At 44.7% G+C, this 57671-nt stretch carries 63 protein-coding genes (1 of these 63 running past the window's edge); 20 read left to right on the top strand and 43 right to left on the bottom strand.

Annotated features, from left to right (window positions below; translation table 11 throughout):
• Positions 1-1170, top strand: the 3' portion of a protein-coding gene (locus tag L4D12_RS20750; RefSeq protein ID WP_428449744.1) for a hypothetical protein. 27 nt of this gene lie to the left of the window's left edge; 1170 of the gene's 1197 nt are visible here — the last part of the coding sequence; the start codon falls outside the window, past its left edge; the stop codon is at positions 1168-1170.
• Between the two features lie 425 nt (positions 1171-1595).
• Positions 1596-2201: a Rha family transcriptional regulator gene (locus L4D12_RS20745; protein ID WP_428449743.1), complete on the top strand. Its 606-nt coding sequence runs from the start codon at positions 1596-1598 to the stop codon at positions 2199-2201.
• Positions 2202-2411: 210 nt separating this feature from the next.
• Here L4D12_RS20745 and L4D12_RS20740 read toward each other — a convergent pair whose 3' ends face one another.
• The 21 genes from L4D12_RS20740 to L4D12_RS20640 all read right to left on the bottom strand — a co-directional run bounded on the left by L4D12_RS20740 (position 2412) and on the right by L4D12_RS20640 (position 31808).
• Complete coding sequence (locus tag L4D12_RS20740) at positions 2412-3308, bottom strand: helix-turn-helix domain-containing protein (RefSeq protein WP_428449742.1); 897 nt, start codon at positions 3306-3308, stop codon at positions 2412-2414.
• Between the two features lie 827 nt (positions 3309-4135).
• Positions 4136-4876 (bottom strand): HNH endonuclease, encoded by a 741-nt coding sequence (locus L4D12_RS20735; RefSeq protein WP_428449741.1) that lies wholly within the window; start codon positions 4874-4876, stop codon positions 4136-4138.
• Positions 4877-5361: 485 nt separating this feature from the next.
• Positions 5362-14133: an LPD5 domain-containing protein gene (locus tag L4D12_RS20730; RefSeq protein WP_428449740.1), complete on the bottom strand. Its 8772-nt coding sequence runs from the start codon at positions 14131-14133 to the stop codon at positions 5362-5364.
• 113 nt (positions 14134-14246) lie between these two features.
• Positions 14247-14993, bottom strand: coding sequence for a hypothetical protein (locus L4D12_RS20725; RefSeq protein ID WP_428449739.1), 747 nt, complete (start codon positions 14991-14993; stop codon positions 14247-14249).
• Positions 14993-15688 carry a hypothetical protein gene (locus tag L4D12_RS20720; protein WP_428449738.1) on the bottom strand — a complete coding sequence of 232 codons (696 nt, stop codon included), beginning with the start codon at positions 15686-15688 and terminating at the stop codon, positions 14993-14995. The genes L4D12_RS20725 and L4D12_RS20720 overlap by 1 nt, the downstream gene beginning before the upstream one ends.
• A gap of 8 nt (positions 15689-15696) precedes the next feature.
• Positions 15697-15957, bottom strand: a complete 261-nt coding sequence (locus L4D12_RS20715; RefSeq protein ID WP_428449737.1) for a bacteriocin — start codon at positions 15955-15957, stop codon at positions 15697-15699.
• Positions 15957-16328: a hypothetical protein gene (locus L4D12_RS20710; RefSeq protein ID WP_428449736.1), complete on the bottom strand. Its 372-nt coding sequence runs from the start codon at positions 16326-16328 to the stop codon at positions 15957-15959. Before L4D12_RS20710 ends, L4D12_RS20715 begins: the two co-directional genes overlap by 1 nt.
• 12 nt (positions 16329-16340) lie before the next feature.
• On the bottom strand, positions 16341-17006 hold the full coding sequence (locus tag L4D12_RS20705) for a hypothetical protein (protein ID WP_428449735.1): 666 nt from the start codon (positions 17004-17006) through the stop codon (positions 16341-16343).
• Positions 17007-17014: 8 nt separating this feature from the next.
• Positions 17015-17416, bottom strand: coding sequence for a hypothetical protein (locus L4D12_RS20700; protein ID WP_428449734.1), 402 nt, complete (start codon positions 17414-17416; stop codon positions 17015-17017).
• Positions 17413-17781, bottom strand: coding sequence for a hypothetical protein (locus tag L4D12_RS20695; RefSeq protein WP_428449733.1), 369 nt, complete (start codon positions 17779-17781; stop codon positions 17413-17415). The genes L4D12_RS20700 and L4D12_RS20695 overlap by 4 nt, the downstream gene beginning before the upstream one ends.
• Positions 17778-20330 carry a phage tail tip fiber protein gene (locus L4D12_RS20690; protein ID WP_428449732.1) on the bottom strand — a complete coding sequence of 851 codons (2553 nt, stop codon included), beginning with the start codon at positions 20328-20330 and terminating at the stop codon, positions 17778-17780. The genes L4D12_RS20695 and L4D12_RS20690 overlap by 4 nt, the downstream gene beginning before the upstream one ends.
• Positions 20330-21931: a hypothetical protein gene (locus tag L4D12_RS20685; protein ID WP_428449731.1), complete on the bottom strand. Its 1602-nt coding sequence runs from the start codon at positions 21929-21931 to the stop codon at positions 20330-20332. The genes L4D12_RS20690 and L4D12_RS20685 overlap by 1 nt, the downstream gene beginning before the upstream one ends.
• A 61-nt stretch (positions 21932-21992) precedes the next feature.
• A complete protein-coding gene (locus L4D12_RS20680) occupies positions 21993-22367 on the bottom strand; it encodes a hypothetical protein (protein WP_428449730.1) in 375 nt (124 codons plus the stop codon).
• A gap of 14 nt (positions 22368-22381) precedes the next feature.
• On the bottom strand, positions 22382-25879 hold the full coding sequence (locus tag L4D12_RS20675) for a hypothetical protein (protein WP_428449729.1): 3498 nt from the start codon (positions 25877-25879) through the stop codon (positions 22382-22384).
• Positions 25880-25888: 9 nt separating this feature from the next.
• A complete protein-coding gene (locus L4D12_RS20670; RefSeq protein WP_428449728.1) occupies positions 25889-27388 on the bottom strand; it encodes a prophage tail fiber N-terminal domain-containing protein in 1500 nt (499 codons plus the stop codon).
• A 3-nt stretch (positions 27389-27391) separates the two neighbouring features.
• Positions 27392-28018: a phage adaptor protein gene (locus L4D12_RS20665; RefSeq protein WP_428449727.1), complete on the bottom strand. Its 627-nt coding sequence runs from the start codon at positions 28016-28018 to the stop codon at positions 27392-27394.
• Complete coding sequence (locus tag L4D12_RS20660; RefSeq protein WP_428449726.1) at positions 28019-28606, bottom strand: hypothetical protein; 588 nt, start codon at positions 28604-28606, stop codon at positions 28019-28021.
• 5 nt (positions 28607-28611) lie between these two features.
• Positions 28612-29037, bottom strand: a complete 426-nt coding sequence (locus L4D12_RS20655) for a hypothetical protein (RefSeq protein WP_428449725.1) — start codon at positions 29035-29037, stop codon at positions 28612-28614.
• Positions 29038-29093: 56 nt separating this feature from the next.
• The gene (locus L4D12_RS20650) at positions 29094-29474 is read right to left on the bottom strand and encodes a hypothetical protein (RefSeq protein WP_428449724.1); all 381 of its coding nucleotides are present in this window, start codon (positions 29472-29474) and stop codon (positions 29094-29096) included.
• Between the two features lie 56 nt (positions 29475-29530).
• Entirely contained in the window at positions 29531-30742 is a 1212-nt protein-coding gene (locus L4D12_RS20645; RefSeq protein ID WP_428449723.1) for a N4-gp56 family major capsid protein, read from the bottom strand.
• A 70-nt stretch (positions 30743-30812) separates the two neighbouring features.
• Positions 30813-31808, bottom strand: coding sequence for a hypothetical protein (locus tag L4D12_RS20640; protein WP_428449722.1), 996 nt, complete (start codon positions 31806-31808; stop codon positions 30813-30815).
• Between the two features lie 278 nt (positions 31809-32086).
• Between L4D12_RS20640 and L4D12_RS20635 the strand changes: the two genes are divergently transcribed.
• Positions 32087-32719, top strand: coding sequence for a hypothetical protein (locus L4D12_RS20635; protein ID WP_428449721.1), 633 nt, complete (start codon positions 32087-32089; stop codon positions 32717-32719).
• 37 nt (positions 32720-32756) lie between these two features.
• On the opposite strand, the gene L4D12_RS20630 is transcribed toward L4D12_RS20635, so the two are convergent.
• The 12 genes from L4D12_RS20630 to L4D12_RS20575 form a co-directional block, all read right to left on the bottom strand.
• Positions 32757-34838, bottom strand: a complete 2082-nt coding sequence (locus L4D12_RS20630; RefSeq protein ID WP_428449720.1) for a portal protein — start codon at positions 34836-34838, stop codon at positions 32757-32759.
• Complete coding sequence (locus L4D12_RS20625; RefSeq protein WP_428449719.1) at positions 34838-36502, bottom strand: terminase large subunit; 1665 nt, start codon at positions 36500-36502, stop codon at positions 34838-34840. The genes L4D12_RS20630 and L4D12_RS20625 overlap by 1 nt, the downstream gene beginning before the upstream one ends.
• Complete coding sequence (locus L4D12_RS20620) at positions 36495-37325, bottom strand: hypothetical protein (RefSeq protein ID WP_428449718.1); 831 nt, start codon at positions 37323-37325, stop codon at positions 36495-36497. The genes L4D12_RS20625 and L4D12_RS20620 overlap by 8 nt, the downstream gene beginning before the upstream one ends.
• Positions 37326-37332: 7 nt before the next feature.
• Complete coding sequence (locus tag L4D12_RS20615; RefSeq protein ID WP_428449717.1) at positions 37333-37506, bottom strand: hypothetical protein; 174 nt, start codon at positions 37504-37506, stop codon at positions 37333-37335.
• A 91-nt stretch (positions 37507-37597) separates the two neighbouring features.
• Entirely contained in the window at positions 37598-37795 is a 198-nt protein-coding gene (lysC, locus tag L4D12_RS20610) for an Rz1-like lysis system protein LysC (RefSeq protein WP_428449716.1), read from the bottom strand.
• Between the two features lies 1 nt (position 37796).
• On the bottom strand, positions 37797-38162 hold the full coding sequence (locus L4D12_RS20605; protein ID WP_428449715.1) for a hypothetical protein: 366 nt from the start codon (positions 38160-38162) through the stop codon (positions 37797-37799).
• The gene (locus tag L4D12_RS20600) at positions 38149-38712 is read right to left on the bottom strand and encodes a lysozyme (protein ID WP_428449714.1); all 564 of its coding nucleotides are present in this window, start codon (positions 38710-38712) and stop codon (positions 38149-38151) included. Before L4D12_RS20600 ends, L4D12_RS20605 begins: the two co-directional genes overlap by 14 nt.
• Positions 38696-38941 carry a hypothetical protein gene (locus L4D12_RS20595; RefSeq protein WP_428449713.1) on the bottom strand — a complete coding sequence of 82 codons (246 nt, stop codon included), beginning with the start codon at positions 38939-38941 and terminating at the stop codon, positions 38696-38698. Before L4D12_RS20595 ends, L4D12_RS20600 begins: the two co-directional genes overlap by 17 nt.
• A gap of 123 nt (positions 38942-39064) precedes the next feature.
• Positions 39065-39352, bottom strand: a complete 288-nt coding sequence (locus L4D12_RS20590) for a hypothetical protein (RefSeq protein WP_428449712.1) — start codon at positions 39350-39352, stop codon at positions 39065-39067.
• Between the two features lie 97 nt (positions 39353-39449).
• Positions 39450-40244: a TIGR02642 family protein gene (locus L4D12_RS20585; protein WP_428449711.1), complete on the bottom strand. Its 795-nt coding sequence runs from the start codon at positions 40242-40244 to the stop codon at positions 39450-39452.
• An 85-nt stretch (positions 40245-40329) separates the two neighbouring features.
• Entirely contained in the window at positions 40330-40944 is a 615-nt protein-coding gene (locus L4D12_RS20580; RefSeq protein ID WP_428449710.1) for a hypothetical protein, read from the bottom strand.
• A gap of 43 nt (positions 40945-40987) precedes the next feature.
• Positions 40988-41422 (bottom strand): hypothetical protein, encoded by a 435-nt coding sequence (locus L4D12_RS20575; protein ID WP_428449709.1) that lies wholly within the window; start codon positions 41420-41422, stop codon positions 40988-40990.
• Positions 41423-41919: 497 nt separating this feature from the next.
• Here L4D12_RS20575 and L4D12_RS20570 point away from each other — a divergent pair, with 497 nt between their 5' ends.
• Entirely contained in the window at positions 41920-42246 is a 327-nt protein-coding gene (locus L4D12_RS20570) for a hypothetical protein (protein ID WP_428449708.1), read from the top strand.
• Between the two features lie 97 nt (positions 42247-42343).
• Here the strand turns inward: L4D12_RS20570 and L4D12_RS20565 are convergent, their stop codons facing one another.
• From L4D12_RS20565 to L4D12_RS20520, 10 genes are all read right to left on the bottom strand, one after another.
• Positions 42344-43171: a DUF6602 domain-containing protein gene (locus tag L4D12_RS20565; RefSeq protein ID WP_428449707.1), complete on the bottom strand. Its 828-nt coding sequence runs from the start codon at positions 43169-43171 to the stop codon at positions 42344-42346.
• Between the two features lie 101 nt (positions 43172-43272).
• Complete coding sequence (locus L4D12_RS20560) at positions 43273-43593, bottom strand: DUF1364 domain-containing protein (RefSeq protein WP_428449706.1); 321 nt, start codon at positions 43591-43593, stop codon at positions 43273-43275.
• Between the two features lie 67 nt (positions 43594-43660).
• Entirely contained in the window at positions 43661-43999 is a 339-nt protein-coding gene (locus L4D12_RS20555) for a S24/S26 family peptidase (RefSeq protein ID WP_428449705.1), read from the bottom strand.
• Positions 44000-44034: 35 nt separating this feature from the next.
• On the bottom strand, positions 44035-44622 hold the full coding sequence (locus L4D12_RS20550) for a DUF1367 family protein (protein WP_428449704.1): 588 nt from the start codon (positions 44620-44622) through the stop codon (positions 44035-44037).
• Complete coding sequence (locus L4D12_RS20545; RefSeq protein WP_428449703.1) at positions 44622-44978, bottom strand: hypothetical protein; 357 nt, start codon at positions 44976-44978, stop codon at positions 44622-44624. Before L4D12_RS20545 ends, L4D12_RS20550 begins: the two co-directional genes overlap by 1 nt.
• Positions 44971-45618: a replication protein P gene (locus L4D12_RS20540; RefSeq protein ID WP_428449702.1), complete on the bottom strand. Its 648-nt coding sequence runs from the start codon at positions 45616-45618 to the stop codon at positions 44971-44973. Before L4D12_RS20540 ends, L4D12_RS20545 begins: the two co-directional genes overlap by 8 nt.
• 17 nt (positions 45619-45635) lie before the next feature.
• Positions 45636-46418, bottom strand: a complete 783-nt coding sequence (locus tag L4D12_RS20535) for a conserved phage C-terminal domain-containing protein (protein ID WP_428449701.1) — start codon at positions 46416-46418, stop codon at positions 45636-45638.
• Entirely contained in the window at positions 46418-46621 is a 204-nt protein-coding gene (locus L4D12_RS20530) for a hypothetical protein (protein ID WP_428449700.1), read from the bottom strand. The genes L4D12_RS20535 and L4D12_RS20530 overlap by 1 nt, the downstream gene beginning before the upstream one ends.
• Positions 46611-46937 carry a hypothetical protein gene (locus L4D12_RS20525; protein WP_428449699.1) on the bottom strand — a complete coding sequence of 109 codons (327 nt, stop codon included), beginning with the start codon at positions 46935-46937 and terminating at the stop codon, positions 46611-46613. The genes L4D12_RS20530 and L4D12_RS20525 overlap by 11 nt, the downstream gene beginning before the upstream one ends.
• Positions 46900-47172 carry a hypothetical protein gene (locus L4D12_RS20520; protein ID WP_428449698.1) on the bottom strand — a complete coding sequence of 91 codons (273 nt, stop codon included), beginning with the start codon at positions 47170-47172 and terminating at the stop codon, positions 46900-46902. Before L4D12_RS20520 ends, L4D12_RS20525 begins: the two co-directional genes overlap by 38 nt.
• 109 nt (positions 47173-47281) lie before the next feature.
• Between L4D12_RS20520 and L4D12_RS20515 the strand changes: the two genes are divergently transcribed.
• The 16 genes from L4D12_RS20515 to L4D12_RS20440 form a co-directional block, all read left to right on the top strand.
• Positions 47282-47944, top strand: a complete 663-nt coding sequence (locus L4D12_RS20515; RefSeq protein WP_428449697.1) for a LexA family protein — start codon at positions 47282-47284, stop codon at positions 47942-47944.
• Positions 47945-47963: 19 nt separating this feature from the next.
• Positions 47964-48140, top strand: coding sequence for a hypothetical protein (locus tag L4D12_RS20510; protein ID WP_428449696.1), 177 nt, complete (start codon positions 47964-47966; stop codon positions 48138-48140).
• Positions 48140-48502 (top strand): hypothetical protein, encoded by a 363-nt coding sequence (locus tag L4D12_RS20505; protein WP_428449695.1) that lies wholly within the window; start codon positions 48140-48142, stop codon positions 48500-48502. Before L4D12_RS20510 ends, L4D12_RS20505 begins: the two co-directional genes overlap by 1 nt.
• A 616-nt stretch (positions 48503-49118) precedes the next feature.
• Positions 49119-49478 (top strand): hypothetical protein, encoded by a 360-nt coding sequence (locus L4D12_RS20500; RefSeq protein WP_428449694.1) that lies wholly within the window; start codon positions 49119-49121, stop codon positions 49476-49478.
• A gap of 57 nt (positions 49479-49535) precedes the next feature.
• Positions 49536-50369 (top strand): phage recombination protein Bet, encoded by an 834-nt coding sequence (bet, locus tag L4D12_RS20495; RefSeq protein WP_428449693.1) that lies wholly within the window; start codon positions 49536-49538, stop codon positions 50367-50369.
• The gene (locus L4D12_RS20490; protein WP_428449692.1) at positions 50369-52015 is read left to right on the top strand and encodes a lambda-exonuclease family protein; all 1647 of its coding nucleotides are present in this window, start codon (positions 50369-50371) and stop codon (positions 52013-52015) included. Before bet ends, L4D12_RS20490 begins: the two co-directional genes overlap by 1 nt.
• A 64-nt stretch (positions 52016-52079) precedes the next feature.
• Positions 52080-52859: a hypothetical protein gene (locus L4D12_RS20485; protein WP_428449691.1), complete on the top strand. Its 780-nt coding sequence runs from the start codon at positions 52080-52082 to the stop codon at positions 52857-52859.
• A 55-nt stretch (positions 52860-52914) separates the two neighbouring features.
• Positions 52915-53175 (top strand): hypothetical protein, encoded by a 261-nt coding sequence (locus L4D12_RS20480; protein WP_428449690.1) that lies wholly within the window; start codon positions 52915-52917, stop codon positions 53173-53175.
• The gene (locus L4D12_RS20475) at positions 53162-53395 is read left to right on the top strand and encodes a hypothetical protein (protein WP_428449689.1); all 234 of its coding nucleotides are present in this window, start codon (positions 53162-53164) and stop codon (positions 53393-53395) included. The genes L4D12_RS20480 and L4D12_RS20475 overlap by 14 nt, the downstream gene beginning before the upstream one ends.
• Positions 53388-53900, top strand: coding sequence for a phage N-6-adenine-methyltransferase (locus L4D12_RS20470; protein WP_428449688.1), 513 nt, complete (start codon positions 53388-53390; stop codon positions 53898-53900). The genes L4D12_RS20475 and L4D12_RS20470 overlap by 8 nt, the downstream gene beginning before the upstream one ends.
• Positions 53901-53902: 2 nt before the next feature.
• Positions 53903-54343, top strand: coding sequence for a hypothetical protein (locus L4D12_RS20465; protein WP_428449687.1), 441 nt, complete (start codon positions 53903-53905; stop codon positions 54341-54343).
• 486 nt (positions 54344-54829) lie between these two features.
• Positions 54830-55192 carry a hypothetical protein gene (locus L4D12_RS20460; protein ID WP_428449686.1) on the top strand — a complete coding sequence of 121 codons (363 nt, stop codon included), beginning with the start codon at positions 54830-54832 and terminating at the stop codon, positions 55190-55192.
• A 164-nt stretch (positions 55193-55356) separates the two neighbouring features.
• Entirely contained in the window at positions 55357-56217 is an 861-nt protein-coding gene (locus L4D12_RS20455) for a hypothetical protein (RefSeq protein WP_428449685.1), read from the top strand.
• 55 nt (positions 56218-56272) lie between these two features.
• Positions 56273-56599, top strand: a complete 327-nt coding sequence (locus L4D12_RS20450; protein ID WP_428449684.1) for a tetratricopeptide repeat protein — start codon at positions 56273-56275, stop codon at positions 56597-56599.
• 349 nt (positions 56600-56948) lie between these two features.
• A complete protein-coding gene (locus L4D12_RS20445) occupies positions 56949-57368 on the top strand; it encodes a hypothetical protein (protein ID WP_428449683.1) in 420 nt (139 codons plus the stop codon).
• A gap of 108 nt (positions 57369-57476) precedes the next feature.
• Positions 57477-57671: hypothetical protein (locus L4D12_RS20440; RefSeq protein ID WP_428449682.1), on the top strand; the 195-nt coding region annotated here is incomplete at its 3' end.

Raw genomic sequence — 57671 nt, 5'->3', positions numbered from 1 at the left:
TTGTTGTCATCAACAACATACGGGACAACAGAAGAGGCAATGCGTTCACCTCAGCGGTGGTTAAGACCAGAAAAATCTTTATATGTATACGATTTAGGCCTTTATAATGATTGCTTAGAAAAGCTATTTAGTTTGAACAAAAAGCTCTCAGCACGTTTTAGTAGGAAAACAGTTTTTGATTGTATTCAAAAGCAGATACCAGATCTAAAGTCTAAAGATAAATTAGAGGTTACTGAAGACAGTCTATTTGACGAACTTCTAGCTGTTAAAGCAAGAAGTGTTGTAGTTAAATCACCGATATCAGGCATAAGGCTAGATTCTGGTCTTCGTAAGTTTTCTCTTGGTGGATATACATTTGGGTATATGGAAGACCTCACGATGCCAATTTCTAATGAAAAAGGCATGTTCATTAGTATCACGATTGAAAAGGTATACGATAATAATTTAGCAATTCAAAAAGCTGAAACCGCTTTTTTAGACTTTATTCGATTGATAGTTTTCATTTCAGGAAAACTTGATAAAAGTATATATATATCACTTGGTCTACCGATGCATGCTGATATGACTCAAGAACAAATGTACGTTAGTACAAGTTCGTACCATGTTACAGATATAGAAGGTAAGCTACTTTCTGGTAACATTTCCAATAAATATGTTGAAAAGATCCCTGTAAACAATCCGTTTTTTTCAAAAAATAAGGACTTTGACAAGCTTTGGAGCCTGTTAACAAAAAAAATTAACGGAATAAAGGTTACGGACATCGAATCTAGACTACTTAATTCAGCACTTGCATTGGGTGAATCGGCATTTACTAAAGATAAAAAGAATTCAGTTATTTATACCTGTATGTCCGTTGAGTTGATGTTTTCATTCGATGAAGTTGGTTTCTATCAAAGGAGTATTGGTGAAAAGCTCTCTGATGTATTTACTTTCATTATAGCGAAAGATAAAGATTCTAGGCGTGAAACAGCAAAGTTGTTTAAAAATGTTTATCGCATGAGATCAGCCATAGTGCATGGCGGTGACAAGGAGTTAAATGATGATAATTTGTCCATAAACTTCTTAATGCGAGGGGCTATCTCACATATTATGAATAGTGAGAAATTTAAAGGGGTCAAGAATGTGGGGCAAATATATGAAATGTTAAGGGATGCACAAAACTCATACTAATTCGCCTAATCGGGTAGCCGGAGGTATTTCCCCTCCAGCCCCCACACCACCCTGTATGCGGATCCGCACAGAGTGGTTCTTTATCTTTTTGCGGAACATCCATGGCGTAGATAGCATGATGACGATTACGAAGTGCTTTCAGCTGATTATCTATTGACATGCCCCCCACTCTATCGCTAACCTATTAAAGTACTGGCAAAATCCAGTGCCGGGATTAGCCTCCTGAAACTTCTCAAGGCGCATTGTCGCCAGCTCTTGATGCTGGTTTTTTTATGCGTGACTTCGCACACCTGAATTATGGTGGACTGAGTCGGAGCACTTCGGTGCGCCGTTTCCTTGAGGGCGGTAAGGCTAATCCGGCTCAGTTCACCACCCAAATTTAGCCTTTTTGAGTGGTGTCCAATAAATTACTCAAGGAGGTCATCATGACCGTGCTAACTTCGCTACCTATCGCGCAACTCAGTCCCTCAGATCTCATTTCAATTTCCGACACTAACGAACTTGTCACTGATTCCCTAACCGTATCCAAGCACTTCAGTAAACAACACAAACATATCCTATCGAAAATAGAATCACTTGATTGCTCAGATGTTTTTGCGTCAGCCAACTTTTCGGCTCACGCACAAAAGATCACCGCGGGTGCCGTCATAAGAGATTCCAAGGTCTACCAAATGACTAAAGACGGTTTCATGTTTCTGGTGATGGGATTTACAGGAAAACGTGCAGCCGCAGTCAAAGAAGCCTACATCAACGCGTTTAACCTCATGGCAAAGCAACTCGCCAATAAAGCCTCATCAGTGCCTTCCAGTTACCGAATAATGACGCTCATTGAAGACGGCAAGGCCGTGGATTCGAAAGTCATACCCAATGATGCCTTTATCGTAAACAAGGCGCGGATTGCTTCCCTTGTGCAAGAAAGCAACTTGTTCAGTGTTGATGAGCTGCTAACGATATCGAATAGTGTCAATGAGAAAATTGCGGAGATTGCAAAAGTTAAGGACTTGCAGCTACATCAGCTGAAGAATCATTGATCGACTAGTAACGACAAAGGCTCGTGATAATGCGAGCCTTCGTTTGATCATATATAGTGTTGGCTGCGCAACAATATAACGAATGACGTTAAGGTGTGAGTAACGTAATACCAAAGTCTCCGCATACCACCTTAAACACTAAACGCAACGCATAGTAAAAATGCCACGCGTTGCGAATCACTCTTAAACAGTTTGTATAACTGGCTTATGTTAGTTATCTTGTAGTTTCCACTTGATAATTTCTTGAGCTTTCAGAAAGCTTTTTCCATGCCAATCTCCATAATTGGCAGAGATCGGATAACTATGATTAATATCTGTTAAATCATCCCACCATGGATCTTCTGATCGACCCAGCTCTGTATATACACCAGGATACTTATCTCCGCAGAATAACTCTTTGAAATCATCTTCATCAAGAGTTAGACCACCGCACTTCGAATAATAACCTTTTTCATCGCGAAGCGCCTTAACTAGCTCATAAAAACTAACCAGCTGTCGCTGACCTCCAGCCCCTACTTCATCACTTATATGCCATGTTCTGTGAAATATTTTAAATTTGTAATCATTTAATTTCACCATTATAAATGCTGGCGCTTCTTTTGAGTTTTTACGAACAAAGAATACTCGTTGCGGATTAAGATTTTCGATAACCTCTAGATACCGCAATGGTTCTCCAAACGTCTGTTCATCATTAGAAAACGGTGCTCTCTTACCCTCTATAACCCAAGTTTTGTTAACACCAAATACATCACAAAACCGCTCAATAAACTCAAATGTAGGCTCTTCCTTGCCTCGGAAAATATCTTCAAGTTCACTGACTTTATGTAGCTTCATGATTTGAGCTAATTGTGCAATAGTAAACTTCGAATACTCTCTTTTCTCGTTCATTAGTTCTAAAACTAAAACTAGCCGTTGGGAAATTTGACTGACTTCTGTTTCTGGTTCTGTTTGTTCCATTACAGGAGCTTCTATCTCGATCTCCTGATCCTTTTTTTGTCCTGATTCTATCGGCTTATTATTGAAAAAGTGGGTATAAAATGCAGTAACAACCACTACTCCAACTCCGGAAAACAACCACTCTTTGTTCTCGACAATGATTTCAAACACGTTCAACCTTTAATCCACCGATAAATATAAATTACTCGCAATTCTACGCACTCACACATTATTGGACAATGAGTTGAATAAAAGATGTAGTGAGCAACGCTTGTTATTTAACCTGAACCATTGCACCGTAAACACCAAAACTAACTTGAACTGAAAATGCCGAGCGTTGGGAATCTGTCTTAAACGCTTGTCTACAAATTTATTCAACACCGTACTTTTTTAGGTGCGCATAGCTCTTTTCAAAGCCAGTTTTTCCTCGCGTCAAACGAGACTTGATTGACTTATTTTTGAGTTTTGAAAAATCAGACTCAGATAGCGATTGGTTAATGACAAACGTTCTTCCACATGGCAATTGAACGCAATAGGCATAGTCTTGACTTGGTTGTGGTAAACTAGCTTCAAAGGAGAGATGTCCACCAATTACCTTGGGAAACTCAACTTTCTTGTTAGTGTCACTGCACCCGCAACTTTCAAACCATTCTATATCTTGATCCTCCGATGATGTTGCAATACCTATTGCTTGCACTTGAAGTGAATTAACGGAGTCGTTGGTGATCGTTAAAAAATCACGATATACATTTGAACGATTGAGATCTAGACGTACCTGGTACGTATCTTTTCTAAAAGTAATATATAAGGCTATGGCAGATACGATTAACGCAAATATAGAAATTGTAATACTAATTTTCTTATCCTCATTTGTGGTGATGTCTTACTTATTTGTATAACGCCTCAAACACCGGCTTGGTGAAGTTGGCGACTTTTTTGGAACAAAAAAGGTGACAGCTTTACCAAGTCCGCGTGCTTTGACTTGTTACGTGTTTTTCTCATTTGCTACTCAAATGCTCTTTGAGCTGCTCTACTGTTAAAGCTGGTCTTGTTCTGTGAATAATGCCATGACAGTTAGCACATACTGGAACAAGATCTTCTATTGGGTTTAAAACATACTCTTTTCTGATTTCAGAAAGGGGAATAACATGGTGAACATGAATGTATTTTTCGCCTATTGCACCATACACCTGCTCAAAGTTAAAACCGCAAGCAGCGCAACGATAGCCATGATGTGCGATGCACTTTGCTCTTGCATCTGCGCTACGTTCATAAGTATTTACGGAAACAGTTTTCGAGGCACCTTCAATATATCGCTCTGGAGTATCGACTTCTTCTGGAAACTGATTGCTCATTTCGCCGTCGAATGCATACCACTTGCCTCCGACTTTCTTTAGTAACTTTTTCGATAGCTCAGGAACAAAGCCCTCTATCTTTGCTGGGCCTATACCATCTTCATCTTTATTGGCGTCTGAGTATATCAGTGGGAAAGTTTGAAGCTCATAACCGTCCTCTTCAATAAGGCGAATATGCTCTCTCGACTGTTCGTATGCTGGCTGTTTTCTTCCTCTGCCACTTACTTTCCAAGTATCACTAAGAATGAGTGAAGTGTCACCATCAGTGTTTGTATCCCACGCGCCAAAGATAATAATCTTTTTATCTTCGTTGATGAATGACCAACTCCAAGTCCAGTTCCTACAAGTAGCGCCCTGCGATTCTATAAATTTCTTTCTGCTCATAATTTAGTAATCTGAACTCCGATAGACACGTAACAGTGTATTAAACAGCATGCTCGCTTTCACGCAGTTGTCATACTGGTTCTCTCATTACACTATGCTCATGAAAAATAATATTTTCAATGACTTAAATCACCAAACTCACAGGTAACTGCTCAATGGATTCGGGCAAAGTAAGCATTCAGATTTAACGAGACCTCATATACACCGAGCATTATGAGTAAAAGTTCTTTATTATCATATGGATAGCTGCAAGCACACTGTACAAAACAAATAATTCTTGTCTCGTTAATACCCAGTAGTGATCGGGGAATAGGCTATTTTTATTATAACTGTATGTATCCACAGTGCATGGCGCACCAAGGAAGGTCACCATAGGTTATACAACTAGCATGAATCGATGATGACCAATAACTCTAAACAAAAATGGCAGATGTGAGTCAACGAAGATATGCTGACTCATATAGATATCAATGCTCTCTTAAAAATCACGCCCTACCAGCATATGCCTTATTAAATCCATCAACCACCCGCTTCATATCACGTTCAAGATTCTTAATCCGAAGATCTTTATCTTTTTGCGGGACATCCATCGCATAGATAGCATTACGACGGTTACGAAGTGCTTTCAGCTGCTTCTCTGTTGATTTAAGCAACGGCATGAGCTTTAGCTTATCACCATACTCTGTCATGAACTTTGGCCGCTCTTCACCAAACGTAACCTTGGCCTCCTCCTTGATTTGCATTAGCTCCTCACGACGCTCATAGAACTTACTTTGGTCAGCATACGGCATGACCTTGCCTGATATACGGCTTAGGAACGCAACCTTGTTATCATCGATGTCACCACCAGATACCTTATCAATTAAGCCAGGCACTTTTACATCAGCAAAACGAAAAGCAGCACCGCCAAAGTAACCCACAAAGTACTTCATCACATCAGGGCTGATATCAATACCTCCAGAACGGAACGCACTGCCACCTGTTTGCTCATTTAGCCACTTGGCTACTGCTTTGTAGTGATCACCTGTTGATCGCTTCCCAAGGCTACTAGCAGGCATCTGAGTGCCGAAAGGCATGTTCTCTTGGTAGATATTACTGCCGAAGAAGTTCTCGTTTAGCGCAACCTCCACCACTGGCTTGAACACGGTTGGCGCAGCACCCTTCAACACTGTCCCCGAGACGGTTTCCGAACTATGCATGCCAATTGGTGAAAACGCACCAAGTGTTGCTAACGCCATACTGCCAGCGGCCTCTGCTGGCGTAGTATTGTCACTGTTCATTGCTGACTCAATACCCGATCCCATCACCGCGAAAATATTGTAGCCATATGGCAGTGGAATAGACCAGTAAGTACCATCGGCTTCACCGCCTACAAGGGATTTCATGATAACGAGATTACGCTCTTTCACGTAACTGGGTACTTTGTCATACCAGTTCACACCATCGTCATCCTCCCCTGCGGCACTACGATTCATCATCGCTATTGCAAAGGAGCCTGAAACAATGCCCACCGCAAGCTTTTGCGCTCGGTTTAAGTTGCCCCACTTGAGCTTACCGTCACCATTTAACCCAACCATGGTTCGAACAAAGTTTGCTGAACCTTGTATTGAGGCATTAGCAAACATGTACAGCGCATTCAGTGTCGTCCCCGACTCACCTCTACGGTTGAAGTTAACAGTCATGTTTTTCGCTAATGATGCTGCCTTCTTACGGCTCACTCCGACTTTACGCGCATTAACATAGGCTGATAGACGAACTGCGTTTTCAATGGATCCGTTCATGTTCTCAACAAAGCCGGTCACCATATCAAAGGTCTTGTACGCTTTACCTTTTGCTGTCCCGCTGGCCATCGCTACCATACGCTCAAGATCTTTGGCCTGCCCGTCTACGTCCTTCATATCGAACCAGCCAGTTTTACCGCCATCGGCCATAAACTCATCAAAGTATTGCTGCCATTCACGCCCCTTAGCGGTCTTGGCCTTCTTTCCCGTCAATGAGGCATAAACAGCTGGCATGGCCTTACCAATATCAGCTATCACCTGTTTAGCGATGTTCTTGCCCTTAATCTTGCCATCATCCCGGGTCTGCTCTGCTGATAGGTTCAACACTGCCGTTTGAATATCACGCGCAAAGTTACCAATGACGAACTCAGGGTTATACGTGGTGTTAACCGAGGCTAAGAAACGGTTGAACGTGGCCATGACGCGAATGAGACCGTTGGACGTATCCGGCCCTATATTCTTCATTGCGTTCATTAATCGCTGATCATGCAGCTTGATGTAGTACACCTTTCCGTCTTTCTTTGTTGGGAAGTAATGATCCGGCATCATCGACATAGGAACGGCGCGATCTTCGACGACCTTCTCTTTTTCGCCTGTCAGTGGATTTTTACGCTCAACAATCTGCGGGGCTTTATCTGGATTGTCATTGGTGAATACCTGCCAATAGTCCGACGACGGGTTGTCTTCAACCAGCTTCAGCAGTGAATTACCCACTTCATTTTTACGAGCGCGAACAAGCTTCTCGGTTAGATCAAGAATTGCATGCCCACTCGGTGATTCGGCTTGTGATTTACGGCCTTTGGCTGTCTTAGCCTCTTTACCACCGATACTGAAACCCTTACCGGTTCGAGGTAATGACGATTCATCCTTGGCTATACCTTTAAGCGGGACATAGTATTGATAATGCGCTTGCCAGGTATCGAGGACTTCATCTGTTTCCAGACCACTATCACGCAACACATCACGCTGCCGGGCAATCATTGCATCGACGATATGTGCCAATTCATCATACTGGCGCTGCTTACCACCACTGCGGATAGCATTGAGTTTGTCTTTAGCATCTTGGGTCTTCATACCGGAACCACCATCAGAGAACTTCGGATTGATGGAGGCAATGTATTCGTTACGCTCTTGTGCGTGACGGGCTATCAAATATTCATCCAGATCAGCCTGGCTGATATTGAACTTAGCCATCTTGTCAGCCAGTGGCTTAACAAACGTATCCTTCATGATCCGCAAATCATTCTCAGCCTTGCCGTGAAACAGTTCTTCAGCCAAATAGGCGTCGTTATCTTCGGTCACCGTTCCGCCGGCTTCTTTGATGTTACGTTGTAGTTCTTTGAGGACTTGGAACTTATCAGCCCACTTACGCGCAATAGTGGACTTAAGATTTTCAGTGGGAATATCAAAACCACCAGCTGCGGTCTCAGCCTTGGGCCCAGTCACATGAGCCGCGATCTTAGCGCGTGCCTGTGCAACGTCAGACAAAAAACTACTGGAGTGCTGTTTACTATTGGTCGCTGAACGACTGAACTTGGTACGAGAAAGACGACCGCTACCAGAACCGTCCGGCGGTGTGTTATCTGGCCCCCACTCATTTACCGACTTGATCCTATCCGTCAGGGTGTGAACAATATTATTGAGCTCGGCCTTTGTCATGTCTGATGGTGCCATCAAACCAACTTTACGTAACGCCTGCGCAATAGCTGCAACAATGCGATCCATCCATTGGCCGACCTTACCACGATCAACCTCTGCAGCATGTGCGATGACTTCCTCAACAAACCCATTCAGATCAGATTTATCATAGCTTTGCTCAACGTCACTGATTAGGTCCTTGAGATACTTAGATCCTAAGCCAGAGTAAACCGTTTTCAAGATGCGCCCATACTCGGTATCACCGACAACCGCACGTAGTCCGTGGTGAACTAGCACTTCATGGCGAAGCTTTTTCCGTAATTCTTTGGTATTGGCGATGTTGTCAGCCACAACGACAACGGATGCGCTCACTTCATCATAAAATGCATTTACCTTATAGCCGTCAAATGAAGCCCCTATCAACTTCTCGGCTTCCACTTGTGTTTGAACGACCTTAACAGATACAGCCGCGCCGCCATTGTACTGGCGCAACCATGATTTCACGGCCAGTTCGGCCTGTTTTAGTGGCATGCCCTTTTGATTGCCACTATCAATAGTCACACCCTCGCGTGAATACAGCATCACGCGGCCATCATCGAACTCATGCTGATCCATAACATTGAATAGATGTTCAAATGAACGTCGGATAGATTGGGATTCTGACTGATTAGGGTACGGGTATGAATGTTTGGCTTTACTGCCATCAGGTGATGCAACATTCCAGGCATCTTCACTGACTATGTTGGCGAGGAAATCATTAGTCGCGTTTTGATCTGCCAATTTAGCTATCAAGTAGGACTCAAACGAACGAGCGCTCATTTCAACAGGTGTTGACCAGTAATCCTTGCTGCGCCCAGCATCTAGCTTACGAGAGCGTTTTGCCAGGTCACTCTGATTAATGGTACCCATCACATCAGCAAATGTCTTGCGCATTTCAGCGCGAACAAGAGAATCCTCTTCAGCTCGGTATGATGGCTCTGTCATAAACGCATCACTGGATGAATTTGATCCAGTATTCATCTTGGCAAAGTAGTTATCCAGTGCATGCCACCATTCATGGCCTAATGAACCAGCACCACGATTCTTGGTCAGGTTGATAACCACCTTACCAGGTTCATAATGTGCTTTTGCCGGATCTGCCCCACCCTTACCTCGAGCACCAAAGGCCAATCCAAGTTCACCATTTAACGAAATAGCCTTAGGCGAGATACCAAGAATAGCGGCCATATCCATAAGTGAGTCATAGGCATCGTTAACCATTGATTGACGTTTCTTTTGATCAACCCAGTTACCGAATTCAACCCCACGGAAACCAAATACCTTGGCAAAATCATCTGCAGAGACATCACCACTCTGCCTCAAGTCTTCTCCGACACGAGGGTTATTCAGATCACGCCGTGGTGCCGGTATAAATTTGGCATTCTCTAACTTCTTAACAAGACCATCGTTATCTTCAATGGCTTTGAGACGGGCATCTTTGACTGACTCAATTGGTCCCTCTAAATCGATATAACCGCGACCCACCTTTTTACCAATGAAGTAACCATTCTCACCGCGCTTGGTGTAGATATCAAACGACACAGCTTTACGCTTTGCCTGATCCTTATTCATCAGCTCATCGTACTTTTCTTTAAACGCGGCAATGGCTTCTTCTTTGGTATTGCCATGGGCTATCTGTCTAGGCCAATTACCATAAAAACCACCACCAGATGCACGTTCAACAGTCCAGATAGTCTTTGGCGTTTCAAAACTCTCACCAGCAAAGAGGCTATAGTTTCCGCTGGTTAGCGCAAAGTTTGAAAGGCTGTTTTCATGCCCGACCACTTCATACAGTTCTGCGCGTCCGGCTATTTTGTGGCTTTCTCGGCTGGAAGCCTGCATCAGCATTGATTTAGCACGCTGCGGTTCAATCGAACCATTCACCGCACCTAATGCAATATCACGCATCATATGAACACTCTTGGCCCAACGCGCTAACTTAAATGCACTACGAGGTTTAGCCGTTATGCTATCGCGTACCGCTCGAAATAGGCTAAGTGCTTCGAGTGAAACACCTTGATTGAGCATTGCTTGATAGTTTGGCTGAGGCCAAGCTTTAGATAGCGTTAATTGCTGGATATCGCTATCGGTTTTACCTTCAATAGAATCGGCGTATGCATTCCAAACATCCTTCCGAGCACCGCCAATTTTTTCGCCTACATCTTCGAGTTTGGCCTTTAATGCAGACTCTGACTTATCTTCAGGATCTAAGCTGGCCAGTTCACGAGGTTTAGGTTTCTCGGCTACGGCTTCGACTTCATTTTTTCTATCGCTTCCTCTGTCGTTTTCTTCGATGCCTCCCACGCTTTGCTCTGCTCGCTGCCCGGTACCAGAATCATCGGGTCGATGCCCTGCGCTACCAGTCTGTTGTGGATTTTCCTGCCCTTCTCTAGCCCGTTGCGAAGCGCTTTCACTATCCGCTCCTTGGGTAACTGGTTGAGTGTTTTCCACGTTTGTGAGTTTTTGTCGATCGGCATAGTTTAACGCTCCAAGTTGTTCAATCAGTGAGGCCATCGTGATGAGGCCGGACTCATATTTATCAAGCAATAAATCACCCGCGTCAGGATCCGCAACGGCGGCATGCTTTATCGCCTCATCCAGTGCGGCTTCAACAGTTTCATTGTATTCACTTTCAGCCTGCGCAGTTGTGCTATCTGTCACCCAGTCCGGCAAAGCTAGGTCTGTTGTCACCTGATCAAGTTGCTGCTTACGCTTAGATGAACGAGTCTCACGCCGCATATCACGTTCAGCCCGTCGCGATTCAATACCGCCTGCCTGCTCAATGCGCCCTGTCTCAATGACATCCATTGCCTCATTCACAATCTCTGCCTGACGATCACCCAATCGAGCCCCTGTGAGTGCCTTTCCTATTGCGGTTTGTACTCTCTCAGCACCATACTCTCGCACCATATCTGCTAATGCCGAGCCTTGATGGGTTTCCGTCAACGCATCAGACTGAGAACTAAAGTGGCGTTCGCCGCTGTTAACTTCACCATCAACCAGATCAAGTACATCGTTGGCAGACAACTTACTGCCGCCTCGACTCGTAAACCCATGTTCGTTCAATAGCTCGGCCAGTTCATCGAATGTGCGGCCACCCGTTGCGGGGAATAATTTATTGCGCTTAAACGACGCTGGATCGATACCTTCAGATTGAGCAACTTCACGGTTAATGCCGCCAATTTTTGCGATTGCACCTGAAATGGTATCTATCTGCGTATTAATCTCTTTGCTATTACCCAGCGATGTTGCTTCATCAGCAAGTGAAACCAATCGCTCACGGTACTCAGGCCGGGTAAAACGCGCCGAACCTTTTAACCGCTGCATCGCCAATGGAATTTTTGCATCACGACGTTGAGCCAGGTATTTAAGCTGACGCAGCTTTTTCTTAGGGATACCGCCATCAAACTGCTGTTCACCGACCTGTTTATCAAGATCTGTTGTATCTACTTGTGCTGATTGCTGGCTTCGGCCATAGATAACACTGGGCCGTGCATCACTTGGTACTAATCCAGTTTTACCAACAGTATGGTATTCACCATCGATGACCACTGTATGACCATCAATTTGAGGCGTTTCGTCATTTACTGCGGCTGATTCTTCACGAGGGATAAACTGCTGACCTTTAACCTGTTCACCGCCGCTGAACTGAGGCTGCGAGGTTTGCTGTTCCATGTGATCATCAACTGACTCACGCTGCGGCGCATCACCGTAAATGATATTTTCACCTTTAAGGCGAGGCTGATGCTGTTGCTCAATAGAACGAAGTGATGCGGGTTCTGGTTGTTGCTCGCCTTGCTGCTCATCGGCTCCAATCCATTCCCCCTCAACGTCGCTAACTGCAGGTAGATTTTCAGTCGCAGAGACATCAACCGCTTCAGGATCCATGTTTACGGCCTTACCCTGTCGCTGATAAGCCGGAATATCGAAATCGCTCTGATCAACATCGGCGCTACCTTGCTGCTGTTGCGGTCCCGCTTCATGGCGTAATATTTTGCGAAGGTAAGCCGGGGCATCCATATCATTAGATACTTCAGCTTTCGTGTAGCTATCTTTGATTTTGGTTGCAGATGAGGCCGTAGAGGTAAGAATTTCTGATAGCGCCTGGCCTAAGCTAGAATCACGACCCACCATTTCTACCAAATCAATATTGCTGTCGTTTTTATATATCTCGGCAATATTCTTTACTAACTGCTGAGCAACGGATGGATCTACTTGGCTTAATGCTCGCAGTTCTGATTCCAACGCTTTAGCATCACGGGCCGATGAGCCGCCGAATAATCCCGACTTTCCATCCTTTGCTTTTAGATTGGCCTTTCTCAACTTGCTTAATGAGTTAATGATCTTAAGTTTGTGTCGATTGATCGAATCAATGCTGCTTTGCTTGGCCTTAAGTGGATCCGGTGTAAACTCTTTAGGCTCATTATTAAAGTCAGCAGTCGCAGATACATCAACCCGAGTAGTATCCGCTGCAATGTTGATCTCGGGACTTTCAGCTACTACCTCATTTGGGATTTCAGAGGCAACCGGCTGCTCAGGATTTACAGTTGCCGATACATCTACGGCATTTTCATCGACTGCAGTTTCTGCTTCAGGAATAGCACTCTGGTCAACACTGCGTAACCCACCGACAGTGCCCATGCCGCTGCCCATAACAAAGCCACCAATCAGGCCATTAATACCCGCATCCATAGCGCCAGAATCTAAATCTAAGTTTGTTCCTGCATGTTTGTTAGAAATTTCATTACTAACTCGTTGCGTTGTGTACTCTTGACCGAACTCCAATCCACCTTCTTTGGTACCACCCTTAAGAAATCCAGTTGCAGCACCACGCAAACCACCTGCACTTTTTGCTGTTCCGCTTAACACAGCACGAGATAATGCGACATCACCGAACCCAGTAGCAAGAACACTAGCAGCAATAGTCTTTGGATCTGTCATCGTATCTTGAGATGCAATATTACTCACTCGTTCCTTTGCTAACTCAAATTTCTGTTCGTTAGATAGCCCTGTATTCTCTGGATCGGCATGGATATCGCGAAAAGCCTGAATATAAGTTGGTGATTGCATCAGTTGCTCATGACTAGCATTTAATAGCATTTCACGAGCTTGAACACCTTGGGAACCTACATCACTAGCCACGCCGACACCTAATGCCGGTGCGTTTTTGATTGCATTCAATGTATGAGGAAGTGCCTTTTCTGCCATTTCAGCAGAAACACCAGATCTAAGCATTAATCTTTTAATATTGGGAGCAAGATTATCGACAGGTACTTTTCGTGTAGCTATCATGGTTGCAACTGTTGGGGCCATGTAACCCACTAAATTGGCGAACTGGATACCCCAAACAGCTGGATCGCTAGATACTTCACCGTCACGATAAAATGGTGTATGCATTGCTTTTTGTGCATCGGAACTCATAGTAGCTTGCACTGAGTCAGCCCATCCGCCTAGCTTATCTACTGCAATATTTGATAGCGACTTACGCTTATCCTCAAAAGGAGTTGGTTTAGCTTCGGTTCGTAATTCTTCAGGCACTCGCTGCATATATGCTTTTTCTGTGCTTGAGTGATTAATTTGATTCGGTATTTCAAAAATACCCTGAACAGACCTCAATCCAGAAGTTGTTGCAGCTTTTAAAGCATCGCCAACACTTACTTCTAAATTTTCAGGCTTTGGCTTTTCGATATAATCAAATGGATTAAACCCATCAGAAAGCTCATAGTTTTCTGACATGTCTGTTTTAGCTTGTACCGTAGCTTTAGGATTAATGTCGCTGCCTAGCAGTTTATCGCTCATGTGAACCCCATAAAATTGCATAAAAAAACCACCACCCCTTTCGAGGTAGTGGCTTAGGTGTAGCTTTCCATAATGTATTCAGTATGCTTTGCTTTTCGGCAAAGAACGAGACGTTACCTTGCTCGATAAGCGTTAATTGCTAACTCGCTATCAACAGAATTTAATCCCAGTATCTTATCAGCATCAGAATCAAACTGAGCTTTACGCGCAAGAGCAGCTTCAGATTCTGCTTTTTTTGCTGCGTTATCATTAAACATCAAAGTCAATTTATCTGCAGGAATACTAGATATGTCAATATTGGCTCGTTTTAAAGCATTAATAAATCCAGCTCGGTTTGGATCTTTTGCAGTCCATGAAATATAAGGTGCCTCATCTTTTGGTTTAGAGTCTACACCATTCCCCACTTGAGGTACGCTCGATAAACCATACAACGAGTTAATATCATCCATACCAGCCTTATACTGTTCATCAATGCTTTCAATAGCTCCTTTGCGATCATCACCTGTAAGCAATGGATCTATCTTCGCAAGTGAATCTCGTTTCCACGTCATCAACTTGGTTACAGCACCACGGTACTCTTTTCCAAAACCAGAGTTACCCCCTCTCGTCGCATAGCGTAAACCTTGCAACGCTTTGTTATCTCGATGCACCTTCTCGCGCCATGCAACATTTTCGGCATGACGCTCTTCTTCACGATTTAAATTATCTGTGTATCGCTTATCTTCAACTTGTTGGCGTTCATCGGCACGACGCAAACTATCTGCACGAGCTTCTTTTCGGTCTTGGCGGTCGTAATAGCTCTCCATCATTTGAAAGCCACGAAATGCACCATCCATAAAGCCGCGAGTGTCTAGGTTCATTACGCCCCCGTAGCAGCGACAGGCTGCGGTTGTTGTGTTGACTGTGTTTGTTGAGGTTGTGCTTGCTGTGGGAATAGCGATTGATAGTGATCGCTGTGCATGAGTTTTTGCGCTAGAGCAAGTTGACCCGACAAATCGCCCATGGCTGACTGTAATGGGATCACCATAGGATTATCGTCTTTTGCAGTGCTACGATTTTTGGTAATAGGTCGAACACCGCCAGAACTGCCATCTTCATAAAACACTTCAATGGCTAACACGATACCCGGCTGATCACCAGCCATATTGGGATCAATATCAGCTAACAAATCAATATGGGCCAACTGTGCTTTAACAATGGTTTTACCTGACTCGTCTTTTTGGCCGATTACTTTATCGATGTTTTTTCGGTAGACAAGATTCAGCGCATCAATTAGAACCGCTGGCTTTTGTTTTCCGCTAATCACTTGAGGCATCAGCTTTGCTACTTGGCTAAATGCCTGCATCAATTCAGGTGTGTAGCGCTTAATGTCATACGCTGTGTTAATTATGGCTGGGTCATCAAATATAGGGTTAATCTCACCAGTCTTAATAAACTCACCCCAAGCAGCCTCAATATCTTGCGCGGTCACACCTTTTTTTGCAGTATCAACTTCAGCAATAGCTTGCTTAATGTTGGGTTGCTGCGCTGTTGCATTGCGTAAACCCTGAACCATAACAACTCCTAAAATAATTCGCCAAGAATAAGGCCACCAACAGCCCCAATAGCCATACCCATGGGGCCACCAACACTACCAGCTTGCATTCCCACCATTGCTCCCATAGCAGCACCGCTTCCCATTGCGCTCATTGTCTGAGTACGCTCTGCGGTCTTCAGCTGTTTATTCATGCGATCAACCTCTTCTTCCCGGTTAGCCGCATCACGTAAACCCGACATGGCTTGCTTTCGGGTATCACCACCTAATTGCAGAACTGAATACGACATTACATTCCTCCGCCAACATTCATTTGATCGCGTAGTCCCATATTGGCCCCAGATAGAATTGACATAGAGCGATCTTGCTCATGTTCACGCACTGCATTCTTGGCACCCGCAACCCCGAGAGCCTGACGAGCGGCATTAGATTCACTGTCTTCAGCACTTAAACCAAATCGCGCCATATTATTGGCATTGCTTTGAGTCGCGGCTCGCATTGAACTTTGCATGTTTTCATCAACGCGAGTTAACTGCTCTTGAGCCAGTACCCCGCTTGATGCCTTCTCAAGTAACTCTTTTTGCTTTGGGTAGAAACGCTCATACCAATCGTCATACATTGCACGAGTTAGTTCTGCATACGTGTCTGCTGCTATACCCATTGTCAAACTTCCTTATGAATACATGGTGCCGCTAGGGTTAGTGAAATGATCATAGGAATTCAGAGGCTTTACAGTTGAACTACCATCAACACTGGCACCATCCATGCTCGCTGTACCGCCTACGCTGCGTAATCCTGCCGACACTCCCGCCCCTGCAACGGTCCCCACCAACTGCTGATTAGCCGCACGACGATTAAAAGAGTCTTGTGCATCTGCTGTCGCTTTTCTCAAACTGGCATTCGCCACACTTCCCATACCCGCTAGTGCCTCGGATTTTTGCCCCATCCCTAATGCGGTAACATCCTGCAGACCTGCAATATGTTTATCTTGTTCTGCAGTTTGAGCGCGGTTAACTGTATCAGCCTGCTGGATAGTCTGATCTGAAGTAATATCAGCCATCGTGCTTTGGTATTTTTCACTGCTTGGATCAACACCAGCAGCCGCCATCTGTTTACCCGTTTGTTGCCGGGCATCACTAAAGCTTGATGCGTAGGCCAGATCTGTATCTTGTTTGGTCTTGGCCATATTTTGCTTTGAGTTAAAGCTATCAACTCGCTGAATGAAGTTATCCTCAAAACCCTTTAGCTCGCCTTTGTAAATATCCCATTGCTTATTGGCAACTTCTGCCGCAGCCTTTTGCGCTTCAGTCTCTTCTACTTCGTTAGTTCCGCCACCCATTGCGCCCCCTAGAGTGTTTTTGTCCAGTGCATAATCCGGTTATCGCTCGGTGTCATTTGCCACCCTTGCATCTCTAGAGATGGAATTAACCCAACGACAACCGTGTATAACTCTAATCCTCGTGCCCCAATATCACGAGACAACCGCTCAATGGTGTGCTGATAACGGCTGATCGCACTATCACCCCAGTTAAATGCAAACATCACATTGACGGTAACGGTGCCGCCCTGAGATAGCGGTTGCAGAACAAGAAAACCATCTTGCGCCACAAAAAGAAAAGCCCTCTCACTTGAAAGGGCTTTGTCAACTTCATCACTGAACTGATGACTGTTTCTCTGCTCGATGGTCTGGATAACAGGTAATAGCTTGCTTCTGTATCGAGACCATTCACTTTTAACTAATTCAGTCACAGCACATCCTCCATTGTTGGGCGTTTAGAATATGGAAATCCTGCTTGGGATGGGTAATCACACAGGAGAACGCGATACTGGTTAAGCTGTTCCATCGTTGCTGACCCTTTATAGCTCAGCGATCCAAACTCCCTATCATTTCGAAGCTGATCTAACGATCTCAAAACGCCCCTCATTTCCATATCCCGCCAGTCTCGCTCTTCATTACATTTGTTCTGTCGCTGGTAATCTGCCTCATCCACTTCTGACCAACTAGGATGAATAGTTACACCCTGTGGCACCTCAGCCGTGCCCATAAATTCAACTTCACCGCCCCTATAGAGAGCAACAATTGTGTTTGTGTTGTCAGCAAATTTGTACATCATGGTTTACGCTCATAATTTTTAGCCCACACTTCGCAATAAATTGAAGCAGCCCTTGAATTTAAACCAGCCTGCAAAAAACGATTGTGGCTGACACCTGACTCTGTGTGAGCGGAGAATTCCCCAAAGTCACCGCGGTCACTGGGGCCAGCGGCTTCCCAGTCATGAATATATTCACAGCGAAACAAACCTACAGGCGTATTAAACGTTAGGTGGTGATTACCATAGTGGCTCGGCAGTCCTCCTTCCCACGTATGAGCATTCCCCGCCGCGTCCTCATAGCGAATATAGAATCGTGTCGGCGTGAACCCTTCAGTGCGAGGGACTCTTATTTTTATGCCAGAAACCCCAGAATCAGAGTTACCTAACGTTGACCAGCGGAACCGCCGTTCAGTTTTATGCCTCGTATTGTTGTAATTTACAATGCCACAATGACGCGTCCAAAGACCGCCTGTCATTGCCTGCGATAAGTTCTCATAAAAAGAATACCCAGCAAGAATTTTGCCACCGTCAGGGTACGTCAATTCCCCCTCAACGGTGAATTTTCTATCTGACTCGATAAAAGTTGAGCCGTATATCGTTACGCCATTTATACGCGTTCCATTGATGTCACCACCGACGATAGTGCTACCTTGCAACGTCCCACGAGCTGTCAGCCGATCGGTATATACACTTCCATCATTGGTGATAAACGTATGGTAACCGCTGTAATCGCCATTCACGCCGAAACCAGCATCACCCCCTCTGATTTTTGCACCGTTTACCACAGGGGAAGTAATTTGCACCCCTGCTACCACTTCATCAGCAACGATCGTCTGAGCCTCTAAAATCTGAATCGTCGCTTTTTCAATTAAAGCTTTAGGGATGATCACATTCCCTTTATCTATCGCAAACAATGGCTGAGTTTCACCACCTTCTGTATTTGGGTCGAAAACCACAAACTGCGAAGCTGACACCGCCACTTGGCTAGTTCCGTCAGACTTAGCCAAGATACCGATGCCAGCCTTAATATCGCCAGCCTGAGCCTTGGTATTCCACATGGCTTGATGCGCTGCAGTACCATCTTCATTAATGGAGCTGATTGCCTGGCTGTTTTGCTGAACGGCGGCAACTACGCCGTCAATTTCCGTCTGAACCGTATCAACTTTATCAGCGACAACCTTATCGCGTTCTGCGGTGACTTTATCGAGCGCCGTTATCGAGCCAGCCAGTGCTACATCAGCTTCTTTAAAGGCGGCTTCCACACCAGACACTCTTTCCGCCAGTGCGCTGTCAGCATCCGTGAGCACCTTATCCATCTCTGTAATATTTGCGTTAACTTCCTTTATTTTTTCATCCGTAATCTTATCCGCTTCCTGATAAGAGGCTTCAAGTTCGGTGATCAACTGAGCCAATGCGCTATCTGCATCTGCAAACGTCTTCTGAACCGAAGTGATTTTAGCGTTAGTGGTTTGAGTTGAAGATTCACCGGCTACTTTAAACGCCGCATCCATCTGTGCGATCTGTTGCGCTAATATGTTGTCATCAGTGGCGACTACTTGCGATAACTCAGAAATTACACCTTTAATTTCACTATCTGCAGTTTCATAATCTACCGCTACTGAGTTAATGCGCTCTGCTAGCACCTTATCCGCATTCACCAAAACAGTATTGAGCTCTGTGATATTCGTCGTGAGAGTGCTGTCCGCATCTTTAAATTCAACTCGGATTTGTTCGCCAAGCGTAACGAGTGCTTTGTTTGTATCAACAACTGCACTCTCAATCTCTTTAATTGATGTTGAAGCCTGCAAATCACCCGCTTTATATTCCTTTTCAACGCGTGAAATAGCCTGTTCAAACCGCTCACTTGTGCTGCTCAATGCCCCCTCAAGTATCTGGTCAGCTGAAGCCAACTCCTCTTTGGCACTATTAATCGCCGCTTGGGATGCTTGATCACCATTGCTGATATCAGATACCAAGCTCTGAATTAACTCAGAACCCTTCATCTGCTCACCAATATCATCAATGATGCCGCCAATACCTTGATTGGTAGAAACCTTTACCCCATCAACACCATGAAATGGTCCCGCAAAATCCTTAATATTTACAAACCGACACCAGTAATAAAACGTAGAGCCAGGATCAACAATGTCGCCAAAAACAGTAGCGGGTGTGGTAGCGATTAAAGCAGCTTGCTCGAGCGCTGGCGCAGTGCCATCAACATCAGGGGCCGCACGCCATATCTCAGCATGCGCAAAACCTTTGAATGTTGGCGGCCGCCATTCAAGCATGATGGATCCAAACCCACCATAAGCCATGAAGCTAACCGGGGCATGAGGAACATTAACAGGAACATCGACACCTGGCACAACAGGGATCACCGGCTTAGTTACTACCGAACCGTTACCGCCACGGCTAACACTGATTAACCCAAGGCTTGCCAATTCCCTAACCGTTATCGCCCTATCTAATCCATTGCCTCGCTGGCCCGTCAGTAGTTCTATGTTTTCTTGTACTGCAGCCGTATCTCGTCCTGCACGAAAGCCGGCTTTATTACGATTTGGAGCCACCACTACATCAACTCCTGCATGGAACTGGCGATCACAATCCGCTCTACCTCTGCTGCACCTCTCACCTCAACTTGCCAATTCGTTGCACGAACAGCGGGTAAGCGAAAGCCCCTCTCACTGAGTTGACCTTGTTCGAGAGTAAAGATTGGCTTGCTGTCAGCGAAAATCGTCACCGAGAGATTAGCGATGTTTGGAGAGACAATACGGGCGCACGACATAAGTGAATCAACGGGCAACTGGAAGACTTTGCTGCGCCAGGTGACTGGACAGTCATCAGTCCCACCCTGCCAGATACTCATTTCCTTGCCTTTCACAGTGAATAGCTGATCACGTTCAAGATCTGCATAAGCGCAGTCCCAGCGATTTGAGATCTGACGAAAGTCTTGTGATACCGGATCGAAGATAAAACCGCCACCCTCATAAAGAGCAACATACAACCCCTCAGAGGCCCAAGCTTTGATGGTATGTGGCCGTTTATCCTGCCACTGCTGACGAGTAATAAGCTGATCTGTAATGGTTATCGCACCATCTGAACCAACCGCAACAATGCCGTCTGGTGATGCATACAGTACTGTGCCATTAAGAACTACAATCGAATCCTTGCTAATACAGGCCTGCTCGCTCCCTATTTTTGTACCGTTGATCGCACTCGGAGTAACCCCAGAGAAGATAAACGGGTAACCCTTAGTTGCCACAACCAAGCTTGTACCAATCGCGGCAATGCCTACAATCTCGTGCTCAGTGGTACCGCGATAACCTTTGGGCCATGCGTATGGCAGGTATGCCTCTGAAAACATCACTTCGTTTCCAGCAAATCCCGCACAAATACCGTTAGCCATTTGGCATAAGCCACGCATGTTCTCATCGGGCACATCAAAGTCCCACGTTTCAAGAATTGGCGCATTCAGCGTTGCAACGCTATCAGCATACTCAGTTTGAGAGATAGGTAACTCAGCAACCAGCATGTATTCAGCGCCAGCACTGCTAGTCACGGTACGGTATAGGCGAGTATGAGTAAGGTTATGTGTATTGACGGACGGGCGAACCAAACCGATATCAACCGTTGAGCCTGGCTTTTCAACCAAAAGCTCAGTACTTGGCTTTGATGGTGCGCCTTCTTCACCAAACCGGCTGACATAGGTTTGGATGTAGTATCGGGTTTCATCATCAAAAATAGCAGGCTCACCTTCCGGTGGTTCCGTTCCCGTAGAGCTGTCGACACGATTGATCAGCGGCGCAACATCCGGTGCTGGAATGCCCAAATCATAACTAGCCGCAGGGCTAACTGGACCAATCGCAATATCTTGTGCCGTCACCTTTGGTACGCCATCACCCGTGAAGTAGACTCGCTGCCATTCATCTTGTGCCATGGGATTATGGATGGCTTCAATATCCTTGGCCCATACGAACCAATGATCATCGGTGTACTTAAACAATGTGCTTGCCGCAATGGGCAGCGTTTGTTGGTAAGAATCGATTTTAAGTGGAGCAACAATACCATTTTCAAAGTGGCAATCTTTAGCAATTGTCGCAGCTTCGTTAGGTAACAAATGAGGCTTTAAGCGAGGAACCTGCCCCTTCATCACAACAATATTAATCTGCATATGACCTCAAAATAAAAAGCCTCACACAATGGTGAGGCTTGATAGTCCACAATCTTAATTTTTAGCGCGTAGGCTCTGGCGGGATAGTCAGCTTATCGAACGCTAACTCGTTGCCATCTTCGTCAAATTGAGGCGTATTGTTGTAAACTTCAATTTCAGCTGCCTTCGCAATCCATTCAACGTATCGCTCATGAAAATCCCACTTTGCAATATTAGCAGCATCAATATGGCCGCCATTCTCCCAATATGCGGGTTTCTTAACTACATATTTGACATCAACATACTCTGGCACCTGAATAACAGTAGTCGTTTCATTACCCATACTATCGGGTATCTGAATTACTTTATCTATTGTATTTCCAGTAGGTTCGATGCGTACGTCTTCATAATAGCAATCAGCTATCGGCGCAGGTACATCCGTGATTTTATCAAACATAATTTAGCCTCTGATTACTTACTCGGTGCAATACCAACAGGGAACTGACCACGGTGACAACCAACCTTCACGATATTGCCGTTCAAGTCGGTTTTAGTGCCTTCACCGTTGATTACTGGAATAACTCCATCATCGCCCCAATTATCAGAAAGTGAGAATAGCTTAACTTGATCATGAACGTTTCCATCACGGAGGCGGTACAGACGACCATCAGGCATTATGGTGAAATCATCAAAGTAATTACTACCCCATGTAACACTGGTATTGCTAGTTCCAATCCATGTCAACAACTGGCACTGAATTGCAGAGTTGCTAAACCCGCTTAGCTTAATCACATCACCTTTGGTTACAGCCAGTGCAGAGCCAGCAACAAGCGTTTTTGCTTGTGACTTTCGACTGTAAACCAGCTCCGACCAATGCCATTGCGGATACATCAGACCATTGATGTTAATCAAGCTGATTAACGCTTTGAACGCTGGTGACTCGTTAGTAGGTGCGCCAATATTAATCGGATAGTGTCGATTTCTTGATGAAGGATTCAAGCTATCATTTTCATAAAACGCAGCGCTTACCATTGGCACATTCTCATTAAACGGAGCTGATTCACTAATGCCAATCAATCCCGTAACTGACTGCATGAGTCGATTTCCACGGTTATAAAAATGAACGCCGCTAGATACGAACACATTACCCAGCTCATCAACAATTGCAGTGTTATCGTGAGCCTGAGTGAATGCTGATAGGGATGGGTAAAAATAAATATTTACCGACAAATCCGTGATAGCCCATATTTGTGAGTTCTTAATAGAATCCCAGCCCCCCCAAGAGCTTGAACTACCCCAAGTTGCACCATTGTCGCTAGTGTAAATAGCTAGAGGGTTCACAGGGTTTGACGATTTCTTAGTGAATGAAAACTCCTTCAAAGAGCCAGTAGGGATTGTTGAAATCCACTCGCCAATACAACCATCGGGGAAAGTACTAGCAATGTTTTCAGGTGTACCAACCAAGTTAGCCATTGGCAGGATGTCAAATTCTGGGGTCGTGTATTCTGCATTGATGTAACTTACATTGGCGGAGATATCTACATCTGAGATTGAAGAAGCAACATAAATCCATGTTTTACCATCAGTTGCATCTGTTTTGCAGTAGCGCACCTTATGAATGACACTGGCGCTATCAATAAAATAACAACCATTCGCAATCCCAGAATCACGATCAGTGTTTGACCCAGCATCTACCCCATAGTTCTCGGCGAGCCTAATAACAGTCGTGGCGCCGCTATGAGGGAGAGAACTAAGCACACCCACCCCAGCTATGGCTTTAGTAAAAGGAACTCGACCTTTACCACGCATCACACCAGCCACAGCATCACGTCCACAAGCTGTCATAATCTCAGTGTACGGTCGATCTACAGCGCTTACACGTAAATCCTGAATCTGACCTGCATAGATGCCATCATGGAATGGGTATGGGTCGTTAGTTGGACGGCCATTTAGTTTAGAGCCAATACTACCAGCGGCACCATAACGGCCCACATTAGAAGGGTTTTCAAACGTGATGAAACAATCCTTGGTGCTTTTGATGTAATCAGTCACCTTGGTTCCATCGCTAAATGCAGTATTCCAATATGCAGAGCCAGCGCCTTGCTTGCCAAAGCGGTCACAACCAAACGGATTATAGCTAGGATGATATGCGGCAAAGTTCATGCGTTGGGTTAGGGCGATAGGGAGCATGAAACACTTGCCTTCATATGCAGAGGAAGTATCAAGGGCAAGGACATCGGATGCAGCAGTGAATAAACCTTCACTGATTATTGGATTCTGACTCGTGTTTACATGCGAACAATAAACAGGAAATGTTGTTCCATAATCTAAAGTTGATTGCCTCTTACCTTGAGGGTGAATCCTTTTTGTAGATGAGTATTGACAATACGACATTTTATTTGAGTCATAGGGAAGCGCCGCCTCCCAATTATCACCCATACCCTGAATGGTTCGACCACGACCGCGCACTTGAATCAATTTGAGGGTTGCATCATCAAAATACATCCCGTTCGTTGGGTCTTGGATAAACTCCATCAACTTAGCGAAACCAAAATCAGCCAGTGGAATACAGCGGCCAATTGTTTCCTTGTCCCACGCACCACAAGCACTATACCCCTGAGCAATGCCACAATCGGTGATCAGCTTTGTTGGAATGCCATTCCAGCTTGTGATTGTTGATTGCACACCGCCTTTCAGGAAAGCAACACCTAGCTCTGATACGTCTTCATGCCACACTTCCAGTGCTGAAAAATCTTGACGGGTTAGGGTTGGTTTGTCATTGGGATCGTATACGTGAAATCCTTTTATTGTAACTGAGCTGGATCCTGTAGCCCCGACGTGCCTAATGCGAGCCAGTATCACATCTGACGAGCCAAATCCATTGGTAAAATCAGCGGCCTTAAAATAAAAACGGTTAATGCCATTTACTGGATTCTGCTCAATTACACGAGCATCGTTACTGCCCCCACCGGATGCGTATAAATACACTTCAAGATAAACGCTTCCGACAATATCTTGCAAATCCACATCAACACAATAATCACTCGGGATTATGCCACCTACAACATGTGATTGACTAACGCCAGCGTAAGGGCTTGAAGCGTCTGCAATCACCTTTGCGCCGTCGGTGGTTATTACCACGGAGCTACCACCTGATACATCTAAACCCCAATACTGATCGCCTAGACGGAAATCTGAATTTTTCCCCTTACCCTCAAAACAGCGAATTACCGCCTCATTTTGAGACTCGGCAACATTCCCGTATTTTGGATCAATCGTTGTGAAGTAATTGAAGTATTCACCTGTACTTTCATTGAATGACTCATAACCAGCAGGTGCATCAGGGTATTGGATAGCGCAGTAATCGTAATCACTGCCATTCTGACCGCTACCCAAATCAAGATGAAACTCGTGACCATTAAAATTGAATACAGGGCAGCCAGATTTTGATGTGCCGCCACTGTATGATCCGCGACGGCCAATGTGCAAAACAGTGGATTTTGCATCAGTAGATTGAGGATGACACCACATACCTTGATTAATAGGGGCAGACGGGTTATCAAAGTGCTTACCAGCATGAATCACACCTGACCCGTTATAGCGGTTACGGTTCATCTGGCACATGAGGTTGTACAGGCTCGCCTGTAGCGCGCCTGTATAGCGATCTCCCATAGCCAGAGCAACTGCCTGCGTTACCGTATCAAGACCAGCAATTTCTGCCGCACGATCAGCTGCAGCATCCGCCCGAACCTCTGAGGCTTTGGCTTTTACCTCACTCTCAGCTGCAGCCGCCGCACTTACCGAAGCTTCTGACGCTTTACTTGTCGCCACTGATGCTGAATTTCCCGCTTGGCTAACCTTCCCATCGAGGCTGGTCTTTGCATTACGATATTCTTGTAGTAATGCTGTAGTTTCTTGAGTTAATTCGCCTACCGCGTCAACAAGCGGATCGCGTTCATTAGTTGCCATGTCGACACCTTATTTAATGGGATGAAAGGAAATAATGACGTTTTGTGTTGTGATTAAATCTTTCGCAACACCTATAACGACCAGCTTCGCCGCATCAACTGCATCGGCAGCAAGTTCTGCGCTACGCTCTGCACTCACCTGCGCTGACTCAGCTTTAAGTACATGTTGTTGTGCGGATTGTTCTGCTTGAATGGACTGCTCGCTGTATCGCTGACTTAGCCCTGAAGCCTGTTCTGATTGCTCTTTAGCGTCTTGAGCACTAATGCTATGTATTCGAGCGTTATACTCAGCATTGGCTGCCAGCCCGGCTTTGGTTGTGACATCAGATTGGATACGTTGAGATTGCAGCAAGGATTCCTGAGCCTGATTGGCACTATTTTCCGCTGACTCTGCATGATTTTGTATAACAGCAACTACGGTTTGAGCCTGCTGATTCGCAGTGGCAGCTTCTTGTGCCGCAATTCGAGATCCTTCAGCATGATGAGCAGTTTGTTCAATACTCTCTACCGCCAGCTTGCCTATATTTAGCATCTCATCTAACGCTTGCTCAACCACCACCTCTGAGCGCATCGCAACCATGGCGGCTGAATTGGCATTAATCTGCGCTTTGACTGCTGACTCTTTTGACTTGCCCGCAATGACTGCTTGATTTTGAGCTTTACCACTTGCTAATTTAGCTCTATCAACCTCTTGTTCAATCGAATCTAAAACACCGTGGGTTGTACCTAAAGCCGTCTCAGCCAGCCTGGCACTTTCACTTGCATCTTGGCTATGTGCTTGAGCTTGCTGGACGGCACTAAATGCTTGCTGGCATTCTGCTGCTGCGTTCTCGGCACTAAACTGCGCCGCATCTTTAGCATTAACGGCCACTTGAGCGCTTGAACTTGCACGATTTGCCTGCTGTTCGGTCTGATTTTTCAAAACAGCAATGTCGCGCTTAACCTGTACGACTTCAGTAACCGAACCGGCAACCTGCCCAGCTAGCGTTTGCGCTTGGTCCTTGGCGATAACTGCCGCATCCCTTGCTGTACTCGCCCCGCTGGCGTTATCACTGGCTGATTGAGCAAACCCACTCGCTTGCACAACAATGTCAGCAACCTGATCTGCTTGGGCATCAACAGTCGAAGCTATGCCTGCTATGCGCTCCCGTTCTGCCCTTGCTTGATTAGCCGATAATTGTGACTGATTGGCCGCATTAACAGCCTGTTCAACTTGGGGAGGTAATACAGGGGATGTGATGCCAGCGATACTATTTAACGTGCCATCGGGTGTATCACCTGTAATGACTGTACTACCCAAGAACTCAACATCACTGCAGCGGCTAACCTGCGCATACAACTCATAAGCGCCAGGCAATAACTCAAACCAATAAGTCCCGTCTTGAGCAGTTTTAATATCGGCAACCGAACCCGCTAGAACACTGACAGTATTAGCGGTCGCCACGATCTGAATTAATCCATTAGAGATAGGCCGACCAATCAGATCACGATGAATACCAGAGACAATCATGACTTACTCCATAGCCGAACGAGTACGCGCATTTCTCTTAGCGCTATCCATCGCGTTCTTATCGCCCATTGCGACGGCGAAAGACTGAAAATGCATCGTTGATTTACTTGCTTCGCTGGCATTCTCAGCATCTTTGCCAAACGCACGGAACAGCACAAAATCAATGAGGATGCCGACATAGACGACAGTGAGAGGAATAACATCGCTATCAGCACTGACGGTAATCGCTTTGCTGTATGTGAACGCGACACTGACCGGATCCTGTGGTGCGGGATAAACCCAAAAGCGTAAGTGCTCATCAGCATGTTGGGTCCAGCATTGCGGTACACCCTCATCAGTGCGCCATGTTGGATAAAAACGATTGAGCGTTTCTATAGGGGTATATTGCCCACGGTAATCACCTAGCAGCTCAACACTTAGCAATGAATACGCATCGTCAGGCAATTCGATTGGGTTCTGACTTACAGCCACAATGTCATGCGTTGCAGTAAGGCTTGGTCGCCGCATAATGACTGCCGCCAGTGCGTCATTGATATAGCGGATCAACTCAGGCTTAGACCAACGAACATGATTGGTATCAACCAGCAGCTCACTTACCTGTTCGATTAAATCACTCACCTTAATAGCCATTTAATAAAACTCCCGTCGGCGCACTAATTGGGGTTCTTCCAATGCAGGAGTATTCTCGATGGTGTATCGATAGGCATCACGAATGGATTGGACGTATTCACGCTGATTAAAGCTCGCGAGTTCAGGGTTGAACCATGCGGTTGTGGGCTGTAGCTGCAGAATACTTGCCGCACCTGCGCATATCCCATCACAGTAATCATTGAGTAGTTCTGCGGGTAACTGAGTGGCATTAACTAAGGGCTCAGCAATACCGGTGATCTTCACATCCATGAAATCAGCATTGAACTTGACCTTATCAAGACCAACGACCGAGTAATCATGCCCGGCCTCAAGCCGCTGACCTTTACTGCTCACGCTAATGATGCCAGCACCTTTTAGCTGCACCTTCCCTTTGGGTCCAACTTGATTACTGACCACCGATACCAACTGACAGGAATACACTTCAGCATATTGGCGCTCTCGTACCAGCACTTTGCTTTCACGGCAAAACTTCTGTGCGGCCTTAACGATCGCCGTTTCCATCAGTCCTGGCACAGGTACATCAACCAACATACGCAATGTCGGCAAGAAATCGGTCACTGGCACCATAATGATTAACCTCGGATCGCGTCACGGACACGAAGGCGGAATGCTTCAACCGACTCTTGCGCACCCTTGGCATCAATATTTAAGTCATGCGCTTCAATCAAGGTTGCCAACTTAGCGCTATTGAGCTTGGCCAAATCAACCGTATCGCCAGCAAGTTCAACTTCCATGCTGATCTCTTTCGCTTCGGCCTCTGCTTTCGCCTTTGCATCCGCTTCTTCCTGAGCCTTTATTTCAGCCAGAGATTCCGCATCTTTTAGCAGAGATGCCACTTGTTCTTCACGCACCCATACCTTTGGGTATTGAAGCAGCATATGAGCAATCGCCGTTTCAACCGCAACAGCTTCATGACGAGGAAACACCAGCAGCGAACCGGTAATGGTGTCCTTCTTAAATGGTTTATCGCCCACATAGGCAATGCTAATTTTTGACATTTGTCCCCCAAATAAAAAAGCGCCCAACTAAGGACGCATTGATCAGCAATATCAAATTAGTAACCGACTGAGACATACTCAGGCATCACGGCAACAGTACCGGTTGCAACGCCGCCTTTAGTCACGGCCACCAGCACAGTTTTCTCTGTGAGATACACAGGCTGGACAGGTTTCACCACCGAGCTTGCCGCTGCCACATCAACATCAGCGGCAATAACTGCATCACCAAGTTTGATGTCGACCTTAACGCCAGCACCTAAGCCTGCAGTTGCGACACGCACACCGATGATCTTTAACCCGATTGGTAACTCGAGCACATGTACTTCTGTACCCGCTGCTGCTGCCTTGAGTGTTACCTCGCCAAATGCCACACTCAAATTGCCTGCAGCCCCTGCATACACTGTGTCTTTCATTGATGGCGCAATCACTTTAGCCATATCAATTCTCTCTCTTAGAATGCGGAGTGATTAAACTCCGCCATTGAAACAGTGGATTACAGAGTTACCGCTGTATCCAGTGCGATAACACCGTGGTCGTTTACTCGTCCATTCTTATCCGCAAAACGGATCTTCTTAAGGCCATTCATCCAGGCAATAGAGATTTCGGTGCCGTTGTCATGGTCCACCTTTTTCTCTGTGTACTTGAACTGATTACCAGAAGAGGTTGAGCCCCAACCGTTCGCCAGTGCTTGGCCGCCAAGTAGCATTGCACGGTCAATCGTGGTTCTTGCTTCGACCTGCTTCACGGTGGCTTCGTTATTGTTGTTTGAAACCTTGACCACCGAACCCGCGTTAAAGCGGATTGGCATGCCCTTGTACTTACGAACAAGAATATTGCCGCGCATTGCACACTCACCTGCAAACACCGGATGACGGAAGTTACGGCCACGGTTGAGCGCTGATGCGGTTAGCTGCTGCCAGTCTTTGTAACTAGAGGTCTTTTGCCATGCGGCCCACTGACGAGGCGTTACTGTCATTAGATAAAATGGTTCATCCCCGGCAAGCTCATCAGCTTGAAAGCGAATTGGCTGCAGTGGATGCGCCATTTCTTCCAGGTACAGACCAATGTTGTCAACCACTTCCATATTGAAGATGTCGGCAGAATCGATAGCTTCAAACGATGTCGCGTCACCACCAAAAAAGTGGCGGTCATAGGTGGGCGGCAAAGCTTCGTTGATCAGGATATCTTTGTATTCACCATGCGATTCAAGCGGCACAATGATGTCATCATCGAAGTAGTCACCACGCGCACCCGCTAGCTGAATGGTTGCCAACTGGTCTTGCAGATCATTGAAGTAAGGACCAAGCAATGTACGGGCAGATTTGCGGATATTGTGGGATGTACGCTGCTGGCTCATCTTGCCACCAGCATCAACCATGTGACGGCCCTGATTGATTTTCAGATCAAAGTCAGAGAACTCAAGGTTTTCACCACGGCCTTCCAGCTTCTTATCACCCATTGTTGGGCGCTTAGATAGCTTGTGAACGATCTGCATGTCGACAGATTCGCCCGCTTGCTTCGTCAAATCTGACACCCGTACAACGGGGGCATGCGGGGATGTTTGCGTATTGCCTTTCTTATCACCCGTTGCCGACTTCGGGGCTTCCTCGGTTAGCATGTTCACGAATGATCGGTTGCGGTTCGCTGATGTAAACAGCGCCACTTCCTGTAAATGTTTCGCCTGGGATGGCGTAATGGTGGTCATAGACAGCTCCTAGCTAATAAAAAACCCGCCACATTGGGCGGGTTCTAGGCTTGTTGATTTAACTGACTTGTTAGAAATCAGCCTGATCAAGAAGGGCATCTATTTGATCGGCGGTCATTCCTGCCATTAGGTTCTGTAGTTGGGAGTTGTCCATGCTTACAGCCTGTTGGAGTAATGTCGCCTGATGCTGGTTTGATGCACCTACTGCTGACGGGCTTGGCGGCAACGATGTTTCCACCTCTTGCTCTTTCGCTTTGGCCTTATCAGCAATGAGAGGATCGACTTGTGAAGGATGAGCAACAGGCTCAACCTCACCGAACGCCGCTTTTGTGCGTCGGGCTACTTCAGCAAATCGTTCGGTTTGTGGCTTTCCTTGCCACTGAGGGTCAGTAAGTAGTCGGTCATCAATATCCAATGCCAAACGCCACTTATCACCTTTCTCTTCCATCCACCCATTCAGGTCAGCATTAGCCTTAATATCATCTAACACTGGGTTTGCTGCGGATTCTGCCGCTTGTGGTTGGGATTGAGGAATGGTGCTAACTTTCGCCATTAGCGATTGAATGAAGGGAGCAAGCTCAGGGTAGTTTTCCTTGAGGTCATCCATTTGCTGATCGGTAACATTGAGGTTTTCAGGTAAATCCTCGGGCGCAACACCCAGTTTTTCCAGCTGCTTATCTCGGATTTCAAGCAAACGTGTCGTGTTCTGAAGCTCACTGCCTTGCTTTTGCATCTCTGCAATTTGCTGACGTAAGCGCTCAGACTCACGGCGTTCTGCTTCAAGCACGTCATAAGGGATCGTGTGCTCACCATCTTTGGCGATAATCACTTTCTTAACGGGTTGCTGTTCCTCACCCTGCCCTGGCAAAACTTCATCCGTAGCTGGCGGGACTACGTTCGTATCGCCGTCTGATGGAAGTAGCTCAGTATCAGTTTTCTGAACAAGTTGCTCTGCCGGCTTTAATACTTCTTCAAATTGCTCGTCAGCAATATCCAAATCATCAAAGCTATCAAGCAAGGCTTCTAGCTCATCCAGTGTTTCATTTCCTGTGATCTCAATTGTCATCTACTTAAATCTCCGGTTGTAGACGTATCGCTGTCTGTGCGTTCAAGTACTCCGGTGAAGCACTTTGGCTCAGAGACAACAAAGCCCCGACGAATCGAGGCTGGTATATTTCAGGCATTAAAAAAGCCGCATCCCTTTCGGGTGCAGCTTCACATGATGGGACTAGGTTATCTTAGATTTAGGCAGAGTCAAGACACACAATTATCAACCACCCCCTGTTTTTATACACAGTAATTATGTAGTATCGATATACACATACACGCACAAGGACAAATAGTGTGAATTGGGAACTTGTTATTAAAGTAATATCTGCTGTTGTTACCATTTTAGGTTTGATAAAAATATTTAGCGACCTATCAACAACAAAAAGAACAACCTTGCAAAATAACTACAAATTCATAAAAGAATTCTTAAATGACATAAATGAAGCGGAAAGTAATGATAAACCATTACACCCTTTTGTGTTAGAGAAAGGCTATCAGGCTTTAGCTGGAACCGACACAGTAAGTAGCCGAGAAGTTAAATACATACTGACATTACAAGATTCTAGCCAATGTCTTCATGATTTTATTTTTGCGAAAACTTTATTTGACCGATTAAGTACTGACGGTGATCTTAAAATTAAATTCAGAAAAAAATACAATAAAATCTGGATTAGAAATTCATATAAAGTATTAACGCTTGTTAGTTATGTTGTATTGGCATTTATCTCAATATCTCCTCTCATTTTTATGACATATTTGAATTTGAGCTTGAGTCAAATGGCTACGATACTTATCGTTACATTTCCTATCTTTGGTTTTTTTGCCTATATTAGCCTAAATAATTTCTCCCAATTCATCAGAGCCGAACGGTTATATAACAACCAAGAGAAATACATAAAGATTAAAATAATAACAGCGCACAAATAACACAAAAAAGAGGTGTATTTAACACCTCTTTTTTATATCACAACTGAATCGCATCAATTTGCTGCTGAAGGTTTTCCAGTACCGCTTGCTTCATCTGCCCGACTTCCTGACTGATCTTTTCCATATCCTGCAAGATCTTCCCTGTTTCAGCCTGCATCTTGGCATCTGAATAACGCTGACTATCCGTTAGAACAGTTTCCTTATTGGCCAAGGCTGCTACACGCTGGGCTTCAGCTTCGAGCTTAGTTACTTTGGCCGATAGTTCGCGCATCATTAACGCTTGCTGCTCTTGTTCTAGTTGCTGCTGTGCCTGCTTCGCCTGCTGTTCTTCTGCTGTCATGTCCTCTGGATCTTTACCAACACCCAGCGCCCCACGAACACGTTCCATAAACTCGGCCTTATTTGGTACATCAGTGAGCTCTAGTACCAGATCAATAACAGCAGATTGAACTTGCGGAGGCAGTGAAGCCGTAGTCTGCATCATGCGCTCAGCCAGCTGCGCCTTATATGCTGAGGTCTGCTGAATCGGTGCCAGTGCGATATGAGCCCGCATGCGAGAGATATCATTATTCATTCCCTCTGGCGTTTCCTCGTTGATAACAACGGTCTTACGCTTTAGCTTGTCATCACGGTTGATGACAATAGGCGCATTCTTACGCTGCTTCATATCTTCTAGGAGGTAGCCAAGGATCAATTCACCGACCAATTGGCAACTAAACCGGTAGTTATCATTGATTTCAGCCAGCGTTGTCGCCCCTTGCTCAACCAGGTTAGCTATCGCAACACCCGACTTCTGCCCTTCTTCCTGCCCAAGAAAAGAAGGTGAGACACCCATGACATCTTGAACATGGCGCATCGAGTCCTGCATGACTTGGAATTGCTGGCTTGCAACATCTAACTCACGCCGAACTTGAAAGACTTCGTTCATTGATTTTTGATTGCGGCGCTGTGGATTAAGAGTAATTACACCGCCAGGCTTTTCAACCTCTTCCATGACTCTTTGCCTACTCATGTTAGTGGCATCTTCATCCATGATGACAAGAGGTGACTGAAGCAATTGAGTCAGCTTACTGCGTCGGAAGTTAACTTCATCTTGTGCGCTAATTGAACCAGCAATCATGCCGTAGGGTTCACCCGATGCGCCCTTTCGATAACCGAAGAAAGGAACAAGCGGGAACATGCCTTGAGGAGCTGAGCAAGCACGATCCCCTAAATGATGAGGTCCGGCATACCAAGTCTCAGTGATACGGCTTATTTGCGCTAATCGCATTTGTACCTTGCCCATACCAACTGCCGTTGCATGCGCTAGGTTATTTGGCAGATACTCAATAACACGGCCATCAGACAGCTCAATCACAGGCTTTCGCTCATAGCTACGATAGTAAATAACCTGCAATCGGATACGCTTACGGTTAGCACTGAGCCATTCTGAATCACTGCGCGACCATGACTGATATTCTTTATAGCCGTTAGCTAAGTTCGGATCCAAACCCTCCATATGATCCACATCGACAAAGTTATGCCAATTGTTCACCGCATTGGTGATGACCTCTGCCTTATGCGGCATCAAAGTTATTAGTTCATCGGAATCAATCCACCGACGACGCATTAACCAACGTGCATCAGACAAATCGCTCTCAGTTGATAACCAATCCCAAAAGACCTCATCTCTTGGAACATTGCTAATTTTATACTTAGCACCAAATGGATCGGGATTTCGATAGGCTTCAACCCAACCTATTCCAGCCTTAATCTGGGAAGCGTAAGCATCAGAGCGAGCCTTATCCAGCCGTCCTAATCGGCATGCATCCACAAACTCAGCGTTTATCGCCTCGGCCAATAATTCCATCTGCTCATCAGGATCATCCGCAACAACAAGTAAATCCGTTCTCGTCTTGGCTTCCATACCCAAGACGGCATTAATCGCAGGCTTGATCAGGTTCTGCACGGTTATTGGCTGGCCGCGTTCTTTCAGCGTTTTCAGCACCTCAGCTTCCATCTGGTCGCCATCATAATACGCATCTGCCTTATTTGCAGAAGAACGCCAATCAGGCTGAGCATCGATGTCCGCCATGATTTCGAGTAGCTTACTTTGATCGACCTTTTTTACTTTACTCATCAACAGCTCATCCAATGTTTGTCTTTAGGACGTTGATAATCATCACGCTTAATTCGTTCTGGCATACGCGCTCGCATTTCTTGAGCAATGGCATAGCTGACCAACTGATCGTCATAGCAACCAGTTTGAGCATTCATTGCGCCTTTGGAGTCGTAAACATAGGTATTCAGTTCTGATATGGTTCCAACCCAGCGAATACCGCTTGATTGGGTTCGCAGCAATCCTTTCAGCCCTTCAATGATGATCGGCTTTGATTGCTTGGTGGTTAGCCAACCGAGCTTTGGCGTATCGTTATCATTGTCTCGATCGATGTACTGTTCTTGGTAAATCCGGCGGATAGGATAGATATCGCGGAATGCTTGAATAAATGCATGACCATGGTTATTACGTTCTGGGCCAACGAAGGCCAGGTTATACATTTTGCCGACATAGCGAACCAATGAAGACAGCAGTTCAACATCGAGATAGCCAAACCAATGCGCCACTTGCTCACCTGTGCTTTTCTTAACGACATCAAAGCTGCTGCGGTCGTTATGCTCTAAGCCTTCCGCGATATCGACGCCAATTGCGTATTCTTCATCTGGGTCTGGTAGTTCCCAAACCAAAAGCATATTGAGTAAGTTACGCTGTAATGCTTCACCATCTGCATCACGCATCGATTGTGCTTTCGTGCGTTTGCCTGTGACGGGCTCAATATCATAGATAATTAGTGGTTTGGTTGTTGCTGCCTCAGCGTTCATCACTCTGATGGCATCAAACACACGACGGCCAGAAGTCAGGAACGCTTCTTGAGGTGTTGACGGGAACTCTTGCTTGATTTCATCGCCAAGTTCACTCTCTTTCTTGATATACCATTGTCTCTGCTCATCACTTATTGTGACGTTCATTGTTGATTCAACAGCAGCAAAATAGTCCTGGTGATATTTACTTTGAACGAGACCGGATGCAGGCACTTTAGATGCGTATTTGGGATCCTGAAACCAGGCAAAGAAATGGAACTTATAATCTTGCTTTCCTATTTCGGCGCCAGAATTGAGCAAATCTAACGAACGCATGCTCATTGCGTAGAAATCACCACCTACACCTTCTGCCGTTGATTCGATAAAGCAGATAGCATTCTGGTGAATGGCGTTTAAGGTACCGGTCTTAACCTCTTTGGCCTTTTGCGGATACTTAGCGCAGATTTTGCCGTGCTCTGAAATATGAAGTCGCTGCACGGTACCAGAACGGAAAGATGTCGCGCACTGAATGGATGACCCATGTTCAAAGAGAATATAACCACCCTTTGCCCCCGCTCGTCGCGCTTTAATCGGAAAGGTAGCCTTCAACCATTCAGGAAGGTTATCGAATGGCACTTCAATTTTAGTTCGGAAGATTTCACCCGCTGCGCCTTGGTCTTGCGCCACAATGCCGCACTTGATGTTCCTGTTGAACAGCGCCTCATCAAGCAGGTAAATATCAATCGCGGTTGAGAAACCAAGCTGGCGCGCCTTAAGCACTATGTTCTTATGGCTCATTTTCTTAAACAGCAACGCTTGAGCAGGTCGCAGCTTAAAGGTGACTAATTCACCGTCTTCATTCTCAACCTTGTATAGATTGTTTAACCGCCACCACTTATTGCTCAGTCGAGTTTTAATGAAGTCCCACTGTTCCTGCTCAGTCATTGTCCATCTCTCCCAGCAAGCCATTAAAGCCCGTCACTTGCAGGTCAGAAACCATTTCACTCAATGGTGTTAACGACGCTTTCCCTTCTTTGCCCAGTTTGTCAGCTTCAAGGCGCAGCTTGATTGTTGACGCTTCTATGCGATCAGTATCTTTCATGATTTTTTGCTCATTAACGACATCAATACGAATGGATGAGAGTGTTTTGGTTATGGATTCAATACGGACAACATTCCTATCCAATGCTTGTTCCGTAGATGTGAGTGCGTTATAGAGTTCGATCCGCTGCTCAACGGTTTCAGCCTGCACCAAATCACCGCGGATCCGCTTCATGGTATCGATGCAGTTCAACGCTCTAGCGCGACAAAGCTCTAACTCTGCATGAAGTGACATTTCCGCCGCTTCATCAAATAACGAGGTATCGTCAAAACGTGCTGAATAACCACCATGTTTACGTGCATGTTGATTACCAGGTTCAAAACTACAGGAAGGATTAGGATTGCCTGGCTTACCTTTTCTAAACTTCTCTGAGCTCTCCTTTCCTTTGCGTTTCGTTTTCTGGGCAGGCTCAGAGTTAGACAGAGTCAGTTTATTTACCGAATCTTTATTCCCTTTGCTCTTTCGTGCATTGCGCACTTTCTTTGATTGCGCAGTCTCCGTTTGCGCATTGCGCATTTTATTCGTCTGCGCAGTGCGCACTTTGATATAACGACGCGCAGATTGATACTTGAGCCCATTCTGCTCGCACCACTCCTTCGCAGTGATACCAGTCGCATCGTTATCAGCTAGGAACTGCTGTTGTAATTGAGTCCAGTCGTTTGCCATATCATTACTACTTACTTACCAGCTCTCTACTTAACTCTCCCTCTACTACCCAATCACCGGGCTTTACCTTATGGCTTGCGGCTACTTCCACTATTGCGCCATTAGCCAATGCGAGACGCGCAACTTTCCCGCGCTGCTTGATAACTTCAGCAACACGTCCTGTTTTGTTTTTTATTGTCATAGCTTCTTCGGAGGGATAGTTAGGGAACATTATCAATGGCACTCGTAAGTGCCATTTGTAATGTCTATTCGTACTGTGCGCTATTGGGTACCTAACCTGGCTTATCTTTGTCTTTACGCCATTTGAGGTAGTCATCAGCATATTGTGCGCACTCACGTAATGCTGATTTCAGTTTTAGGGTATCGATGGGTAGCTGTTCTGGGGTTGTTGCGGTTAGTTGGGGTTTGCGACATTGAATGATTAAACCGGCTGGCGGTAGGACGTATATGGTTTCTGTTTTGGTGATCACCTTAGTAGGACTGGTGCAACCGCTTAATAACAGACTCAGGATAGCGAGTATCAAAACACTCAATGCGGGATAACGCGGCCTTGAGTGCCTGTATATCGCTATTAAGCTTTTCCCTTTCACGGTGTTGGCTCTCCGTTCTTGCGCTTAATAGGTTTGATAGCTCACTGCGCTCTTTGACTAACTGCGCAATTTGCTTGGATTGGCTGTCTTTGATGGACTCTACACTGCTGAGCTGTAGGGCTAATGTGGCCATTTCCTGTTTTAGCCCGTCAATTGAGGCCTCCTGCCATTGGTTGTTAAGTACCATCCATGCAGAGAACGCCACTAGAGAGATGATCAATATGGTCTTAGCCTTATTGAGTAGCACCTATCGCCTCCATCACTTGCGCATCTAATGGCAGCTGGCCCAAGCGAGCCAGAGCATCATTGATTGAGAGTTGTCCCAGGCATAACTGAGAGACCACTTCCCTACGTGTGATAATCCCTCGGCAATTCCACTGTGGATCCCGGCAATCTCTCGGCTTCCCGTCGATAGTCACATACCGCCAGCGTGGTATTTCCATACACGCGTTCGGATAGTCCCCGTTCTGCAGATAGCGATACAGCGTTGAGCGCTTAAAGTTGCCCGTACCGATGTTGTAGGCCATATCCAGTGAAGCAAGGTGAACGTGTGGAGGGAGTTGCTGGGAAATATATTCGAGTGGCGTGTTGTGCTTTTGCAGTGACTTACCGAACATGGCATCACATTGTGCCTTGGTGAACTGATCGCCCTGTTCAATGCCCAACGTTTCACCGTAACAGGCGGTCCATATCCCGCCACTGTCTTGGTATGAGGTATTTCGATATCCCTCAAAGGCTCCCGTTAGGGCGACTGCTGCGACTAACAGGGCTTTGTATAGCTTATTGGTGTTTGGCATACTTTCGAGCCGCAATATACGAACGGATCTTCCACGTAATAATGACCGCGTTGAATGCCAAAGCTATAAGAGCAACAACATCCGATGTGTAGGTAGTAAAATCCCCTTGTATAAACTGGCTGATGGAGCTGCTCATCATACTTCTTGGACTAGTAAGAGATTCTGTTACACCATAAACAGCTGTCGATGTTGCAGACAGCATTGCTAGCATTGTGACTTTGGCAATCATTCCATTTCTCCAGGCATAAAAAAAGCCGCATCCCTTTCGGGTGCAGCTTCACATGATGGGTCTAGATTACCTTAGCTTAGGGCAGAGTCAAGACGCCCTATCCTGCGGGATTTACCACTCAAATCAATGAGAGTTCTTATAGGATTTCATCGTCCTAAAACCAGCAATGAATGTTAATCCAGCGACTACCAGAGGAAAGATAAACATGAATGGTCGTAATATATTCATGATGGTTGCCAGTGGCTCTAACGTTATTTGCTGCGTAGGAAGGTAGCTAACAATCCATAGAGTCAGACAAATAGTTACCGTAAGAAAAATAGCTGTTATTCCTGCGCCAAACTTCCAATTTGTATCGGTTAATTCAGCAAACATTTGACCATAACGCTCGGCACTTGATTGACGTCTAGCCACAAAAACTCCTAATTCGATAATCCCTTATTGGTAGCGGTATTTTACCCGTACACAGCGAAACTAAAACTGATAATTGGCAATTAGTTAGGCTATTTGTCTAATCTTTCTCATTATGCAGTTCTTCAGATAGCATTCTTGCCGCATCACCGGACTCAACGTACATCCTACCCAGACACTTCTCAAACCACGGCTTTAACTCAATACTCCACAGCTTCTCGCTTACCCGCCCTAATCCGATATGACGCAAATGCTGGCGAACATTATCCACTGTTGGCGCAAGTACACCGTGACCAATACATGATGGGCATTGTGCGACCGCGTAAATCCCAGTACCCGCACAGCGTGGACATACTGAATATGTGCGCCCCTGGCATTGGGCATACTCATCTAATCGGCGGTGTTCTTTGATGATCAGCGCTTCAATTTCATTAATCTGATTCACCGTTCGAACGTGAGCTGATTTTGTATCGCAGAGGTCTAGCTCTCGCTGCAGGTTCTTTACCTGACACTGCCAACGCTTTACCAGCTTGTTGCTGCGTTTAGCCTGGTCACTGTATTTACGCCATAATGCGGTTAATTGTCGGTGTTGGCTGGCTACCGGCTTATCGCAGAACACATCGAATGCAACACAGCCTAGTGCTATTGCCAGGTCTTTACGCTTAATGGGTTCATCACTCACCCATTGAGTTACATTATCAACAATACGGCCAGCGGCATGAGCATCATGGACGTACTTTGCCATGAGTAGATCCATGCCTAGTGGCATCTTGTGCTGTACTCGGCCAAAGACCGCCAGAATGACATCACCTGTAAGGGTTTGGCGGCCACGCTCGTCAGCAGTCACACTGCGGACTTCGTGCATACGTGCTAACAGTTCAATTGCTCGGCTCATAAGGTTCCATGTACTCACTTAACTATGCTGAGTACATGGTAACGCGGGAGGAGGGATTCAAAGAGACAGTGCATTGGTGGGTTCTTTAATTTGGCGTCATCCTTTCACGTACATCTTTCGGTAGGTAGTCAACCCACTCTATATTTTTTGTATCGGTATTAAAGTGAACAAATGCCGCACCTATTATTTGAACTCGTGACAAATCTAGTCCTATATCAATTTCACTTATTACCCCTTCATTATAGTAATATAAAAAATCCAAATATGAACTTACAATTTCATTATAGTTAGTATCAACATTATATTTTGGAATCAATAATTTAAATTCACGATCATTTTTTGCTTTTGCACAAATTGAAAATACCAATGAATATGGATTATCTGACTTCCTAACTCCCCCAACACCATATAAAACTGGTTCAATGCGTGGCCTTTTCATTGTTTTAGTAGTAAAGCTTCCCAATTTAGCCTTAAACAATTGAAATAATTCTTTCCCTGCCTCATTGAGAAACCCAGCAGACACTCCAGCAATAATCATAGTAGGAATGAACAATTCAGGACAATTAATAAGCCCTTTATGATTCTGTATAACAGTCGTGCTTGACACTCCATTACCATTCAAATCATTTATAAATTCTTGAATGGTTGAATCATCACAGCTTTCTTGATAAATCAATGTGAAACTATCTGAAAATTGCATGTAACTCTCCGGAACCGTAATTAATAACAATCATCATATATCTCTATGGCACCAACTTACTAAGAGCGTTTTCCTTCTTCTGCTTCTTTCCAAGAAGCTTATCTTTAGATTTGGAGTAATCTCGTAACATCCCATATCTTTGCCACCATAGAAACGCCAAATATGAAAAAGAAAACCAAAGACTAATGTTAATTATTTTGCTCGCATTTGTAAGTTCTTCAATAGCGAAATAAGTCAAGCTCTTCTCTATTAAATTAATCAACCCAAATAAAAACAACAATGCATATAACCCCCGAAACGATGCCCTATTCATTTCAACACTTGACCGTTTCATTTTATCCAACGTTTCGATTTCAAGGTCTAGTAGTTCAATATCATTTTTCAATGTTTTAGTTCGATACATCCTGAATGCATACGTAATAGCTAAAACCAAAAAACCGCCAACAACGCCGATTAATAAACTTTTCATGTCTTCCATATTATCAACCCCAACAAAACACACATTTAACCTGCTAAATATATTTTTCCATATCAAAAAATTAATAACACTACTAGTTTGATATTTTTTATTGAGCCATTTCACTTAAATACTAAGGGAAAATCAGCATCATCCAGCAAGGCTTATCAGGACGATACTAAAAAGATAGTTTACTCACCAGTCTTTTCTATTACATTTCATTGTAAAACAAACAGATACCTCACATATTTGCAACCATACCCACACTATTTCACATTATTAACATCTATACATCAAGGCATCAACTTCGTATATGTTTATCATCCGTTAAGTAAATCCACATCAGTCGATAAGAACTGGTTAAATATATTGATTATCTTTATTTATCAGCATCTTAATCATATAAAAAGTGTGACGATAACGAGATTTTAAGTAAGCACAACTCTACATTTGCACTGCAGAGTTTTAAATTACTTCCATAAGTTGATTCTCAACTTTTTTAAAAAATGAGACTTACTATGAGTAAACAAATTAAAAAATCTACGATTGTTGGTGGCGTTGGCGCTGTAGCTACAGGGGCAACAGCTGCCTCAACGGCATCAGCAGTTGTCGGCGGCTCTGCCGCAACCATCATGTCTGCAACAGCTGGGACTACAGGCGCTGCATTAGCTGCAACAGCAGGTACCGCAGGTACGGCTGGAGGTGCAGCAATTGCATCAGGAATGGCGACTATCGGTAGTGCTGTAGGTGGCGGAATGGCAGCTGGTGCAATTATTACTGCCGCTGCTCCAGTTGCCGCCGTTGCTGCGATCGGATATGGTATTTTCAAGTGGTTTGAAGATTAATTTATTTTGTAGTAATTAATATATTCTAAAGCACAAAACTAAAGTCTGCATATTGCAGACTTTTTTATTTCCGTATTAATAACTACGCGAATGAAGCCTATGGTTCTTCAACAAGATTATCTGAACAGTATCTTGAAATATCAACATCTAACAAAGTAGCCCTTTGACAATGGTCGAACAATGATGTTAAAAACACCCCAAAATTACTAAGCAATTCGTTATCATTATTTTCCAAATCTCGCCAAACTTGTGGGTATTTATCACATGCCATTTGAGGGTAGCATAGATTATCCAATGCCCCGGATGTATAACATGCATGACCACTATCAATTCCAACTAATATATTATGCATATGCCTATACTCTATATCGCCATCATAGCTGTAACCATCGAGTGGCATCATCGGTAATGACTTACTTATGACAAATGTATAAATCTGATCAAAAGGACATAAAGCCGGTTCAAATGGCCTATTTTTATAACTTCTATATGGCGATGCCTTCGGGATTCCTTCTCTTATTTTCTTTACTTCTGCCAATTTAGATATGATTTTCGTGCATTCAGATTGCGTTCTAATCTCTGATTTCACTTCACCTACGGCAATAACACACTCAACTGGAAAAAACTTCTGATGTGCTGCATCCGTAAGCTTAGGGCATGAATTCGGGTCATAAATGATGATATCGCATTGGGTACTAACATCATCATTACTTGTGATTATGAATCCTTCCGAAACTTTCAGATTTTGAGGGATAAATAATTCAATCAACTCTTTAACTGCTTTTTCTCGAAACTCGCCATACTCACCAGGATGAATCAGCCTAAGCTTTTTTTCATCCCAAAAAACTGAATGTGATGTCTCATATGCTTGCTTTAAATTATGAATACGATCTTTAGCTAACGACTTGAATATACGACTACTCACAATTTTTCTTCCTAAATTGGCAGCTGGAATTTATCGATAGCTACTGTATATCTGCCTCGAATAAAATTCAATCCTTATCAAATCAATAGGTTGCAACTAACTCATTCAATGGAGATCACCCCATCCCTCACCCTCCGCATCAACGTCACATGCAGCGCATTCAGCATGTATTGCTCTTTCTCCCCAGGCAGCCATTCAAACCTGACTCGTCCATCCAGCACATCATGACAACTCGAACAACAATCAACGGCCCATATATCATCACTCTTATACGCCATCCCATGGGTATTAATCGGTAAATGCGCCAACACTACCGTTTCAGGGTTAAAGTTGCACACACCAATGATCTGAACTGCGCACTGCTGTCCTTTTGCTGCCTTGCGCAATTTATCACTGCGCAGCGCAGGTTCTTTGAATGCCATTTTTACCACCTGTTGTAATGACCTCTTGTGCAAAACAAAAGGCCATCACGATTAATTTAGGAAGGAGTTAAAGCTGAGATTTAATGACGGTTCGTACCAAGGCCACATAGTTGATGTCTTCTGTAACCACCCCTTGATTTGAGTCTGTTTGGGCGAACCATTTCCCTTGGTGCCAACGCAGTTTTACCACAAACAACTCCCCGTCTTTTTCGATTAACGCAATTGAGCCATTCGCCGGAGTTCTATGCGGTTCTACGGTAAGAACATCACCTTCATCAATACCAGCAACACTAAGGCTATTTGGTGCCTTCGTTGTTGTGACAGTTGGCCTAGGTAGCAGATACTCCATAACACTGTCGCCAATAGGCTTTTCTTCATAGCCGTGAGTAGGAGGTGGAAAAGCCATAACTATCTCGATTTATGGGTAGCAGATAGCCTTTATCATAAGTACCCCATCAATCGATGTACAGCCAACTCCGCTTCTTGCTCAGACTCAAAGTACCCATTCAGAATGTTATTCCACAGCACATTGAACGAAGCCTTATACAGCTCGTTAAACTCGTTATCGTCCATCTTCGCAAACCGAATGCTTTTGGCCTCTCGCCGCGTAATACCATCAGGCAAGATCACCACATCATAGAATCCTGCTTCAGCCACTACCCATTTACGGTATGCCTCAAATGACTTCTCGGTTTCGATATTGGCCCGATTCGCTGATAAGTGATCAAGGTATCCACTGGCAACATCCTGAAGTGTTTGTAACTCCCCGCCGTATTGCGCCAGCATCTTCACAAAACGCATCAATAACCCGCGCTCAGCTGGCGACACAGTGCCGCCGGTTGGATTCCAGTAGTCAAACCCGAGGTTTAATAGCGCAAAGTATTTACGGTGAAAGATTGGATTACGAACCGTTTTAAAGTCGCACTCCAACACAGAGCCAATACGCTTTTTGTCGATGAACGCCTTATCATCGTCAGTGAGCGGGACAAGCGCCCCGCCCTGAGCTTTAACCAATGCAATTCGTGCCATTATGCCGCCAACGTTCTAAGGGCTGGTTTCACTTTAGAATTCCCCAAATCGTAATTCAGCCATTGCTCAGCAATAACCTTTGTCGGACACAATTGGTGCTTTGACATGACAAATGGGTAAGCTTCGGCAAACTCCAAAGCGCGATCAGCAAAGACACCATTAAGTCCTGTACTCTCCCACCCTTTCATCGTTGAACCAGATGCAGAGCAATAATTGCCTAGCGCTCTACGGGCCGATACCGTGGTTTCGATCCCCTTGTCATGCAATACAATCAACCGTAATAGCGAGTTGAAACCATTAACTGCCAGTACGCGCTTCATTTCAGTAATTTCAGCATCAGTAAAAAAATCACTCATGGTGTGTCATCCCCCGTAGTGCGATCCGTGCAAACACCGAACCCTTGTTAAATTGCTCTGGCCGAACATTGTTAGCATTGCGTTTCTTGTCGAATTCACTCACACAACTACGCGCTGGCAGTTGTGGTAACTCGGTTAACAATCCGGCCCTTTCTAGTCCCTGATATTTGGTAAATACCACCCTGAACTTCTTCTCAGCATCACATGCTGAAAGGGTGTTTTGGACCGCCCAGCTGATCTCTCTGCGGGTTTTCTTTTCAGCTAACGACTGAGGGGCCTCACGCCGGATCATGCGCTGGAATGCTTCTTGCCATTGATCATCCTTGCACCAACCACAAAACTTGCCGACGCTCGGGAAAAAGTCACTCTCTTGCTGGCGAGCCATGGTTAAGCCTCGGTGAACTTGCGACATGTTGACGATGCCGTTTTCCATCATGCCCTTCGCAAATGCGGCGCGAGTTGTTTTGAACTCATCAGCCGTTCGCAAATGATTACGCCAAGCTGGCAAAATTGCGCACAGCTCTTTGAATATTTGATTGATGTTCTGCATAGCAAATTCATCAATTTGATTTACTGCCTGTTTCGGATCTGGCTGGCGTGAAATCTTCATACGCTCAGTTATTTCTGCGATATTTTTCATGTCGTTACCTTTGGTCGTTAAAGTCCGAGGTCATGGCCCCAGGTGGTATCGTCAAAATCTGCGAGGGTGACTGGTCGATCACCTGGCCGCATGACTGCGATTTTTGCAGCCTGAAGATACCCAGCAAACTTGCTTGGTTGGAACAGCGTGCTTGGTCTCATGTACTGCGCCATTTTCCCATCGTTGCCCCACTCGATTTGCTTGTGATTAATCACCATGCACAGCTCTTCGACGGTATAGCCATCGCTCAACCGTCCTGAGATTGGATTCACGTTTGATTTGCATGCTTGGTATTTACTTCCGGTCACCGTGTTCAAGTGTTGGATCACCTGCTTGGCGAGATCCAATTTGGGCGGGTCAGATTTGATATCGTCGGGCTTGCTCGACAAATGATCTTTAGGTTCTATGACTGGTTCAAAAGAGTGACTGGTTCTGGTGCTATCTGGTGCTATAGCCCCTGTGCTATCTGGTGACACAGCTATGCTATCTGGTGCTACACCCCCTGTGCTACCTGGTGACACAGCTAATGGGTTATCCAATGTCAGATGGTACACATTTGAAATGTTGCCTTTTGGGCCACCTTTACGGTTTTCTACACGAAGCAAACCCGCAGATTCCAGATCCTTAATGTGCTTTCTAACCGTACTTCTGCCAATTTCACACTGATCAGCAATGTGCTGGTAACTCGGCCAGCACTCACCAAGATCATTAGCATTATCTGCTAGCTTGATAAGGACTAGCTTACGAAGCGGATTACCCACTTTGATTTGCATAGCCTTAACCATGAGGAGCATTGACATTATGCTACCTCCACCTTGACGCTAGACGTGGTTTGACGAGAGAACAGTATTGCATTCTCCCTTGTCGGCTCAGTCCCTAGCATCAATAAGTTACGAGCTACAGCGATACTCATGCCGCGGCGTTCAGCCACAGCACGAGCCGCAATATTAATAATCGCATCAGCGTTATTCAGATCAACGTTAGGGTTCAATTTAACAACCATGACAAAGCTCACTCATCCAATCTGGAATACTGATGCCTTCATGAATTAAGGCTGTTTTGATTTGCTCAGCAATTTGCGGATCAGCGATCATCATGTCCCGTACTGCCGAGATGGCCAGCGTGTAGACAAACTGCGCTTCGGTAGTGTCTGCTGCTGACTGAGCAATCTTTTTGACAACTTCACGCTCAGAGTCAGTAAATCGAATTTTAACTTGAGCATCACGGATCAAATCTAGGCTCAGTCCTGGTTTCCCAATCTTGCGGCGTTCTGCAACGGTTTTAAGCAGCGTTTTTTCGAATGTGCTTAGTGTGGTCATTGGTCGTTACCTTTTTGGTCGTTTTTAAATTCAAATTAAGGGCCTTCTCATCTACGCCATAATCACTAGGATTAAAGATGTAAGGTATGTCTTTGCTTATATGGCATAACAAAGCGATATGAAGCGGAGCCCCATTTTTACGCCACTTAACAACGGCAACGTGGCTAACACCAAAAGCTTGAGCTGCTTTAGTGACGTTTCCATATTTTGAAATGAGTACCTCGATTAAAGTCATATTAACCACAGTCCTATGATACTTAAGGTACGATACTACCGTGTCGTACCTTAAGTTACAAGGAAATCGAATATGATATATCAAGGATTGTTATCAATAAGAGTATCCAATGAATACGAGAGAGACGTTCGGTCAACGACTGATGCGAAAGCGTGATGAGCTTAATTTAACACAGGACCAATTAGCTTCTAAAGCGGGGATAACACGTGTAAGTATTAGCAAGATCGAACAAGGTTTAACTCAAAGTACTCGTGCTGACACACTGTTTGCTCTAGCAAAAGCACTAAAATGCCCACCTCAATGGCTACTTAATGGGTCTGGGGATGAAAATGACCCCACGATACAATCAAATATATCTAATGGTCCACCTGTATATAAATTTGTTCCCGTTATCAACTGGGTGCAAGCCGGTGAGTGGACACCACTAGCTGACCAATTTAAGTCTGATGATATTGAGTCGTATCCATGTCCTGTTAAATGTTCATCTTTGACCTATGCCCTTAAGATTAAAGGTGACTCGATGATGAATAGATTCGAAGAGGGCGACATTATCTTTGTTGACCCTGAACTCGTTGATGCCATAAACGATAAATATGTCGTTGCTCAATTGGAAGATATGAGCGAAGCCACATTTAAACAGCTACAGATCATTGATGGGAAAAAGTATCTCAAAGCACTAAATCCTGATTATCCATCAGATCTTAGATATTTAAAAATAAATGGTAATTGCACGATTCTTGGAACCGTTATTGCCCACCTAAAACCATTGTAGTTTTTATGGATAAGTGACTATGAAAAAAGATGATTCATTAAGTATTCCAATGCTTATTATTTTGATCGGAACTCCTATCGCATTTTTTTCTTTTAACTGGAAAATTGCCATTGCTGTTTTTTTGGTTGGTATAGTGTCACTTGGATGGAAAAACCGTCATGACGGCCCCTTTCCTACAGATAAGGGGGATTATTGATGATTACAATACATCCTAACAATGCCAATAGCATGACCGATTATGATAAGTTAAGCATCTTATCTAAGCACTATCCATCATCATCTAGGTATGCTCAGGATTTACTTGTTAGCACAAGTAAATTAATAAAAAAAGAAGGTCTTTTTTCAACAGAAACATCACGAATGAAAAACGTAATGAAGACCTACGAAAGTTTAATTTATGCATTAAATGATGAATTTATGGATAATTTCGACATCGATATGAACAATCGAGAGCAAAAGCAAGAAGTTGCGTTCCAATTCCTTTCGATATTTTCAGAGATAGCGCCTAATTGGCAAGAAGAATACGATACATTGAATCATCTAATTCCTCATTTTTAATAACAATAAAAAGCATTACTTCGGTAGTGCTTTTTTTTACCCCAAGCAGACACTTTAGTGTCGCACACAAATATATCGTAACTTTTTTGTCGAACCGGTATTGACTTACAGAGTAACCAAAGTTACATTTGCGTCATGGAGCGACACTTTGATGTCGCCGCGCTCTTTAACATCGCTGGATTCTATAACTTAAGTTTCGCGCCGTGTCTTGATGGCGCTGGTTCACGCTCGCAACGAGACTTTGCGTGACAGTAATCAAGGCTAGCCCGCCAAAATGGAGGCGTCTTACTTCCTCGATAAGACAAGGGTGAACAGAGGGTTTTTACTGAAGCGCTCAGTATTGAGTGTTTTGGTAAAGACGACCAAGAAAGACCAAAGGTAACGGGATCTGCTCTTCGGGGCAGTATCTCAAAGGGAATTGAAATCAGTTTTCTTTGAGATACAAAAAAGCCCGCGCAAGGCGGGCCAGTTTGGGCTGCGGTAACGACCAAGAAACAACAGCCAAGGTGGAGAACGACCAAGAACCCCACCCAAAGGTAACGACCATGGTCATCGCAGAACGACCACAGCCTGATTGCCGATCCTCAGAAAGACACACAATCCAAGGAATTATCTAATGAAAGACATCTTTAAGCAAGTCCCTAGCGAACATACTAAAGCACTAGAGCAATATTTAGCTCATGGAAGCCAGCGCATCATGCATAACCGTGAATGGTGTGGCCTTTCACTCTCAGATTTCACCACTTTCTACGTTGAGCTACATGATGGAAAACTGGCTGATGCCCTGGTTAAGTTCGCATTAACGGCCAAATGTGAATCCAGCAATACCCTCCTATCCCTCATGGGATTCCAAGAATTTGCCAAGGACGCTTTTGATGAGTTCATTGATGCCAATGCAGCCAACATCCTCAAAACGTTCAACAAGGAAATTGAAGAATACAAAAGCGAAGCATTCATTGCTGCCGCTGGCTTTTAACCTTCATTAGTAAAGCGTTCAGAGCGCTTTGAGGATGCCCACCAAAGGTAACGACCCATGCAAAATACCAATCAAGTTGCTGCTTTCGAACAGCAATACCCCCTTGTCGCCCAAAGAGGAATAGACCAATCCACTTGGGCGGCTTTACAAAACAGTGTGTTCCCTGGCGCTCGTGATGAATCAATCCTGATGGCGGTTGATTACTGCATTTCACGTAACCTCGACATTCTGCTTAAACCCGTCCACTTGGTGCCAATGTCAGTAAAGGATGCCGCCACTGGAAGTTCAAAATGGCGTGATGTTGTCATGCCCGGCATTGGCCTTTACCGAATTCAGGCCGACCGTTCTGGTACTTATGCCGGAGCCGATGAACCTGAGTTTGGCCCATCGATGACTTCAACGCTTGACGGAAACGACTACCAATTTCCTGAGTGGTGTAAATACACCGTTCACAAGTTAATTGGTGATCGCATCGTGTCATTCAGCGCCAAAGAATATTGGCTTGAAAACTACGCTACCGCAGGCCGTGATGCTACAGCCCCGAATGCAATGTGGAAAAAGCGGCCCTATGCGCAATTAGCCAAATGCGCAGAAGCTCAAGCACTGCGCAAAGCGTGGCCGGATATTGGTCAAGCGCCAACCGCTGAAGAAATGGAGGGTAAGGAGTTTGTCCCAACCGAAAAAGACATTACTCCCCAGCAGCAAACTATTAAGCACTACCCCGCATCAGACTTTGATACCAACTTCACCAAGTGGGCCAACGTCATCCAATCAGGTAAGAAATCATCGCAGCAGTTAATCACCATGATCGAATCAAAAGGTGTATTGAGTGAAGCACAGAAACAAGCTCTTCATAACTGCCACATCACCGACGCTCAGGAGGTCGCATAATGGAAATCATTAATGTCCAGCAAGGAACACCAGAATGGCTAGCTTTGCGCGCCACTAAATTCACAGCGAGTGAAGCCCCTGCGGCTATGGGCGAATCAAAATACCAAAGTCGTGATGAGTTACTAAAACTCAAAGCAACGGGTATTGCGCCGGAAGTCAGCAGCTATCAAGAAACGATTTTTGCTAAAGGTCACGCCGCTGAAGAGTCAGCCCGTCCTTTAGTTGAAAACATCATTGGCGATGAGCTTTACCCCGCCACTGCAATCAGTGATGAGTTCGATTGGATGCTCGCATCATTCGACGGCATCACCATGCTGGAAGATGTGGTATTTGAGCATAAGCTGTTCAATAAGAAATTGTATGAGCGCGTACTGAGCAACGACCTTGAGCCGCATTACTTCTGGCAGCTTGAACAACAGCTGTTAGTGTCCGGCGCAGAGAAGGCCATCTTTGTTTGTAGTGACGGTACGCCGGATAACTTTGCATCGTGTGAATATGTTTCTATTCCTGAGCGCCGCGAGAAACTGATTGCCGGATGGTTGCAGTTCCAATCAGATTTAAGCAGTTACACCGTCACGATAGATAGCCCAGTCATTGAAGCGGAACCCGTCCGCGATTTGCCAGCAGTCACCTACCAGATGAACGGCTTAACGCTGAACTCTAACCTTGATGTATTCCGAGCAGCCGCCGTTGAGCTGGTTGAAAAATCAAAGCAGCCAATTGAGACAGACCAAGACTTTGCTGATGCAGAACAGCTAGTGAAGGTGTTCAAAGGTGCCGAAGATAAAATTAAGAATCTCTCTGAACAGGTTCTTGGTGAAGTTCAAAGCATCGATGCCTTTGTCAAAGACCTGAAATTCATCGGGGAGAAAATTCGCCAGGCTCGGCTTGCTACCGACAAGCAAGTTAAAACGCGTAAAGAAGAAATTCGAAAGCAAATCCTTACCGATGCCAACGCGAAGATTCAACAGCATGCCGCTGAGTTAGCGCGGGAAATTAAAGCAATAATGCCAGCCCCTAGCGTATCTGTTCTGGATGCCATGAAAGGCAAGAAGACGGTTAAATCGCTAGAAGTTGCCGCAGAAACAGCAATTTCTCAGGCATTGGTTGAGCTTGATTTGATTGCGAACAAAGCCAAAGTAAACCTTGTTCAACTGGGTATGCATGCCGAATATCAATTCTTAATGAATGACTGGGCAACGATTTGCTTCAAAGATGCTGATGACTTCAGCGCCCTACTCACCTCTCGTATCGCAATTCATAAAGAGGCCGAAGCCAAGCGGCTTGAAGAAGAACGCGCACGCATTCGAGCAGAGGAAGAAGCAAAAGCACAGCGAGAAGCCTTGGCTAAAATTCGCCAGCAACAAGAAGCTGAGACCAAGCAGCTTAATGAACCGGAGCCGGAACGCTCGCCGGCAATCACTGCCGCACTGGGTAAAGGTAAGACAGCCTTTGAGCAAGTGGCCTCAAATCCAGCCCTTGCTACATCACAGATAAAGCCAATTCAAATGGTGCAAATCACGGCCAAAGAAGCCAGCTATCTACGCAAGCGCGACGCGATATTAACCGCGCTTGAAAGCGCAGGTGTAGAGAACTGGTCAGGCTATGAATACGCCATAAGTACGCTATCTGAAACTGCCGCTTAACCTCGGCGAATTTTAATCACTCAAGTAAGGCCCTCACGTTGGGCCTTTTTTATAGGTAACGACCATGTTAGATCTAGAAAAAATCGCATTAAATGCAGTTACAACGGCACTTAACTCCGACTCATTAAAGGAATCAATTGAAAAGAAAATAACTGAAACCATTGAGAGAGAAATTACGGATATGTTCCGTTCTTACTCTGACTTCGGAAAGTCTTTTGAAAAGGCACTTAAAGAGAAAATGATGCTCAATCTTGATGAGCTTAATTTCACCAACTATAACCACTGGCTTACAGTAACCATAAAAGAACGATTCAAAGCCCACACTGAACGCCCCACCTTTGAGCAAATAGATAACATGCTTAAAGAGATCATGCCCGTCGCTGATGCAAAAGTAAGTCTTGAGTCATTAATTGAAGACCTTCGTAAGTCAAAAAGTGATTACGACAGTGATAGTTCTGGTCGTTTTGCTGTCTGTTTTAACCGTGCTGAAGGTTATTCCGCGAAATACATAACGATTGGATTCGACGATGAATATGAGAAAAGCAGTTATAGCTATTCAAGTGGACAAGCTAAAGAGACCAAAGACTGCGAGTGCTCAATTAAGGTAGATATCAGTACTCATAAAGTTGTTGGTTTTGATATGAGGCATTACGGCAATACTGACACAGCAAAAGTTAAAACATGGAAACACAATTTTGAATCAACGGTATTTCACTTGTACGCAGCAGGCTCTGTTATTGACTTAGGTGACTACCTAGAGGCATTTAATAACATGCAAGAAGGTGACAATTTAGATGTTGATGGTCTTGATATAGATAACTCATACGAGTGGAATGAAGACTAAACCACTAATTGAGCCCATCTCACCAATGGGCTCATATCCACAAAAGGTAACGACCATGACCGCAAAATTTAAAGGCTACACTACCAAGCAACGCAATCTAGCCGTTGTAATTCGAGACCGAATAATTGCCAACTTCCCATGGGGAGAAAGTGCTACTCAGGCGACCAGACTTAAGAACGAACTTGAGCGGATCACAAGCCCAATGTTTTTCATTCGTTATCGGGCCATGCTTGATGCAGGAAACGTTGCTGAAGCACTCAGCGAATATGGTGATGCTAACTACTCAAGGCGGAAGTCGTTCTATGAAACAGTCTGATATGGAAGAATCGCTGAACCTGCAAACCCTCGCCAGAGAAGAAGCCGGTTCAATCATAGAAATGTACCGCAAACGCAATACCCCCATCGATGTTCAATACTGCGGTAACCAAGTCATCATATTGATCCATTCAAACCAATTGCCTCACCCACGGACACCATGGGCACTTGTGAATCATCGGCTCGCTTATTCGGCAAATGGGATAGAACGGCATGAGTGATTACACTGGAAGTAAAACACCCCCTGAACATCGTGATCTCTGGCGTACCCCACCGCCTGTGTTCAATTACTTCAATCGTAAATTTGCTTTTAGCGCTGACATCGCAGCCAGTGCGGAAAATACATTATGTAAGCATTTTTACTCAGAAGAAAACAGCGCACTTGATCAGGACTGGGATGTACCGCCCTTGAGTTACGTTTGGTGCAATCCGCCCTATTCGAATATTGGCCCATGGGTTAAACAAACTGCCTCGCAAAACAAACGCGGTATTGGCTGTGTCATGCTAGTCCCAGCGGATCAATCCGTTGGCTGGTTCAAGACTGCAATACAGACCGCTGCACAAAACATCATTGTCACCGGAGGCCGACTTGCCTTCATCAGTGCTGCAACAGGGATGCCCGTTAGTGGCAATAACAAAGGCTCTCAAGCATTAATCTGGGCACCGTATAACGACTGCCCTATCGCAACCAACTATGTGGATAGAGCGACTTTACTGAGAGGTTAGCCATGAGCGTTCATGATATTGCACTACATGATGAAGCTATCATCATTAATGAACAGAAATTCCAGCGTAATAAAAAGAACACCAAACCGCTAAAGACACAGGGTGGCAAATTGAAACGCCTGCTCTCGTTAAAAAGCTCATTACGTTGCAAGCTTCATATCGAAGGTGACGAAGACGAAAAGCAATTAATCCGCACGAGACTCTCCCATGTTCAGGGAAGAATAGAAAGGCTGACATCAAGCCCCGTCATTACTGAGCATGCAATATTGCGCTATTTGGAGCGAGTGAAAGGCATCAATATTTCTGAGATTGAACGTGAAATACTCAATGACTCGACTTTAGCAATGATCAACACATACGGCATTGGTGTCGCGAAGATACCCCATCCAGGCGGATGCCGATTGGTGATTGAGGATAAAACGGTGATAACTGTTGAAGCTTAATTAGGACTCAATCTGTCAGTTCTAAGTCTCTAAGTCACAATTTGACTACTAGAATCTGACAGATTACCTTAAATCGGTTCTGCCCCGTTATTGTTTAGAGATATTGCTTATTGTCGAGTTATGCCAGCTGCTTAACCCATGATGACCTTTCCTTAACACACTGTGGATATATACAGTTATAATAAAAATGCGCCTATTCTCCAATCACTACTGGGTATTAACGAGACAGGAATTGCTTGTTTTGCACAGAATATCTATGCATATCTATATGATAATAAACGACTTTAACTCATGATACTCGGTATATACAAGGTATTGTTCAATCTGAATACTTACTTTGCCCAAATCCATTGAGCAGTTACCTGTACGTATTGGTGATTTAACTCATTGAAAATAGCCTTTTTTTTTCGAGTATAGTGTAATGAAAGAACCAGTACGACAGCTGCGTGAAAGCGAGAATGCTGTTTAATACACTGTTAGGTATATATGGACTTTCTACACAAATTTTCTTGTTTTGATTGTCGAGTGGCATTCAAAAGACGTGCCACTGAAAAGTCAAATACAGGGACCGCATGGCAAGCCGAATCAGAGCTAGTTCATAAATGTCCTAATTGTGGTCGTAAAATGGCTTTTTTAGGCCGTAATTTTCGCGCGCCTAAACAAGCAGATAAAAATAAATGGTATGCAGCTCAGTTATTGTGGGAGGCAGGTTTTCGATATTGCGGTAATGGACATCATGAAGGTCCTGCTTTGCCAGAGAGCAAAGTTCATACAATTAACTTTATACAAACCAATTTGAAGCATCCCCAGAAAATAGCAGAAACTAACTCTTGGGAAAAATATACCTAACAAAGCCATTAACTTGATGCGTTTTACTGCGCATTTTTGGTCTGAAGTTTGGCTGGTTTGGTAAGTGTGCCGGTGCACAAATTATGGCAGGCGTTATGCGTATTTTCATCAAATGACTAACTTGCTAAAATGTAAGGCTATTTATATTGGTAGGCTAGTTTTCAATGAAAGAATCACCTAAAACGCTATTTGCAGATCGACTATTCTACGTTCCCGTTATGATATTGTTGCTTGCATCCTTTGTTTCAGCTGCAACAATTGCACTTAACTCTAATCTTATTTGGGATTTTTCTCATCAAGGTTTTAATTTTGCAATTGAAGTGTTTAGAGTCCCTCTCGGGTTACTTGCAGTATGTGCTACTTGGGCTGCTTTTGTAGCAGCAAACCATCGCTCAAAATTAACCATTGAGCAAATACGGGTTACGACAGAACAAAATATCTTTACTAATTATTTTAAGCATCTCGAAGAGTTCCAAAAATACGTAGAAGCAAATGAATTAATGAAAACTCAGGTGCCAAACATACGTGATGCACATGATGCTTTGTATGGCTCATTCGATAACTTTCAACCTAGGCTGTCTACTCAAATAAAAGCGTCGCTTCATAAACAGTTTAAAGAATGTTATGAAGTTCTATATCAAATGGATCAAGGTGGATCTTATGACCCAATCCTTTTAGTTAGAAAGTGGAACAACCATACATCATGGTTGGAGCGCTTGATTAATTTAGAGCCTGCGTTAGAGCAGAATGATGTTGTCCCTCTAGTTTATGATGGTATTACATTCTATTACGCTCGAGATTATCATACGTTAATTAACGAAACGGCTCGTATCTTTGGTGCTTTTGAATATTTGACGAAGTTCTCTATGGATAACGATAAATCAGAAGTATTTAATGCTCTTAGATCCGCATACAGTATTAAACGAGCAATAGGTCAATTAAATGTAATTAATGTTATATTTGACTATCAGGCTGGGCAACAGGCATACCGTGCTTTGAACTGGGGGCTTAAACAAGCTGTGTAATTGCGTACTATACGCATAACAGGGCTACATGTTCGTAATTTTGTGAGAGATAATAATGAAGAAGTATTTAGTTGTTTTTATGTTGTTGGGCTTAGTTGGTTGTTCCTCCCTAGCTAGAGATGGTGGTGCAATGAGGGTTCAGAATAACTATGAGGATGGAGATTATCACGAAGCTATCAGTATTGCAGATAGAATTATGCGTCAGTATGATTATGATGAAAGTATGAAAGCACTGATTTTGTATTATAAAGGTATGAGCCTAGAGGCAATTAATGATATTGATGGAGCAATTGGTGTTTACCGTTTCATCAAAGAAAACTATTCTAATACGGAATACGGTTATATAGCATCAGAAAAGCTTAAAACGATTCTTGCCTCTTGATGAACATAATCGGGTAGCCGGAGGTATTTACCCTCCAGCCCCCACACCACCTGCATGCGGATCCGCACAGGGAGGTTCATTCAGAACGCCTAACCTAAATCTTCGGGTTAGGATATTGAACAGCGATCCATCCGTCTTTCAGTGAAAATAATCCCGCATCCCAAAGGTAATCATTACTCGGTGCTTGCTGTATTCCCAGTGTTTTCGAACTTCACCATGGCCCTTTACTTGTGGTAGCACAACAATAGGTCTCAATGTATCACCTTCGATATCAATATCTAAGTCCCTGCTCACCAACGACAATATGCACTAGGCTGTTCTATGAATACCAGCAGGGACAGCCTAGATTATGTCAACATGCACAAACTGCCAAAAACGCGATGCTGTGGCATTCACTACCTGGGAATGCTATTGCGAAGATTGCGCGTTAGACACGGCACTCGTGCTACTTACACATTGTCGACTTAGCAACAAAGCCATTAATGCTCTTGTCGCCAACGGCTGGAACATACCGGTAACCACTACCCCTCACTTTAGTGCCACTGACATTTCCAAAGAACTGGGCTGTAGCGCTCAAAAAATTGGAAGAGTGGCCAACAAACACAAACTTAAAACCAATCAATATGGTGAATGGCGGTTAGACCAGGCCGCGAATAGCCGTAAGCAAATTGAGACGTTTTGGTATAACGACGCTGGTAAACAGCGATTAACAGAAATAATAGGTAACGACCATGGGAACAATAGTATTAGCAAGAGTCACTCAGCATAACGCAACTCTCAATATCACCCTTCCACAATCAAACTGGCTTGAAATGGATTCAGATTTATTTGCACTTCCTCAATGTCTATCAGTAACGGCGTAAATAAGGAGCAAAAAATGCACAATTATACTGACTACCCTACTGTAGACGTCTCTTATAGCGTTAAATCATACAGTTACGTTACGCCGTCACAGTTTAAATCTGAGAAAGAACCAGAGCAATCATCTCAATCTTTATCAAGCTTGAATGACCAATCATCAACGCAGCTGATCAGCCATAATGAAGTGCTGGAAATGTTCCAAGTATCTAGC

Origin of the sequence: Photobacterium nomapromontoriensis, assembly GCF_050336815.1 — a bacterium.
GTDB classification, from domain to species: Bacteria; Pseudomonadota; Gammaproteobacteria; order Enterobacterales; family Vibrionaceae; genus Photobacterium; species Photobacterium nomapromontoriensis.
The sequence above is the reverse complement of the archived record's forward strand: the minus strand, read 5'-3'. Positions and strand labels throughout refer to the sequence as shown.

Bases quoted from the DNA above. Each gene is read 5' to 3' on its own strand.
- L4D12_RS20745 (WP_428449743.1), top strand. From the start codon at position 1,596: ATGACCGTGCTAACTTCGCTACCTATCGCGCAACTCAGTCCCTCAGAT.
- L4D12_RS20735 (WP_428449741.1), bottom strand. From the start codon at position 4,876: ATGAGCAGAAAGAAATTTATAGAATCGCAGGGCGCTACTTGTAGGAAC.
- L4D12_RS20730 (WP_428449740.1), bottom strand. From the start codon at position 14,133: ATGAGCGATAAACTGCTAGGCAGCGACATTAATCCTAAAGCTACGGTA.
- L4D12_RS20725 (WP_428449739.1), bottom strand. From the start codon at position 14,993: ATGAACCTAGACACTCGCGGCTTTATGGATGGTGCATTTCGTGGCTTT.
- L4D12_RS20720 (WP_428449738.1), bottom strand. From the start codon at position 15,688: ATGGTTCAGGGTTTACGCAATGCAACAGCGCAGCAACCCAACATTAAG.
- L4D12_RS20715 (WP_428449737.1), bottom strand. From the start codon at position 15,957: ATGTCGTATTCAGTTCTGCAATTAGGTGGTGATACCCGAAAGCAAGCC.
- L4D12_RS20710 (WP_428449736.1), bottom strand. From the start codon at position 16,328: ATGGGTATAGCAGCAGACACGTATGCAGAACTAACTCGTGCAATGTAT.
- L4D12_RS20705 (WP_428449735.1), bottom strand. From the start codon at position 17,006: ATGGGTGGCGGAACTAACGAAGTAGAAGAGACTGAAGCGCAAAAGGCT.
- L4D12_RS20695 (WP_428449733.1), bottom strand. From the start codon at position 17,781: ATGATGTACAAATTTGCTGACAACACAAACACAATTGTTGCTCTCTAT.
- L4D12_RS20685 (WP_428449731.1), bottom strand. From the start codon at position 21,931: ATGCAGATTAATATTGTTGTGATGAAGGGGCAGGTTCCTCGCTTAAAG.
- L4D12_RS20680 (WP_428449730.1), bottom strand. From the start codon at position 22,367: ATGTTTGATAAAATCACGGATGTACCTGCGCCGATAGCTGATTGCTAT.
- L4D12_RS20675 (WP_428449729.1), bottom strand. From the start codon at position 25,879: ATGGCAACTAATGAACGCGATCCGCTTGTTGACGCGGTAGGCGAATTA.
- L4D12_RS20670 (WP_428449728.1), bottom strand. From the start codon at position 27,388: ATGATTGTCTCTGGTATTCATCGTGATCTGATTGGTCGGCCTATCTCT.
- L4D12_RS20665 (WP_428449727.1), bottom strand. From the start codon at position 28,018: ATGGCTATTAAGGTGAGTGATTTAATCGAACAGGTAAGTGAGCTGCTG.
- L4D12_RS20660 (WP_428449726.1), bottom strand. From the start codon at position 28,606: ATGGTGCCAGTGACCGATTTCTTGCCGACATTGCGTATGTTGGTTGAT.
- L4D12_RS20655 (WP_428449725.1), bottom strand. From the start codon at position 29,037: ATGTCAAAAATTAGCATTGCCTATGTGGGCGATAAACCATTTAAGAAG.
- L4D12_RS20650 (WP_428449724.1), bottom strand. From the start codon at position 29,474: ATGGCTAAAGTGATTGCGCCATCAATGAAAGACACAGTGTATGCAGGG.
- L4D12_RS20645 (WP_428449723.1), bottom strand. From the start codon at position 30,742: ATGACCACCATTACGCCATCCCAGGCGAAACATTTACAGGAAGTGGCG.
- L4D12_RS20640 (WP_428449722.1), bottom strand. From the start codon at position 31,808: ATGACAATTGAGATCACAGGAAATGAAACACTGGATGAGCTAGAAGCC.
- L4D12_RS20630 (WP_428449720.1), bottom strand. From the start codon at position 34,838: ATGAGTAAAGTAAAAAAGGTCGATCAAAGTAAGCTACTCGAAATCATG.
- L4D12_RS20625 (WP_428449719.1), bottom strand. From the start codon at position 36,502: ATGACTGAGCAGGAACAGTGGGACTTCATTAAAACTCGACTGAGCAAT.
- L4D12_RS20620 (WP_428449718.1), bottom strand. From the start codon at position 37,325: ATGGCAAACGACTGGACTCAATTACAACAGCAGTTCCTAGCTGATAAC.
- L4D12_RS20615 (WP_428449717.1), bottom strand. From the start codon at position 37,506: ATGACAATAAAAAACAAAACAGGACGTGTTGCTGAAGTTATCAAGCAG.
- L4D12_RS20600 (WP_428449714.1), bottom strand. From the start codon at position 38,712: ATGCCAAACACCAATAAGCTATACAAAGCCCTGTTAGTCGCAGCAGTC.
- L4D12_RS20595 (WP_428449713.1), bottom strand. From the start codon at position 38,941: ATGATTGCCAAAGTCACAATGCTAGCAATGCTGTCTGCAACATCGACA.
- L4D12_RS20585 (WP_428449711.1), bottom strand. From the start codon at position 40,244: ATGAGCCGAGCAATTGAACTGTTAGCACGTATGCACGAAGTCCGCAGT.
- L4D12_RS20580 (WP_428449710.1), bottom strand. From the start codon at position 40,944: ATGCAATTTTCAGATAGTTTCACATTGATTTATCAAGAAAGCTGTGAT.
- L4D12_RS20575 (WP_428449709.1), bottom strand. From the start codon at position 41,422: ATGGAAGACATGAAAAGTTTATTAATCGGCGTTGTTGGCGGTTTTTTG.
- L4D12_RS20570 (WP_428449708.1), top strand. From the start codon at position 41,920: ATGAGTAAACAAATTAAAAAATCTACGATTGTTGGTGGCGTTGGCGCT.
- L4D12_RS20560 (WP_428449706.1), bottom strand. From the start codon at position 43,593: ATGGCATTCAAAGAACCTGCGCTGCGCAGTGATAAATTGCGCAAGGCA.
- L4D12_RS20555 (WP_428449705.1), bottom strand. From the start codon at position 43,999: ATGGCTTTTCCACCTCCTACTCACGGCTATGAAGAAAAGCCTATTGGC.
- L4D12_RS20550 (WP_428449704.1), bottom strand. From the start codon at position 44,622: ATGGCACGAATTGCATTGGTTAAAGCTCAGGGCGGGGCGCTTGTCCCG.
- L4D12_RS20545 (WP_428449703.1), bottom strand. From the start codon at position 44,978: ATGAGTGATTTTTTTACTGATGCTGAAATTACTGAAATGAAGCGCGTA.
- L4D12_RS20540 (WP_428449702.1), bottom strand. From the start codon at position 45,618: ATGAAAAATATCGCAGAAATAACTGAGCGTATGAAGATTTCACGCCAG.
- L4D12_RS20535 (WP_428449701.1), bottom strand. From the start codon at position 46,418: ATGTCAATGCTCCTCATGGTTAAGGCTATGCAAATCAAAGTGGGTAAT.
- L4D12_RS20530 (WP_428449700.1), bottom strand. From the start codon at position 46,621: ATGGTTGTTAAATTGAACCCTAACGTTGATCTGAATAACGCTGATGCG.
- L4D12_RS20525 (WP_428449699.1), bottom strand. From the start codon at position 46,937: ATGACCACACTAAGCACATTCGAAAAAACGCTGCTTAAAACCGTTGCA.
- L4D12_RS20520 (WP_428449698.1), bottom strand. From the start codon at position 47,172: ATGACTTTAATCGAGGTACTCATTTCAAAATATGGAAACGTCACTAAA.
- L4D12_RS20515 (WP_428449697.1), top strand. From the start codon at position 47,282: ATGAATACGAGAGAGACGTTCGGTCAACGACTGATGCGAAAGCGTGAT.
- L4D12_RS20510 (WP_428449696.1), top strand. From the start codon at position 47,964: ATGAAAAAAGATGATTCATTAAGTATTCCAATGCTTATTATTTTGATC.
- L4D12_RS20505 (WP_428449695.1), top strand. From the start codon at position 48,140: ATGATTACAATACATCCTAACAATGCCAATAGCATGACCGATTATGAT.
- L4D12_RS20500 (WP_428449694.1), top strand. From the start codon at position 49,119: ATGAAAGACATCTTTAAGCAAGTCCCTAGCGAACATACTAAAGCACTA.
- bet (WP_428449693.1), top strand. From the start codon at position 49,536: ATGCAAAATACCAATCAAGTTGCTGCTTTCGAACAGCAATACCCCCTT.
- L4D12_RS20490 (WP_428449692.1), top strand. From the start codon at position 50,369: ATGGAAATCATTAATGTCCAGCAAGGAACACCAGAATGGCTAGCTTTG.
- L4D12_RS20485 (WP_428449691.1), top strand. From the start codon at position 52,080: ATGTTAGATCTAGAAAAAATCGCATTAAATGCAGTTACAACGGCACTT.
- L4D12_RS20480 (WP_428449690.1), top strand. From the start codon at position 52,915: ATGACCGCAAAATTTAAAGGCTACACTACCAAGCAACGCAATCTAGCC.
- L4D12_RS20475 (WP_428449689.1), top strand. From the start codon at position 53,162: ATGAAACAGTCTGATATGGAAGAATCGCTGAACCTGCAAACCCTCGCC.
- L4D12_RS20470 (WP_428449688.1), top strand. From the start codon at position 53,388: ATGAGTGATTACACTGGAAGTAAAACACCCCCTGAACATCGTGATCTC.
- L4D12_RS20465 (WP_428449687.1), top strand. From the start codon at position 53,903: ATGAGCGTTCATGATATTGCACTACATGATGAAGCTATCATCATTAAT.
- L4D12_RS20460 (WP_428449686.1), top strand. From the start codon at position 54,830: ATGGACTTTCTACACAAATTTTCTTGTTTTGATTGTCGAGTGGCATTC.
- L4D12_RS20455 (WP_428449685.1), top strand. From the start codon at position 55,357: ATGAAAGAATCACCTAAAACGCTATTTGCAGATCGACTATTCTACGTT.
- L4D12_RS20450 (WP_428449684.1), top strand. From the start codon at position 56,273: ATGAAGAAGTATTTAGTTGTTTTTATGTTGTTGGGCTTAGTTGGTTGT.
- L4D12_RS20445 (WP_428449683.1), top strand. From the start codon at position 56,949: ATGTCAACATGCACAAACTGCCAAAAACGCGATGCTGTGGCATTCACT.